Origin of the sequence: Photorhabdus viridis (assembly GCF_040256935.1) — a bacterium.
Lineage (GTDB): Bacteria > Pseudomonadota > Gammaproteobacteria > Enterobacterales > Enterobacteriaceae > Photorhabdus > Photorhabdus viridis.
Genome location: NZ_JBEJZY010000030.1, coordinates 1 through 57,671, shown reverse-complemented (window position 1 = coordinate 57,671; position 57,671 = coordinate 1). Strand labels below are relative to the sequence as shown.

At 38.8% G+C, this 57,671-nt stretch carries 53 protein-coding genes, 2 tRNA genes and 4 pseudogenes (1 of these 59 running past the window's edge); 44 read left to right on the top strand and 15 right to left on the bottom strand.

Annotation, left to right across the window (positions count from 1 at the left end; translation table 11 throughout):
* Both nrdA and ubiG read right to left on the bottom strand, forming a co-directional pair.
* Nucleotides 1–850: the 5' portion of a class 1a ribonucleoside-diphosphate reductase subunit alpha gene (nrdA, locus tag ABR397_RS14230; protein ID WP_350306306.1), read on the bottom strand. 1,442 nt of this gene lie to the left of the window's left edge; 850 of the gene's 2,292 nt are visible here — the first part of the coding sequence; it begins with the start codon at nt 848–850; its stop codon lies off the left edge, out of view.
* A gap of 365 nt (nt 851–1,215) precedes the next feature.
* Nucleotides 1,216–1,938, bottom strand: a complete 723-nt coding sequence (gene ubiG, locus ABR397_RS14225) for a bifunctional 2-polyprenyl-6-hydroxyphenol methylase/3-demethylubiquinol 3-O-methyltransferase UbiG (protein WP_350306305.1) — start codon at nt 1,936–1,938, stop codon at nt 1,216–1,218.
* A 167-nt stretch (nt 1,939–2,105) separates the two neighbouring features.
* On the opposite strand from ubiG, the gene gyrA reads away from it, so the two are divergent.
* Both gyrA and rcsC read left to right on the top strand, forming a co-directional pair.
* Nucleotides 2,106–4,733, top strand: a complete 2,628-nt coding sequence (gene gyrA, locus ABR397_RS14220; RefSeq protein WP_350306304.1) for a DNA topoisomerase (ATP-hydrolyzing) subunit A — start codon at nt 2,106–2,108, stop codon at nt 4,731–4,733.
* Nucleotides 4,734–4,909: 176 nt separating this feature from the next.
* Nucleotides 4,910–7,747: a two-component system sensor histidine kinase RcsC gene (gene rcsC, locus ABR397_RS14215; RefSeq protein ID WP_350306303.1), complete on the top strand. Its 2,838-nt coding sequence runs from the start codon at nt 4,910–4,912 to the stop codon at nt 7,745–7,747.
* A 70-nt stretch (nt 7,748–7,817) separates the two neighbouring features.
* Here the strand turns inward: rcsC and rcsB are convergent, their stop codons facing one another.
* Together rcsB and rcsD are read right to left on the bottom strand one after the other, a co-directional pair.
* Nucleotides 7,818–8,471: a response regulator transcription factor RcsB gene (rcsB, locus tag ABR397_RS14210; protein ID WP_350306302.1), complete on the bottom strand. Its 654-nt coding sequence runs from the start codon at nt 8,469–8,471 to the stop codon at nt 7,818–7,820.
* Nucleotides 8,472–8,475: 4 nt separating this feature from the next.
* Nucleotides 8,476–11,166, bottom strand: a complete 2,691-nt coding sequence (rcsD, locus tag ABR397_RS14205; protein WP_350306301.1) for a phosphotransferase RcsD — start codon at nt 11,164–11,166, stop codon at nt 8,476–8,478.
* Between the two features lie 215 nt (nt 11,167–11,381).
* Here rcsD and ABR397_RS14200 point away from each other — a divergent pair.
* Nucleotides 11,382–11,469 (top strand) — tRNA-Ser (locus tag ABR397_RS14200).
* Nucleotides 11,470–11,617: 148 nt separating this feature from the next.
* Here the strand turns inward: ABR397_RS14200 and ABR397_RS14195 are convergent.
* The 8 genes from ABR397_RS14195 to ABR397_RS14160 form a co-directional block, all read right to left on the bottom strand.
* The gene (locus tag ABR397_RS14195; RefSeq protein ID WP_350306300.1) at nt 11,618–12,244 is read right to left on the bottom strand and encodes a LysE family translocator; all 627 of its coding nucleotides are present in this window, start codon (nt 12,242–12,244) and stop codon (nt 11,618–11,620) included.
* An 87-nt stretch (nt 12,245–12,331) separates the two neighbouring features.
* Complete coding sequence (locus ABR397_RS14190; RefSeq protein WP_350306299.1) at nt 12,332–13,282, bottom strand: ornithine cyclodeaminase family protein; 951 nt, start codon at nt 13,280–13,282, stop codon at nt 12,332–12,334.
* Nucleotides 13,283–13,311: 29 nt separating this feature from the next.
* Nucleotides 13,312–13,854 carry a carboxymuconolactone decarboxylase family protein gene (locus ABR397_RS14185; RefSeq protein WP_350306298.1) on the bottom strand — a complete coding sequence of 181 codons (543 nt, stop codon included), beginning with the start codon at nt 13,852–13,854 and terminating at the stop codon, nt 13,312–13,314.
* A gap of 68 nt (nt 13,855–13,922) precedes the next feature.
* A complete protein-coding gene (locus ABR397_RS14180; RefSeq protein WP_350306297.1) occupies nt 13,923–14,501 on the bottom strand; it encodes a prephenate decarboxylase in 579 nt (192 codons plus the stop codon).
* Between the two features lie 19 nt (nt 14,502–14,520).
* The gene (locus ABR397_RS14175) at nt 14,521–15,468 is read right to left on the bottom strand and encodes a branched-chain amino acid transaminase (protein ID WP_350306296.1); all 948 of its coding nucleotides are present in this window, start codon (nt 15,466–15,468) and stop codon (nt 14,521–14,523) included.
* Entirely contained in the window at nt 15,465–16,865 is a 1,401-nt protein-coding gene (locus ABR397_RS14170) for a phenylacetate--CoA ligase family protein (protein ID WP_350306295.1), read from the bottom strand. Before ABR397_RS14170 ends, ABR397_RS14175 begins: the two co-directional genes overlap by 4 nt.
* 6 nt (nt 16,866–16,871) lie before the next feature.
* Nucleotides 16,872–17,294 carry a DUF2000 domain-containing protein gene (locus tag ABR397_RS14165; RefSeq protein WP_021325278.1) on the bottom strand — a complete coding sequence of 141 codons (423 nt, stop codon included), beginning with the start codon at nt 17,292–17,294 and terminating at the stop codon, nt 16,872–16,874.
* A gap of 1 nt (nt 17,295) precedes the next feature.
* Nucleotides 17,296–17,649: a Dabb family protein gene (locus ABR397_RS14160; protein ID WP_350306294.1), complete on the bottom strand. Its 354-nt coding sequence runs from the start codon at nt 17,647–17,649 to the stop codon at nt 17,296–17,298.
* 471 nt (nt 17,650–18,120) lie between these two features.
* Here ABR397_RS14160 and ABR397_RS14155 point away from each other — a divergent pair.
* The 33 genes and pseudogenes from ABR397_RS14155 to ABR397_RS13990 all read left to right on the top strand — a co-directional run bounded on the left by ABR397_RS14155 (nt 18,121) and on the right by ABR397_RS13990 (nt 47,715).
* Nucleotides 18,121–18,196: transfer RNA gene (locus tag ABR397_RS14155), tRNA-Thr, on the top strand.
* Nucleotides 18,197–19,432: 1,236 nt separating this feature from the next.
* The gene (locus tag ABR397_RS14150) at nt 19,433–19,852 is read left to right on the top strand and encodes an antiterminator Q family protein (protein WP_350306293.1); all 420 of its coding nucleotides are present in this window, start codon (nt 19,433–19,435) and stop codon (nt 19,850–19,852) included.
* A gap of 330 nt (nt 19,853–20,182) precedes the next feature.
* Nucleotides 20,183–20,953: an SDR family oxidoreductase gene (locus tag ABR397_RS14145; protein ID WP_350306292.1), complete on the top strand. Its 771-nt coding sequence runs from the start codon at nt 20,183–20,185 to the stop codon at nt 20,951–20,953.
* 1 nt (nt 20,954) lies between these two features.
* Nucleotides 20,955–21,347 (top strand): acyl carrier protein, encoded by a 393-nt coding sequence (locus ABR397_RS14140; RefSeq protein ID WP_350306291.1) that lies wholly within the window; start codon nt 20,955–20,957, stop codon nt 21,345–21,347.
* A gap of 3 nt (nt 21,348–21,350) precedes the next feature.
* Nucleotides 21,351–22,415 (top strand): hypothetical protein, encoded by a 1,065-nt coding sequence (locus ABR397_RS14135; protein ID WP_350306290.1) that lies wholly within the window; start codon nt 21,351–21,353, stop codon nt 22,413–22,415.
* A gap of 7 nt (nt 22,416–22,422) precedes the next feature.
* On the top strand, nt 22,423–23,718 hold the full coding sequence (locus tag ABR397_RS14130) for a beta-ketoacyl-[acyl-carrier-protein] synthase family protein (protein WP_350306289.1): 1,296 nt from the start codon (nt 22,423–22,425) through the stop codon (nt 23,716–23,718).
* A gap of 1 nt (nt 23,719) precedes the next feature.
* Entirely contained in the window at nt 23,720–25,135 is a 1,416-nt protein-coding gene (locus ABR397_RS14125) for an AMP-binding protein (protein WP_350306288.1), read from the top strand.
* The gene (locus ABR397_RS14120) at nt 25,132–25,794 is read left to right on the top strand and encodes a hypothetical protein (protein WP_350306287.1); all 663 of its coding nucleotides are present in this window, start codon (nt 25,132–25,134) and stop codon (nt 25,792–25,794) included. Before ABR397_RS14125 ends, ABR397_RS14120 begins: the two co-directional genes overlap by 4 nt.
* A 219-nt stretch (nt 25,795–26,013) precedes the next feature.
* Nucleotides 26,014–26,679, top strand: coding sequence for a class I SAM-dependent methyltransferase (locus ABR397_RS14115; protein WP_350306286.1), 666 nt, complete (start codon nt 26,014–26,016; stop codon nt 26,677–26,679).
* A 1-nt stretch (nt 26,680) separates the two neighbouring features.
* Nucleotides 26,681–27,862 (top strand): AMP-binding protein, encoded by a 1,182-nt coding sequence (locus tag ABR397_RS14110; protein ID WP_350306285.1) that lies wholly within the window; start codon nt 26,681–26,683, stop codon nt 27,860–27,862.
* Nucleotides 27,863–27,865: 3 nt separating this feature from the next.
* On the top strand, nt 27,866–28,681 hold the full coding sequence (locus ABR397_RS14105) for a hypothetical protein (protein ID WP_350306284.1): 816 nt from the start codon (nt 27,866–27,868) through the stop codon (nt 28,679–28,681).
* Between the two features lie 78 nt (nt 28,682–28,759).
* Nucleotides 28,760–29,578, top strand: coding sequence for a class I SAM-dependent methyltransferase (locus tag ABR397_RS14100; protein WP_350306283.1), 819 nt, complete (start codon nt 28,760–28,762; stop codon nt 29,576–29,578).
* The gene (locus ABR397_RS14095) at nt 29,568–30,629 is read left to right on the top strand and encodes a citrate/2-methylcitrate synthase (RefSeq protein WP_350306282.1); all 1,062 of its coding nucleotides are present in this window, start codon (nt 29,568–29,570) and stop codon (nt 30,627–30,629) included. The genes ABR397_RS14100 and ABR397_RS14095 overlap by 11 nt, the downstream gene beginning before the upstream one ends.
* A gap of 8 nt (nt 30,630–30,637) precedes the next feature.
* Nucleotides 30,638–31,384 carry a hypothetical protein gene (locus tag ABR397_RS14090; protein WP_350306281.1) on the top strand — a complete coding sequence of 249 codons (747 nt, stop codon included), beginning with the start codon at nt 30,638–30,640 and terminating at the stop codon, nt 31,382–31,384.
* Nucleotides 31,385–31,995: 611 nt separating this feature from the next.
* Nucleotides 31,996–32,505, top strand: a complete 510-nt coding sequence (locus ABR397_RS14085) for a DUF6622 family protein (protein WP_350306280.1) — start codon at nt 31,996–31,998, stop codon at nt 32,503–32,505.
* A 66-nt stretch (nt 32,506–32,571) separates the two neighbouring features.
* Nucleotides 32,572–32,853 (top strand): annotated as a pseudogene (locus tag ABR397_RS14080) (antiterminator Q family protein); the annotation flags it as partial.
* 315 nt (nt 32,854–33,168) lie between these two features.
* A complete protein-coding gene (locus tag ABR397_RS14075; protein ID WP_350306279.1) occupies nt 33,169–33,714 on the top strand; it encodes a phage neck terminator protein in 546 nt (181 codons plus the stop codon).
* Between the two features lie 3 nt (nt 33,715–33,717).
* Complete coding sequence (locus ABR397_RS14070; protein ID WP_350306278.1) at nt 33,718–35,187, top strand: DUF3383 domain-containing protein; 1,470 nt, start codon at nt 33,718–33,720, stop codon at nt 35,185–35,187.
* A 9-nt stretch (nt 35,188–35,196) separates the two neighbouring features.
* The gene (locus tag ABR397_RS14065) at nt 35,197–35,637 is read left to right on the top strand and encodes a DUF3277 family protein (protein WP_350306277.1); all 441 of its coding nucleotides are present in this window, start codon (nt 35,197–35,199) and stop codon (nt 35,635–35,637) included.
* Between the two features lie 99 nt (nt 35,638–35,736).
* Entirely contained in the window at nt 35,737–36,147 is a 411-nt protein-coding gene (locus ABR397_RS14060; protein WP_350306276.1) for a phage tail assembly chaperone, read from the top strand.
* Nucleotides 36,148–36,224: 77 nt separating this feature from the next.
* Nucleotides 36,225–36,350 (top strand): DUF6889 family protein, encoded by a 126-nt coding sequence (locus tag ABR397_RS14055; protein WP_021325270.1) that lies wholly within the window; start codon nt 36,225–36,227, stop codon nt 36,348–36,350.
* Entirely contained in the window at nt 36,340–38,109 is a 1,770-nt protein-coding gene (locus ABR397_RS14050) for a hypothetical protein (RefSeq protein ID WP_350306275.1), read from the top strand. The genes ABR397_RS14055 and ABR397_RS14050 overlap by 11 nt, the downstream gene beginning before the upstream one ends.
* 2 nt (nt 38,110–38,111) lie before the next feature.
* Nucleotides 38,112–38,717 carry a phage baseplate protein gene (locus ABR397_RS14045; protein WP_350306274.1) on the top strand — a complete coding sequence of 202 codons (606 nt, stop codon included), beginning with the start codon at nt 38,112–38,114 and terminating at the stop codon, nt 38,715–38,717.
* Nucleotides 38,702–39,007, top strand: a complete 306-nt coding sequence (locus ABR397_RS14040) for a phage baseplate plug family protein (RefSeq protein ID WP_350306273.1) — start codon at nt 38,702–38,704, stop codon at nt 39,005–39,007. Before ABR397_RS14045 ends, ABR397_RS14040 begins: the two co-directional genes overlap by 16 nt.
* A gap of 69 nt (nt 39,008–39,076) precedes the next feature.
* Nucleotides 39,077–39,205, top strand: coding sequence for a hypothetical protein (locus tag ABR397_RS14035; RefSeq protein WP_350306272.1), 129 nt, complete (start codon nt 39,077–39,079; stop codon nt 39,203–39,205).
* A 525-nt stretch (nt 39,206–39,730) separates the two neighbouring features.
* Nucleotides 39,731–40,684, top strand: a complete 954-nt coding sequence (locus tag ABR397_RS14030) for a phage protein (RefSeq protein WP_350306271.1) — start codon at nt 39,731–39,733, stop codon at nt 40,682–40,684.
* Nucleotides 40,685–40,734: 50 nt separating this feature from the next.
* Nucleotides 40,735–41,439: pseudogene (locus tag ABR397_RS14025) on the top strand (Gp138 family membrane-puncturing spike protein).
* Nucleotides 41,436–41,783, top strand: a complete 348-nt coding sequence (locus ABR397_RS14020; protein WP_350306270.1) for a hypothetical protein — start codon at nt 41,436–41,438, stop codon at nt 41,781–41,783. Before ABR397_RS14025 ends, ABR397_RS14020 begins: the two are co-directional and overlap by 4 nt.
* Entirely contained in the window at nt 41,776–42,969 is a 1,194-nt protein-coding gene (locus ABR397_RS14015; protein ID WP_350306269.1) for a baseplate J/gp47 family protein, read from the top strand. The genes ABR397_RS14020 and ABR397_RS14015 overlap by 8 nt, the downstream gene beginning before the upstream one ends.
* Nucleotides 42,966–43,538 carry a DUF2612 domain-containing protein gene (locus ABR397_RS14010; RefSeq protein ID WP_350306268.1) on the top strand — a complete coding sequence of 191 codons (573 nt, stop codon included), beginning with the start codon at nt 42,966–42,968 and terminating at the stop codon, nt 43,536–43,538. Before ABR397_RS14015 ends, ABR397_RS14010 begins: the two co-directional genes overlap by 4 nt.
* Nucleotides 43,539–43,540: 2 nt before the next feature.
* On the top strand, nt 43,541–45,448 hold the full coding sequence (locus ABR397_RS25055; RefSeq protein WP_407072881.1) for a tail fiber protein: 1,908 nt from the start codon (nt 43,541–43,543) through the stop codon (nt 45,446–45,448).
* On the top strand, nt 45,448–46,074 hold the full coding sequence (locus ABR397_RS13995; RefSeq protein ID WP_350306267.1) for a tail fiber assembly protein: 627 nt from the start codon (nt 45,448–45,450) through the stop codon (nt 46,072–46,074). The genes ABR397_RS25055 and ABR397_RS13995 overlap by 1 nt, the downstream gene beginning before the upstream one ends.
* A gap of 669 nt (nt 46,075–46,743) precedes the next feature.
* Nucleotides 46,744–47,715 (top strand): glycosyltransferase, encoded by a 972-nt coding sequence (locus tag ABR397_RS13990; RefSeq protein WP_350306266.1) that lies wholly within the window; start codon nt 46,744–46,746, stop codon nt 47,713–47,715.
* Nucleotides 47,716–48,010: 295 nt separating this feature from the next.
* Here ABR397_RS13990 and ABR397_RS13985 read toward each other — a convergent pair whose 3' ends face one another.
* Nucleotides 48,011–48,646, bottom strand: a complete 636-nt coding sequence (locus ABR397_RS13985) for a tail fiber assembly protein (RefSeq protein WP_350306265.1) — start codon at nt 48,644–48,646, stop codon at nt 48,011–48,013.
* On the bottom strand, nt 48,646–49,437 hold the full coding sequence (locus ABR397_RS13980; RefSeq protein WP_350306264.1) for a phage tail protein: 792 nt from the start codon (nt 49,435–49,437) through the stop codon (nt 48,646–48,648). The genes ABR397_RS13985 and ABR397_RS13980 overlap by 1 nt, the downstream gene beginning before the upstream one ends.
* 709 nt (nt 49,438–50,146) lie before the next feature.
* On the opposite strand from ABR397_RS13980, the gene ABR397_RS13975 reads away from it, so the two are divergent.
* The 8 genes and pseudogenes from ABR397_RS13975 to ABR397_RS13940 all read left to right on the top strand — a co-directional run bounded on the left by ABR397_RS13975 (nt 50,147) and on the right by ABR397_RS13940 (nt 56,858).
* Nucleotides 50,147–50,467 (top strand): type II toxin-antitoxin system RelE/ParE family toxin, encoded by a 321-nt coding sequence (locus ABR397_RS13975; protein WP_023044886.1) that lies wholly within the window; start codon nt 50,147–50,149, stop codon nt 50,465–50,467.
* Nucleotides 50,457–50,741 carry a helix-turn-helix domain-containing protein gene (locus tag ABR397_RS13970; protein ID WP_350306263.1) on the top strand — a complete coding sequence of 95 codons (285 nt, stop codon included), beginning with the start codon at nt 50,457–50,459 and terminating at the stop codon, nt 50,739–50,741. The genes ABR397_RS13975 and ABR397_RS13970 overlap by 11 nt, the downstream gene beginning before the upstream one ends.
* A 249-nt stretch (nt 50,742–50,990) precedes the next feature.
* Nucleotides 50,991–51,179, top strand: a pseudogene (locus tag ABR397_RS13965) (type II toxin-antitoxin system MqsR family toxin); the annotation flags it as partial.
* Between the two features lie 2 nt (nt 51,180–51,181).
* On the top strand, nt 51,182–51,580 hold the full coding sequence (locus tag ABR397_RS13960) for a type II toxin-antitoxin system MqsA family antitoxin (protein WP_350306262.1): 399 nt from the start codon (nt 51,182–51,184) through the stop codon (nt 51,578–51,580).
* A 749-nt stretch (nt 51,581–52,329) separates the two neighbouring features.
* Entirely contained in the window at nt 52,330–53,475 is a 1,146-nt protein-coding gene (locus tag ABR397_RS13955; RefSeq protein WP_350306261.1) for a sulfatase-like hydrolase/transferase, read from the top strand.
* Between the two features lie 148 nt (nt 53,476–53,623).
* A complete protein-coding gene (locus tag ABR397_RS13950) occupies nt 53,624–53,803 on the top strand; it encodes a sulfatase-like hydrolase/transferase (RefSeq protein ID WP_407072880.1) in 180 nt (59 codons plus the stop codon).
* Nucleotides 53,804–54,815: 1,012 nt separating this feature from the next.
* The gene (locus ABR397_RS13945) at nt 54,816–55,760 is read left to right on the top strand and encodes a glycosyltransferase family 2 protein (protein WP_350306260.1); all 945 of its coding nucleotides are present in this window, start codon (nt 54,816–54,818) and stop codon (nt 55,758–55,760) included.
* A gap of 327 nt (nt 55,761–56,087) precedes the next feature.
* A complete protein-coding gene (locus ABR397_RS13940; protein ID WP_350306259.1) occupies nt 56,088–56,858 on the top strand; it encodes a glycosyltransferase family 2 protein in 771 nt (256 codons plus the stop codon).
* 419 nt (nt 56,859–57,277) lie between these two features.
* On the opposite strand, the pseudogene ABR397_RS13935 reads toward ABR397_RS13940, so the two are convergent.
* Nucleotides 57,278–57,671 (bottom strand): annotated as a pseudogene (locus ABR397_RS13935) (ISNCY family transposase); the annotation flags it as partial.

The following is a 57,671-nucleotide window of genomic DNA, read 5'->3' as shown; positions in this document are numbered from 1 at the left end:
GTTTGTAGAACGGAATACAGCCGGTGTGGAAAGCTTCACCATTACGGATTGGGCTGCCCAACGCACGAATACGGCCCGCGTTGATGCCAATACCGGCGCGTTGAGAAACATATTTCACAATGGCGCTGGAAGTGGCGTTAATTGAATCCAGGCTGTCGTCACACTCAATCAGCACGCAGGAGCTGAATTGACGGGTAGGGGTACGCACACCTGCCATGATGGGAGTCGGCAGGGAAATTTTAAACGTAGAAGCCGCGTCGTAAAAACGACGAATGTAGTCCAGACGGGTTTCTCTTGGATAACCGGAAAACAGGCAGGCGGCTACCAGAATATAAAGGAACTGGGCGCTCTCATAAATTTCACCGGTAACACGATTTTGAACCAGATATTTACCTTCGAGCTGTTTGACCGCAGCGTAAGAGAAATTCATATCACGCCAGTGGTCGATAAACTCGTTCATTTGCTCGAATTCTTCTTTCGAGTAGTCTGCCAGCAAGTGTTTATCGTATTTGCCCATTTCCACCATACGGGATACGTGATCATACAGGGCTGGCGGCTCAAATTGACCATAGGCTTTTTTACGCAGGTTGAAAATTGCCAAGCGGGCTGCCAGATACTGATAGTCTGGCGCATCACCGGAGATAAGGTCCGCGGCAGCTTTAATCATCGTCTCGTGAATATCTGAGGTTTTGATACTGTCGTAAAATTGGATTTGAGAACGCAGTTCTACTTGTGATACCGAGACATTTTTCAGACCGTCGGCTGCCCAGTTAATAACCCGGTGGATTTTCTCAAGGTCAATTCGTTCTTTGTGGCCATCACGCTTTGTTACTAGCAGACTATGGTTCATGGACAGGCATACCTTACATTTACTTTCAGACTTGCTCCCACCTGCTTTGTGTCTTTACAAGACCAAAACATACCCTTCTCAGTGGTGAAGAAACCAACGAGAGAGTAGTGGTAATGGAATGTTAAGGAACACAATATGTAGGGGGTACACTAAATAATGACAACAAGATAATGTTAAAAACGGCTTTTATCAAGTGCACAAAAACATGGATTTTTGTGGATAACTTGAGGACTAAATTTGTTAAAAAGCCGGAAGCCTGCATCATTACTAGCGGTTACCCTGGCAGGGGTACCGGCAAAAATGGGTAAAAAAATTCCTGAAAACAGGATTTATTTGCCGTTTTATTCATCGATTAGATGAATATGTCAGACATACTGGGTATGTAACATATAATTAACATCGACATTGTGGCCGAGGGTAAATTTATCTATTAGCGGGTTGTAATGCAGGCCGATAATGTGCTGTTCTTGCAGTGGTGTGCTATCAATCCAACCTATTAATTCTGATGGGCGGATAAATTTCTTTGCGTCATGGGTTCCCTTCGGCACCATTTTCAGAATATATTCCGCACCGACTACCGCCATAAGCCAGGCTTTCTTGTTGCGGTTAATGGTAGAGAAAAAGACGTGTCCACTGGGTTTGACTAACTGTGCACAGGCACGGACAACCGACTGTGGGTCCGGTACGTGCTCCAGCATTTCCATACAGGTGACGATATCATAAGCCTGTGGATATTTTTCTGCGTGGCTTTCCACGGTTTCCTGTACATAAGTTACAGGGATGCCTGTTTCAAGGGCGTGCAGTCTGGCAACCTGAAGCGGCTCAGTACCCATATCAAGCCCGGTCACTTCTGCGCTTTCACGGGCCATGCTTTCCGACAAAATGCCGCCGCCACAACCGACATCCAGAATTTTCTTACCGAAAATGCCGCCGGAACGCTGCAAAATATAATTCAGGCGCAGCGGGTTAATCCGGTGCAGCGGCTGAAATTCGCCGTCCAAATCCCACCAGCGGGAAGCAACTGCTTCAAATTTCTCTATTTCCTGTTGATCAACATTGCTTGTTGTGGAAGGGGTTTTAACGTTCATCAGTGGTTGTCGCTCCTTAAACTTACTTTACAGGTGGATTTACTCCATTCTTGTCATAGTATACATGGCTTAATTTTTAAATACCCGTATCTGATTTTTATAAAACTGTTGATTTGTGGTATAGTTCTAAACCTTTGAATCCGGAATTATGAGGGATAGTGGGCTTCATGAGCGACATTGCCAGAGAAATCACACCGGTCAATATCGAAGAAGAGCTGAAGAGCTCGTATCTGGATTATGCGATGTCTGTTATCGTCGGGCGCGCACTACCAGATGTTCGAGATGGACTGAAGCCGGTACACCGTCGCGTACTTTTCGCAATGAGTGTACTGGGAAATGATTGGAATAAACCCTATAAGAAGTCTGCCCGTGTTGTCGGCGACGTCATCGGTAAATACCACCCACATGGGGACAGCGCGGTCTACGACACGATTGTTCGTATGGCGCAGCCGTTTTCCCTGCGCTATATGTTGGTAGATGGTCAGGGTAACTTTGGGTCAGTCGATGGTGACTCAGCTGCGGCGATGCGTTACACCGAAGTGCGTATGTCGAAAATTGCCCATGAGCTGCTGGCGGATCTGGAAAAAGAGACTGTTGATTTTGTGCCGAACTATGATGGTACAGAGCAGATCCCGGAAGTTATGCCGACCAAAGTACCTAATCTGCTGATCAACGGCTCTTCGGGTATCGCAGTAGGTATGGCGACTAACATTCCTCCTCATAACTTATCCGAAGTTATTGATGGTTGTCTGGCTTATATTGAAGATGAAAACATCAGCATTGAAGGGCTGATGCAGTATATTCCTGGCCCGGATTTCCCGACTGCCGCGATCATTAATGGTCGTCGGGGTATTCAGGAGGCTTACCGGACTGGCCGCGGTAAAATTTATATCCGCGCCCGTGCTGAAATCGAAGTCGATGAGAAAAATGGTCGCGAAACTATCCTGGTTCACGAAATTCCTTATCAGGTTAACAAAGCCCGTCTGATTGAAAAAATTGCCGAGCTGGTGAAAGAAAAACGTATCGAAGGGATTAGCGCTCTTCGTGACGAATCTGATAAAGACGGCATGCGTATTGTGATTGAAGTGAAACGTGATGCGGTGGGTGAAGTGGTTCTGAATAACCTCTATTCCCTGACTCAGCTTCAGGTTTCTTTTGGTATCAACATGGTGGCTCTGCATCAGGGGCAACCAAAGCTGCTGAATCTGAAAGATATTCTTTCCGCGTTCGTCTGTCACCGCCGTGAAGTGGTTACTCGTCGTACTCTCTTTGAATTACGTAAAGCCCGTGAGCGTGCTCATATTCTTGAAGCATTGGCGGTGGCGCTGGTGAATATCGATCCGATTATCGAATTGATTCGCCGTGCTCCGTCACCCGCCGAGGCAAAAGCTGCGTTAGCGGCTCAACCGTGGGAATTAGGCAATGTTGCTTCCATGCTTGAACGTGCTGGTGATAATGCCGCTCGTCCTGAATGGTTGGAACCCCAATATGGCGTGCATGAAGGTAAATATTATCTGACCGAGCAACAGGCACAGGCAATTCTGGATCTGCGTTTGCAGAAACTGACTGGCCTTGAGCATGAAAAATTGCTGGATGAATACCGTGAATTGCTGACATTAATCAGTGAATTAATGTTTATTCTGGAAAGCCCGGAGCGCCTGATGGAAGTGATCCGTGAAGAGCTGTTGGCAGTCAAAGCGCAATATAATGACGCCCGCCGTACTGAAATCACGGAGAACACCGCTGATATCAATATCGAAGATCTGATTAATCAGGAAGATGTTGTTGTCACGTTGTCACATCAGGGGTATGTCAAATATCAGCCTTTGTCTGACTATGAAGCGCAACGCCGTGGTGGTAAAGGGAAATCCGCAGCACGTATCAAAGAAGAAGATTTCATTGAAAGGCTGCTGGTGGCGAATACTCACGATACGATCCTTTGCTTCTCCAGCCGTGGCCGCTTGTACTGGATGAAGGTTTATCAATTACCTGAGGCCAGCCGTGGCGCCCGCGGCCGTCCGATTGTTAACCTTTTGCCATTGGAGCAGGATGAACGCATTACTGCCATTCTGCCGGTGCGGGAATATGAAGAAGGGCTGTATGTCTTTATGGCTACGGCCAGTGGGACAGTGAAGAAAACGGCGTTACAAGATTTCAGCCGTCCGCGCAGTGCTGGTATTCTCGCGGTTAATCTCAATGAGGGTGATGAGCTGATCGGCGTTGACCTGACTAACGGCAGTAACGAAGTCATGTTGTTCTCCGCTGATGGTAAAGTTGTCCGCTTTGAAGAGGGCGCTGTTCGTTCAATGGGACGTACAGCTACCGGTGTACGTGGTATCAAACTGAGTGGTGAAGACAAAGTCGTTTCTCTGATTATCCCGCGTGGAGAAGGGGAGATTCTGACAGTCACTGAAAATGGTTACGGCAAACGTACCGCTGAAAGCGAGTATCCAATTAAATCCCGTGCAACTCAGGGGGTTATCTCAATTAAAGTCAGCGAGCGTAATGGTAATGTGGTCGGCGCAATTCAGGTTGAGCCCACCGATCAGATTATGATGATTACCGATGCTGGCACATTGGTGCGTACCAGGGTTTCTGAAGTCAGCGTTGTTGGCCGGAATACTCAGGGTGTAACACTGATTCGTACCGCTGAGGATGAGAAAGTTGTCGGTTTGCAACGGGTTGCTGAACCTGAAGATGATGAAGATGGGCTGGCAGAAGAAGGGGAGGCGTTGGAAAACGACAATACCCATTCACCTGATGCTGGCAGCAGCGAGTCAGCTGATCCGGTTTAAGTGAAGACATTATTTTCACTCAATTAAGAAACAGGTACTTCGGTGCCTGTTTTTTTTTAAAAAAAGATTTTGATAAATATCGAAATATGCAACAGGTGATTCTTTGTGATCCTTGAACTCTGGTATATCCTGTCATTAATTACGTTGAATGATGTTCGTTGTTATCAGGTAGCCTTTTGAGATATCTTTCTTCTTTTCGTACATCACTGAAAATATCCCGTTATCTTTTCCGGGTGCTTGGCTTTATGCTGTGGGCATTAGGCGTCTTATTAACGGCTTTTTACCTGGTTAACATTTTTAATGAAGTAAAGTCTGATATCCGGCAAGAATACAATGCTAATTATGATTCCACACTCTCTTATGTGCGTCATACAGCAAGTGTTCTGCGGGATATTCAATATATGACAGAAAAGCATTTACTGAATTCTAATGAAAAAATTGCCATTCTCGATTTTCCGCATAATAACCCGGAGTTTTCTTATCATCCTTTGAATCAAAGTGCTGATTGCCATACCTTTCGCAAAAATACCCATAGTTATTTAAATTCGTTGAATAACCTGATCTTTTACTGGAAAGATAATCTTGCCGCTCCTCAGGGGTTGAATCAGGTTTTCTTGGTGGGAACGAAAAGTATGTGTATGGTGAATTTTTCTATTCGTAATACCACAACTGAACCTGATACGCTGAAAAAAATAGTCTATGAAAATTCACGCAGACTGATTAGCCTGAAAGATCAGGGTAAAGAACGAAATGTTTACTGGGTTACGCCTGGAGCAAGATCTGATAGCGGCCATCTCTATGTGTTGGCGCCGGTGTATGTCAATGGTCGGATGGTTGCAATGATAGGTATTGAACAGTTCATCAGATTAGATACTTTTATTCAAAGACAAGACCGTCCGATTTCAATAACCTTATTAAATCACAGTAATCAACCTGTTTTGCACTATCCGGCAAATGATGAGTACCAACTTCATTATGCCGATTATCAGCTGGAAGCACCTTATTTTGGCTATGATGATAATTTTACTGATTTATTGTTAAAACGCCGGCTAATGCCATCTTCATTCAGTATCATTTATGCGCTGCCACTGAAAAACATTTTCGAGGGTTTTAAACTACAGATTATTAGCAGTATTGTGCTTAATGTACTGTCTGCTTTTGTCATTATGATTTTGGTGTATCTGTTTGAGCGCAAGATGTTTGTTCCAGCTGAAGAAAATGCTATTCGTCTGGAGGAGCATGAACAGTTTAATCATAAAATTGTCGCTTCAGCCCCAGTTGGGATCAGTATATTGCGGGTAAGTGATGGCAGTAATATTCTGAGTAATGAGTTGGCGCATAATTATTTGAGAATGCTGACTCATGAAGACCGGGAGCGTATTATTCATATTATTTGTGACAGAACCAGCAGTTATGTTGATGTGGTAACCAGTAATCATCATCATTTGCAAATCAGTTTTGTCCATTCCCGCTACAGAAATGAAGAGGTGGCAATTTGTGTATTGGTTGATATCAGTGTCCGTGTACGGATGGAAAAATCATTACAAGAAATGGCATTAGCATCGGAACAGGCTAACTATTCTAAATCGATGTTTTTGGCCACGGTCAGCCACGAATTGAGAACGCCGCTTTACGGTATTATTGGCAATTTGGAGTTGTTACAAGCTCATTCATTGCCGGCTGAGTCTGTCCGTTTGTTATCAACAATGAGTAACTCTTCAGCTCTGTTGCTGAAAATTATCAGTGATATTCTCGATTTCTCAAAGATTGAATCTAAACAGCTCAAAATTGAATCTAGAGAATTTTCCTGTCAGGAAGTTATCTCACATGTTATTTCTAACTATCTGCCGTTAGTTGTGAAAAAGCCGTTGACCTTATATTGCTATATCGAACCGGATGTACCGGATTATATCCGCAATGATCCTGTTCGATTGCAACAGGTCATATCTAACTTGTTAAATAATGCGATCAAGTTCACCGATACCGGGTGTGTGATTATCCATGTGACAGTAGATAGTGATTATTTATATGTCAGAATCAAGGATACGGGAGTCGGCATTTCAGATAAGGCGTTGATTCAGTTGTTTGATCCGTTTTTTCAAATCATGCCAAATACGGAAAGCTCATCTCAAGGAACTGGTCTTGGCCTGGCGATTTGTGAAAAATTGATCAGCCTGATGGATGGTGATATTGAAGTGATTTCACAGCCACAGATAGGCAGTATGTTCTCTATCCGTTTACCTTTATACAACGCGAAATACAGGCCGAAAATTCAGTTAATGAATCAGTGTCAGCAAAAGCAAAAAGTTATCCTGGCTATACGTAATCTTTATCTTGAGGATTTTTTACAGCGTTTTCTGATTCATTATAATTTACATACTGTTTTATATAGTGGGGAGAATACCGATGGCAGTGAAATTATTATCAGCGATTTCCCTGATGCCGTGACTTCCCCTGCATATGCTTGTGTTGAGCTATCGACGGACTATATTGGCTCGCCGGAACAAATCAGAAAAAGCTATTGGCTGCATAATACTTACCATTTGCATGATTTACCCATTCTGATTGAGAGACTGATTTCACCCGGTAGCAACGAGGAAGTGTTGAATATCGTATCGCCTGTTTTACCGGCAAACACCCAGTTTAATATGATTATGGTTTTGGTGGTGGATGATCATCCTATCAACCGCCATTTATTGACTGACCAGTTGAAATCTATTGGTTTTCAGACAGCGATGGCGAATGATGGATTAGATGCGCTGGAATATTTGCAGAAATGGCGTGTTGATATCATTCTCACGGATGTCAATATGCCTAATATGGACGGTTATGCGTTGACAACGCATTTACGGAATGCAGAGTATGAGCTGCCGATTATTGGTATTACAGCAAATGCACTTGCAGAAGAAAAGCAACGCTGTATTGATGCAGGAATGAATGACTGTTTGTCTAAGCCTGTTTCCCTGATTACGCTTAGACAAATACTGAGTAAGGTCGGGAATATTGGCGCCTGAAATAATGCCCGGAACAAGTAACCGCCGCCGGGCATCAGAATGACTTTCATATTAAAATAACGGACGGTATTTACTGAGCATGAGCATCCGTATTAATAGCGACAGAAGCAAGATAATTGAGTAGCGCAATATCGTTATTGACTCCTAGCTTCACCATTGCTGATTTTTTCTGGCTGCTGATTGTTTTGACACTGCGATTGAGTTTTTTGGCAATGTCTGTTACTAGGAAGCCTTGGGCAAACAGGCGTATGACCTCGCTCTCTTTTTGTGATAATGGTTTATCGCCGTAGGGGGCTTTCGTCACTTTTTTCAATAGTTCGGAAACGCTCTCCGGCATAAATTTTTCCCCTTGTTTCAGGGCAGTCAGTACATCAGGTAAATCTGTTGGCGCTCCTTGTTTTAAGACTATTCCTTCAATATCAAGTTCAAGTACAGCACTTAAAATTGCTGGGTTATTGTTCATAGTCAGAACAATGATTGATAGCCTGGGATAATGGCGTTTGATGTATTTAATCAAATTGATGCCATCACCATAGGTGTCGCCAGGCATGGATAAATCAGTGATCAGAACGTTTGCTTTAATACAGGACAGATTGTTGATCAATGTAGTCGAGTCTTCAGACTCGGCTACAACGTTGATCCAATCAAGCCGTTCAAGTGATTTGCGGATGCCAAACAGAACAATTGGATGGTCATCAGCAATAATGACGTTAAGGTTATTCATCTTATTAGTTACCCTGCTGCAATAGCTGTTTGACGATGGCGTCGATGTGGCTAATGCTATTTTTAATCTCTATTTTGTTACTGTCTGTTATGCGTTGTTCCAGTGTTTCGCAAGAAAGTTTGAGGAATTCCAGGTCTAACATAGCAAAGACGCCTTTCAGGCGGTGTGCTGTTTGCGAAAGTGATACCAAATCATATTGCTCTATATCAGTATACAGTTTATTAATATCTATCGGTACTGTCTCGATAAATAATTGTCGGTAATCGCTATTAGCCAACTGTTTTTGATAACTATTTATAACATTGTCAAAATCGTAATCAGGGTTTTTATCGTTAAATACTGACATTTCTAAATCGACATCCAATTCGTTAAAACTGAAGCTTCTCTCAATTAATAACGAAATGGCATTGATAACAGCTTCGCTTAGATTGTAATTACACCGAATATAGTCAGGTTTTATCTGCTCAAAGCCAGCCAGATTATCAACCAATAATATAGTTGATTTTGCCGAGCTATACGGTTTATCGGTCAATATGATATCGTATTCTCTACTCATATTTTCTTTCTTTTTATCAAAGTAAGCCGCGCCATAATGATTCAGGTGATTCTGTGTAATCTGACAGATTTCAGTATTACTGATATCCAGCAAAGCGGTAATGTCTTCCAGTAGTTGTGGGCATTGGTCTTGGCCGATTACCAAAGGTAGACTGATAGTGTAATGTGTACCAAGGTTGGGTTTGCTGTTTATAGTAAAATGACCATTTAATTTTCTACATAATTGGTTACATAGATAGAAGGTCATTCCTGAATTAGATTGATATTTATCACTGGTTGTTTTGATTAAAAATGGGTAATTCAAGTTGGTCAATTCTTTTGAATTAAGTCCGGAACCTGTATCTATTACTTCTATCTGGATATGATCTTTGTATTCCTGAGAATAGTTAACTATGAGTGATATTTTTCCATAAGGTGTGATCGTGATTGAATAATTAACCAATATCAGGACCATTTTACGGATGATTAATCCATCGCCAATAAATAATGACTCAGGATTAATATTACAATGATAATAATAATTCAATCCCTTATTATTCATCTTTGGAAATACTTCTTTAAGAATATCTTCTAATGTGGATGACAATGAAAACGACTCATTTTTTGCTTGCCAGTCACCTGATTCTAATTCATTGAGTAATGAGATATTCTCGACCCAATCGGATATATATGTGGATTTAGCTAATAAATTGTCAACGATACGATCACTACTTTCTTCTATGAGCATTTGCTTCAGCTGGCAAGCGATGTTATTTAATTCCTTTATTGGTTGTTTTAACTCAGAACGAATGTTAGTCAGCATAAAACGCCGGGCTTGTACGCTCTTATCGTGTTCCAGATGAGCAAGTTGTAACCGTCTGTTAATTAATGCCTCTTGGTCTTTATCTTGGAGTAAAAACAGATAAGTCTCTGGCAATAGGTGGATATTGTACACTTTAATTTCATAGACTGCATCGTCAATGGATGTCTGAATGACGCCATGATGCTGTTTTGCCATCATTTTGATTTTGTTTAAATCGATATCAGGCAACAGATGATCGGCAATATTATTGCTCATTATTGTCTGATTTATTGAGAAATCATAAATCAGTAAGCCAATTGGGATGTTGGAGATAATCTCGTGACTTAACGTATCTTTGATTTGCAGCTCGTGATTCATAAGTGCATTTGGGGCAATATATTTTCTGCGAATATAAATAAGCCCCCCCAAGGACAGGATAATAAAGATTGAATCAGCCAGTAATAGCCAGATGTTTCTGTATAATAAATCGATCAGTAAATCTTTGAGTGATATCCGATACAGTAGTTTGTATTGCGTACCATTGAGCGGTTGAGAAAATTCGAGCCAGAAGCCATTCTGTGAGATATTCACTTTATTAGTTTCCTGGAAATTTTTTGTATCGTCAGATAATAAGCTGAAGCTTTTTGCCGCCATATCCATAGGAAGAAGATGACAAATAGGCAGATCAAAAGCGATAACAGTTGCCAATTGCCCGGGTGAATTGAACGTTGCCCGGTAAGTATAGAAATAGATATTCTCGCCGCTGAGCTTGCGGATTGATGAAATATTTTCTCGTTCATCTAACGCGGTGGATTGCATCAGCATTTCTGCACGTTTCGATTCGGCAGTCAGTGTGAGATAACTTTCTTTGAATTTTAATTCTGGTTTAAGAATAGAATAAGTTGTTATCAGAAACAGACTGTTATCTTTACCATTCAGATAGTACATCGAATTGTATTCATTGCGGGCACCCCATAGAATCTCCATATAACTGGAAAGGCGTTGCGTCAACTCAGCGCTTGCAACGCTATGGTGACCAAAGATAATTGTATCGACAGTTTGATAACGACTCTCAAGCCAGTAAACATCAGGCCGTAGCTTCATTGTTGAAACGGGCGCCTGCGGTTTAAAAGATGAGATATTGGCTTGTTCAAAGATAGCATTAGCGTGGTAACGATAATCTTCTATCTGTAATACTATTTTGGTTGAAACGCTATTCAGCGCATACTTTTTTCCCATCAGCCAGGCGTTGAAGTAGTTATAGCTGTATAAAAACAGCGAAACAAAAAGCAGAACAATGAACAGGCCATAGTAACGGTTTATGGTTGATGAATTAATAGATGATTGTTTGTTATACATTCGTTGAGTAAAAGCCTTGATAATTGCTTGGCTGTGCTAGCGAGCTCGTTAAGTTGGTGAATCTGATGATCCGATGTATTTATGTTAATTCTAGCAGGATCGGGGCAGGGAATGATATTGTCGATTGAGGATTGAGCAAACAGTAAAAAAATAACAGAATTTTGGTGATAAAGACTAGACATATTATCGTGCTATAGAGCATAATCCTGCGCCATGGAAGGATGGCCGAGCGGTCGAAGGCAGCGGTCTTGAAAACCGCCGATGGGAAACCATCCTAGAGTTCGAATCTCTATCCTTCCGCCAAATACTAACCCCGTGCATATTGTGCATGGGGTTTTTTCATTGTGGTGTCCACGATTTATTGATAAGAATGACATGCAACAACAACGTCAGCTGGGACAGATTCTTATTCAATAAAACCGTGGAAATAGACCGTGGAAAGAGTAAGAAACTAAGCTTTTTGAATCAGCATAGCGACCGCAGCCCCTAACATAATAACCGATGCGCCCCTATACATAAGCTGTTGCGCACGCTGGCTTGATAACAGATGCCGAATACTGAGGGCGCCGAAGATAAATACCGCTCCCACGGCGAGTAAGACAAAAATAGTCAATGGTACCAACATGAAACCCCAGATTTGCAACGAGATAGATTCCATGTTAATGACCAAAGGTAACAGTGCAAGATAGAAGGCGATAGTTTTAGGGTTGCCTAACGTTATGGTTAGACCAGATAACCATGCCGCAGCCAGTTCTTTTTTATTTGTTGATTGGCCTTCAGCAATGGGTTGATGATCTGCAAACCAGAATTGCCATGCCAAATAACTCAAATATAATGAAGCGCCCCATTTCACAACTGCAAATAAGGTATCAAAGTGGTTGGCAATAATGGACAAACCAAATACAGCAAAAGACAAATAAGTTAGATCGCCAATAACCAGACCAAACAACATACTAAATGCAGTTAACGCGCCACCATTCACGCTTCTGGCAACCACGGCAGCCATACCAGGGCCTGGTATCGCGGCCGCAACAGCAAGTGCCGCTGTATAAGTGAGTATTTGTGACACTTCTAGCATATAGTTCCTCTCAAAAATAACACATCGAAATAATGAAACTCAGATAATGTCACTTGCGTATGCAAGTGACAGTTTTATCTGAAATAGTTAAGGCATTTTTGTTAGTTGTCGAATGACTTCCCGGGAAAATACCATATCCTGGACTGCCAAACCGACGGATTGGAATACAGTTACACCTTGCCCGGACAAACTGGCATGATATTGAGAAACGGTACCAATTTCTATCCCAATCGCTGATTCGCTGAGAATGCCTTTCTCCCGTGCTTTAATGACAGATTGCGAGGCAGCTAATACTGATTCGTTGGAATCAGTAAACAGGGTGGTATTGCTATACACATCTTCGTTCAGTTCCTGGAACCCCAATGCCGAAGCGCCAATGGCGTTGACATGGCATTTAGCCGGTAACTCTTTTCTACTGATTATAGGCTCTCGTGATGCTGTGGTTGTGCAAATAATGTCACTATTGAGCACCGCCTCAGCCGGAGAGGCTTTGATCGAAATAGCAAGATTGAGAGTTTTATCACACCATGTGGCAAACTCACGGCATCTTTCCTCACTGCGACCCCATAGCGTGACCTCCTTAATCGGACGAACGTATAGCATGGCTTGCAAATGTGCTCTGGCCTGTAGGCCAGTGCCAAGTATCGCCAACCGGCTGGCATCTTTTGCAGCGAGAAGATGGGTTGCATAAGCAGAAGCGGCTGCGGTACGAATTTCGGTGATAGCTCCGGCATCCACTACAGCCATACCTGAAACACCTGGCTCGTCGTAAACCAGCACACTGCCAACGTGTGAAGGCTTATTTCCATTACTTTGAAACCTCACTACCACCGACTTTAACCCAAATCCTTGATATGGCCCTTCCTTTATATAAATTGGCATAGTGCCCATTAAGCTGCCGTCTTCGCCTTTCACGATATTGCGTAAAGGTTGCTCTACTTTCCTTTCCGATTGCAATTTAAAGGCTATTTCACTTAGCTTAATACTAAGTTCTATCGTCAAATAACGTACAACGGCTTCTTTATCGACATAAAGCATATATGATGCCTTTCAATATCAGTGATCAGTTAGAGGTCGCCCAGCTTGAAATTATCATCAATTTCAGTTCCGGCAATACTATTGAGAATGGTAGACATATTCTTTTGAGAAACACCTAACACAACATCCAACATATTCTCTTTACTGAAACCACGGCTTAAGAACAGATCAATGGCACTTCTTTTCAATTGTCCCCGGCAGTAAATAACTTCTACAGTGAATTCACGCAGTGCTAATAATCGTGGGGAGAGATCATCGGTTTTTTCAATTAATGCTTTAACTGTTTTTTTATCCACACCATTATGAACGGCAATAAAAGCATGTGCCTGAACGGTATAATCACAATTATTTTCTATTCCAGTTGTAATCCACACTACCGCTTTTTCTTCTTCATTCAGTGAGCTATCAATAAATAGGTCATGTGCGCGTTGATAAGCGGCTAATAGTGAAGGAGATTCTGACATATAACCACTTTGGTTAGGTACCCAGCCAAAATCATCAATGGAACTCTGAAGTAATTTCTTGCTCTTTTCAGGTGTGGTAGTAATTGAGTGTAAAGTAAGTAAAGACATAATAACCTCCGTATATCGAAATTTTAAATAGATCTATATAGTTGCATATTTCAGAGCGATGTTGGCTCTTATGCAGACGTAAATACTGACCAAAGCATTTTAATTGGTCGAATATGAGAAATAAATTTTAGTTTGTGTAATTTTGCTGCCACTTCTGTCGTTAGTGCGGCATCTACCTCTGAATTGGCGACCGCTTTCGCGGCTGAACTGGTTGAATCTTTAAAAATAATATCTGCTATTTTCAGGTTATCAGGCAACAATTCTGGGATTAACGCCTTTGGTGCCGGATGGGTTGCAATGACGATGTTAGCTTTAGCCAATTCGTCACGAATAGCTATCCCATAATTCGGTGTGTAATTTAAAAATGCGGCTGACAAATTAAATCTATTGTCCATATAAAACTCACTAATGTTATAATAAGCATTGGCTACCACCAATGCCTGGCAGTTTTTCAAAATAATCTGACTGCTAGCTTCTTCGTAAGTATTACATAGAACAATCTGATAACTTTTGGCTATTTTATTCTCAATTGCAAACTCACCAAAACGGATAGCGGATTGCTCACTACTTGTACCTGACGGCCCTAAAGTCGCTATATTTAAAACATCAAATGCATCTTTGTCGAAACTAAAAAAAACACATTCCATGGTATCTCCTGGACTTACACTAATAAACCGGACTTAACCAATGTGAAAACTCACCGATTCTGCCTCTCACTATTTCTTGATAATCTTTAGTGATAATGTTGGCTATAGAATCTTCTTTTTGAATATAGGATATATTATCTATTTGCGAAACAATTGATATTTCAATGCCGGTACCTGTTAAGAAACAGGCATCTGCTTCATAGAGATCCTTTTGTTGAATTTCTGACTCAATACAGGAAATATTGTGGAATTTACAAATATCGAAAACAGATTGTCTGGTTATACCATTAAGAATGCCAGAGTCAAGCGATGGTGTAATAACACAATTATCTTTCACAATAAAAACATTGGAGGTACTTGCTTCTGCACACATGCCTTGTTCATTCAGCATAATCGCGTCATCAAATCCATGTTCTTTGGCATCTTCGTAAGCAAGTGCAGAATTAACATAGGTGCCGGTAATTTTTGCAGAAGAGGGAATTGCTGCATTTGATACACGTCGCCATTTTGAAATAAGACACTTAGACGCTGTTTTTTTAGCATAAGCGCCCATAGGTAACATATTAATACAGAGGGTTGAGTCTACACCACTTAACTTAACGCCAAATTTCTCACCAGGCATTAATGATTTTTTAAGCGCTAATGGTCTTATATAAATATCTTGTTTAAATCCGTTTTTAATAATAATATTTTTGGTAATATCGGTCAATTCATGACTAGTATAAGGTAATTCAATTTTCAGTGTTTTTGCCGATTGAATTAACCGCTCATAATGTTCATGTACTCTAAATAAATTGAGCTGGTTATTATCCTGATCCCAATAAGCGCGTATCCCTTCGAATATACCAGTGCCATAATTTAAAGCTTGGGTACTTGCAAGAAAGGTTGCGCTGCTAAAGTTGATATATTCTCCGTCCAGAAATACGATCCAATCTTTATGAACCGGACTAACGATATTGGTTGTCATTTAGCGGCCCTCTTTTTCATGATTTCTAAAGCTGAATTTCGCTCAATATTGTTGCTATCATCTCTCAGGTCATGGATCCGTGCGGCTTTCCAGCTGACCATTGCCGCTGTGCCAATCAACCCGCCGACATCGCCTACATGTACATTGACCTTCATATTGAACTTGGATTCCATTTTTTCTTTTATTTTACTAATGAGTGAAGCATCATGTAATTCATCACTTGGCTCTAATGTTATTCTCAGTTCATCTGTACCAGATATATTGTTGATTTCGATAAAGTATTCAAAACAATATTCAAGCTCTTCGAATACTGCGTTTTCAATATCAAAAGCGTACACATTGGCATTGTTCAACACTAATACATCTTTTACTCTGCCGATAGGCTCTATTTCCCAGCGATCTAAGCCAATTGCTTTGCATCGAACCATATCCCCGGTCCTATATCGAATCAGTGGCTTATTCCCTTTATATAAATGTGTAATTACTAATTCGCCGGCAACGTGGTTATCATCAACATTTAACTTTTGATGAGTAAAAGGACAAATCAGCTCATAGTAATTATTGAATGGAATAGTAATAAGCTTATTAGTATCATTACAAGCCGCTAAAATAGAGGTTTCTTGCGATGCATACATGCAGTTGTAAATTTTAGCTCCCCAGTTGCGGGATAAATTTCTTAATCTGTTTGGTGTAATAAGTTCGCCAAGCACTAAAATGATTTCGATACCTAATTTCTGTGGATTACATCCATTGTCCCGGCAATATTTTAGCAACTCAGCAGCGACCGCAGGGGTACAAACTAAAGCAGTTATTTTGAGATCTTGTATCAGCCTCAGCACTCTGTGCATACCGACAACAGGTGAACGAGGCCACATTTTGATGACGGTATGCCCTAAGCTGCGAAATACATCTTCAAATGTATCGCCGGTGGAGTGCAATTCTGTTGGACCCATAACGCCAATAATATGTTGTTTACCTTCCTGATTAAAAATAGACTCATATTGCAGTGTCAGAAAACTATTATTCACCAAAGAATCTATTTCATTACGGGGACAAGGTGTTGAAGGCCCGGTGGTACCTGTTGTTTCATAATATATCCAGGCGTTACTCAGGCTATCAGAAGATATTGTGTTCCCTGCTTTACTTAAATCTGACTTTGTTGTAAAGGGAAGTTTTTCAATGAGTGAAGATAGGTTATCATCATTCGAATTTATTGCATTCAGACGCTCATTATAGAAAGATGATCCATCTTTTACATAATTGATGATTTCTTTCAATTTTTTATATTGTATTTCTTCCAGTGCAGATATATCTATCTTGCCAGACATATATTGTTTTAATTCAGTCAGGTATTTCAGCCCTGACTCATGAAGATCGCTTCTAAAAATAGAATACATAATGTGTTACCTGTAAAGTGGTAAGTTGCCAGTGAGTTTATTGATATCTTTCTTTGGTCCAACTATGCCAATTCCAGATAACTTTAATTCATCCGAATGTTCAGCAGATAATTTCCCTTCGTATTCCTCATATGTTCTGCATGATTGAGCCAGGCAGGAAAAAGGGCTCAACTTAAAATTATCGTCAGACTTTAATTTATGATGAATAGCATCCAGGACATCATGGCTTGCTTTCAAAATAGGCAGAGGCGTTTTAACAACACCGGGATAACAAATGCTGTCTTTACTAAAAACATCGTGCCCGACGATTCCGTTAATAGTTTTACCGATTGAAACACTAATGACACTTAAGGCATTCATTGCCAAACCGAGTGGTAGGCTATCCGCAATAACGACTACGCTTTTATGCAGACTTTCGTCAAACTCCATACTACTTTCCTATTAACTGAGTAAAATTGATAAATTTATTTTTGTCGATAATAATATCCGAAACGGTCCATGTACTGATTTCTTTCCATAGCACCACGCCTTTTACATGATCCGGATGATTTATATATATATTCAGGTCTTCATAGCTTTCAAAGTAACCAATTAAACTAAAATCAACTGATTGCTTTCTATCTACCGTACTGCGACCACAAAACCATCCTTTAATTTCACTTATCTCATTTATATGATTTAAAGTCACTTTCTCTGCTAATATAGCCTTTTCACTATCCCAGCTTATTCCATCCTTGAAGGTAAAAAAAACTTGATGTGCAATTAAGTTATTTTTGCCCGGCATAATTTACCTCATAATTAATAATTTGAGTTATAATAACATGTAGAAATGATCTAATTTATACCTAATCCTAGCGCATACCTGATTTAGTTTTTTTGATTTGCGTCTAATTTAAATATCATATTGAATTTATAGTAGTCAACTATTTCCGGATGGTAATAAATTAAAGCTAAGTGGAAAAATTGCTGTCAGACAATAAGGCTGCTTTATGACCAGCAGCTCTCTTCTGATAGGTGACAAATTGTAATAAAGCATTTCTTTGTTATTTTTGATTTGTCAGAAGTGATGCATTTTTGATACTGAGGATATGCGGCAGTAGCCTTGCCAGGGTGCCTTGAGATAGTTGTATGTTGTTGAATAGGCCACTAATAATAGGGTTTTGGCGGTGTTTTTACATAATTTATTATTTATGCTTGATTATTTGCATCAGATTGTCATATACTGCGCTCGCTTTCAGGGGCTACTCTGAAATACGCCGGCTTAGCTCAGTTGGTAGAGCAACTGACTTGTAATCAGTAGGTCACCAGTTCGACTCCGGTAGCCGGCACCAAATCAAATGAGAAGCCGCCATCTTTATAGAAGATGGCGGCTTTTTTTATACCTGTCGTTCAGAAATACTGTTTATATATCCAGAAGAATTCGCTGTTTTTCGTTACAATTTCTTATTAAAACGAATATTAAATTTAAGGTATAGATACCTGCATAAAATTAACAGTTCATCAGATTGAAACAGATAAACCCGAAATAAAATAAATACAAACTTTCAGGTGATACGGGTTTATTTATGCTTGTCAAAGTTAACAGAGAAAAATATTAGTGTTTGTGATGTCAGTCTTTCAGACGTAAGAAAATGTTTGCTATGGCGTGTATTTATCTATTAGTCTGATGAGCGTCGGGGAAAAGAGAGATGAGACATGGCAGAGATAGTGGAAGATATTGATATAGTAAAAACGTATTAGATAAAAATAGCTTTAGACTAGAAAAATATTTTCTGCAAACTATCTATTGAATAGTATGAGTTGAAAAACTCGTTGGTCAAAGAAGGATATATCTGACGGCGTTAAAACTTTTCGCATGGATATTTACCCGATAATTGGTAATTTTCTGTTGGCAACATTAGCTCTATTTATGCTTTAAATACTTTGTTTAATTTATCTAAGATATTTGAAACACTGTTGGTTAAATCCCGTATTTACGCTGGTTTGTTGTTTATTACCATACCAATGGTATGGTTTCTGTATCCTTGCTTTCGGTGTGAAAACCCGCATTTCACGACCGATTTTAAAGCCGATCCAGAATGTTTTTTACGCTCTAATATCTATGAGATAGAAAATATGTGCTATTTTTTATTTAATGTATTTTTTTATCTTATAATAAGAGAGGCTGGTATGTTGTTTGAAAACTTTCGAGAATCAATAAAGAGAGTTTGTGTTTTTTTAGGTTCTGATTGTTTTCAAAGAAGGTATATTAGAGGGTTAAAAGAAGCTTATAAAGTTAAATAAGGAATGTTTAGATGAGGAAGAGAAACACCTTGTAGCCATCTGGTTTAACAACGATGTTATGAGTTTACCTCTAAAATTAAGCCTGATTAGAATAGAGGATGTTTAGTGTTTTCATTTAATAGATTCAGTAAGAAGATGTATTTAAACGATGTAGTTAAGCAACAAAGAAACACAGAAATAGAGAATGAGAAATTTGTTATAATACCGAATGCATGGATGCATGAGACCATACCGAAAATAATTTTTACTACTATTTGTTACTAAAAGTTAAAAGGTCAAAATGTATGCGCAATATTCAACAAGTTTTAGAGCGTTGGGGCGGTTGGGTTGATGATGCCACAGGTGTCAATTGGCCGCCAATCGCTGCTGGATTTAAAGGTCTGATTACGTCAACTCGTCCATTGCGTCCTTCCTGCTGTGATAACGACGGCTTGATAATTGATTCTTGTATAGCAAAGCTACAGACGGTAGATAAGTCTGAAGAAATTGAAGTTTTATTTATGTACTATTCTTTAGGGCTTTCCAAACGGTGCATAGCGCGTTTACTTGAAGTATCGGATATTGAAGTGCGTTCCCGGTTACAAAAGGGAGAAAGTTTTGTACAGGGATGTCTGGCTATGCTCGATATTAAGTTAGAAATGGATGATGAAATCCGAGAGCACAAAAAGCTTACGCGTACGCAAAAAGCTATGGTAGTGTACTAATCAGTTAAAGTTGCGAATAAGCGCTAAAGCTAATAAGCCCCGATATTCTTATCGGGGCTTATTTCATTCGGTTTTTGCAGCATCTGCTATTACGTACCGATAGAAGTGAAAATTTAAATAATAATTGTAGAGGTCGCATTTTGTGGTTCTGTCGCATTAGCGGAACTTGCCTGATGTTCCGCTAATGCGACAGAACCAGCTAAAGTAATTACTCATAAAAATTATAACATAAAAATCAATCAATGTAATTGATAAGGAAAAATGTAACTGATTATGGGAAATAACGTTCCGATAAAATAAATGACGATTCTATTTTGATGGGATTTTATTATGAAATTAATTGTTGATAGTGAATTGAAATTAAGAAATAAACGTTCGGCACTAATTTTGGCTGGTACTTCAGAAATAGGAGAGGCGGTAATTAATGATCTAATTAAGCAAGATTATGATATTATATTTACTTGGTGGAAAGGAGATGAAAAAGTAAAAAATATAGAAGAAAAATATGGTGCTCGCGTAAAATCAGTACAACTTAATTTAATGAACGAAGAACGAGTCATTGAATTCTGTCAACTTATTGAGAGCGAAAAAATTAATGTAACAATTTATTGTGCAGGGATTAACCCAGCTAAACTGTGTGATGATTTAGATCCAGATACTATAAAAAACATCACCTGGATAAATTTTATTTCTGCTACACTTATTTTTAATGTCATTGCTAAAAACATGAAATTATACAAAGAATCAGAAGCAAAATTTATTTATATTAGTTCCGTGGCTGCTCACAAGATAAACATTGGTAATAGTGTTTATGGAGCAACAAAAATGGCTATGGAGCGATATATGTCTAATATAGCATTAGAGTTTGCAAGATTTAACATACGAACTTTATGCCTTAGCCCCGGTTATATAAAAACACATATGTTAAAAGAATATTGTGATAAAAAAGGTATCACTTTACGTGACATTGAAAAAAACATCCCCACTCGTCAACTACTTTTACCACAAGACATTGTTAATACTATAAACTCTTTTATTAATAACCAAATAACTACTACAGGTATCACGTTAACATTAGGAAACGGTGAGAGGTTAATCTAATATGTATATTTCTGTGATAGAAAAAATATTCAAAGACGTTATGTACATTAGTGAAGATACAAAAATAGATGTAAATAAGTCATTGTTCTTAGATTATGATATGACATCTATCGATTTTATTGATTTTTCTTTTGAGTTGAAGAAAAATCTTAATATTGATATTACCCCTGATACCTTATGGCCTATAAATAAAATGGCTACACTGGAAGAAAACTATTCATTTAAAGATAAAAAATGGACATCCGAAGGGATTTCCCATCTAAACAGACAACTAAAATTTTCCGATAAATCTGTAATTAATGATTTTGAAGTAGAGTTTAAAGAATTATACAAATACTTCACTATTTATTATATAAATAAAAAATTAGTTCATTCTCTACAAAACTCGGAATAAAATATGAGAAGATCATATATTAAAAATTATGGTGTTTATCATCAGTATGCTAAAAGTAGTGCAGATTTACTTTCATTAATGATCTACAAATCTAAAACGGCTAGAAATTTTCCATTAGTAAATATTTATTCTGAATCTAAAATTTCTATCAGTGATCTTACATTGATTAAACGAGAAGATCGGGCTGTATTAAATACTATATCTAAATTATCAATCAATGCATTAGCTGATCTGGGAAAAAAAACCAATCTTAAATTTTTATCAAAAGCAAGACTTTATTCAGCTTGTGATAGTGAAGAACATAATTTGAATACGTTGAAAGAGGTTGTTCATAAGGGAGCTGATGATTTTTGGAAAAATCTATCTTATTTTAATAAGTTAGATAACCCATTGGAAATGCTTCGCTTATTGCCGACTAACCCTCTTTATCATATTTCCAAGATACTCTCTAACCATGAAGAGGGAATTCCTTTGCGTTCTGCATCATTAAGTGGCATGAGTGCTTTAAAAATGGCCAAAGAAGACATTATTCATAATGATGTTAAGCAAGGAGCATTAATTATAAATAGCGCAAATATGTTAAGTTCTGATATCTTAACCGTATTTGGTAAATTTGGTGAAATTCGTGAAAATGCGTCAATGAACTCAGGTATTATTCCTAGCTGGGGTAGTGTTATTCTCCATTTGGATCATGATCCGCATGAAGCACTAGCTGAAATAATTTCCATTATTATTCATTATGCCCCGAAAGTAAAATACACACATGAAGATTGGAAAAATATTTTTGTCGAACAAAAAAAGAAATACGGTACTCCAGATATAATAATCAGTTATGATAATGGGATTTTAGAACAAAAAGAAGCTGAATATAATTCAATAGAAAAGATATTTCCAGATGCAAAAATTATGAATTACAAATTAATTACAGGTTATACCGGTAGGCTAAACAATATCCTTGATATTCTATGTTGCCTGAATGACCCGGAAATTCCTAATGGTTGCAGATTATTGTTAAATGGCACAGGAATAAATTACGGTTTGGGATGTGTTTTTTTAACTAAAAAGTGACGTGAAAATGGATAAAAATCTACCTTACGACCCGTTGTGTATTAGTTTATATAGTGCAATCACTCCACTCGGTAATAAATTGGAAGATATATATTTTAATTTGAAAAATAATATCAGTGGAGTTAAGCCTATTAAAAAATTTGACCATCACTCTCTGAGTTCATCTTATGCTGGCATACCCGATGAAGGGAATGAATTACTTCAGTGGCCAAAGAAAAAACATTTCCGTAATGGTGAGCTTTTCTATGCAGAAAAAGCAGCTATTGAACTTTCCCGTCAGATAAGGTTAACGGATTATTATTCATCCAATGAAATAGGTTGTATAATTGGCACAGATGAACCTGCTATGGATATAGAGCAGTGTATTGAATTTACTAAAAAACTACCATTGAATGCCACTAGAGAAAATCGTATCAAAGCATCAATTGAACATTTTAAGGTCAGAGAATTATTCGACCTAGACTGCGGTGCCATTCTTAAATCTATTCATAATATTATTCCGTACACTGGCACCAGTTTTGCTCATCTTGGACTTTGTTCAGCCTCAACGCAAAGTATCGGATTGGCTATGCGTGCTATCCAGAGAGGCCAGATAAAGGCGGCTATCACAGGAGGGGTTTCTGCTAAGGTTACCCCATTAAATGTGGCACGCTTAGAAGGGATGGGGGTCATTACGACTGATAATCGTTATACGGGTTCACAACTATCACGTCCCTTTGATCGCAATCGTAGTGGCTTTGTATTAGCAGAAGGTGCAGTTTTATTTGTTATTGAAAAAGAATCAGCCGTTCGAGCACGCCAAGGAATACCACTGGTGTGGTTACTGGGATATGGCAGTTCCTTGTGCGCTGAAAATATAGTGGCACCACACCATGATGAACTAGAAATGAGGCTTTCGATGGAAAGGGCACTGAAAGATGCGAAGATTGCTAAGAGTCATATCGATTTTGTTAGTGCTCATGGTACATCAACGGTACAAAATGATCTTCATGAATCCCGGGCTATTTCCAGAGTATTTGGTGAATATCAACCGGCAATTATTGCAACCAAATCAAATCATGGTCATCTGATCGCGACAGCTGGTGCTATGGAAATACTTACAGTTATTGTGGCATTTCAGCATAATTTCCTACCCGGTATTTTAAACCTTGATGAACCAGATCCCCAATTGCCGGAACATATCTCGCTAGTTAGACAACATACTTATATGCCTTTGCATTATGCGATAAAAAATTCATTTGGTATGGGTGGTAGTGCAGCCAGCTTAGTACTCGGCAATCCTAACATTATTGAGAATAATTGATATGTTAACTATCGTATCTTTATTACAGAACAATTGGCGCGTTAAAGTTAAAAATCAAAGTTATAATGGTACCGATTTTACGGCAATGGTTCAAAGTGGTATCACACAGATCCTCACTCACTCTGCTCATTATAAGACTAATCGAAAAGCGCTATTCGTTTTTCTAATCAGAAATAATTTAGAAGGAATGCTCTATTATTTTCTTGCTTCTGCACTTAAACTAAAAGCGATGATTGTGAATATTCGTGATATCACCACAGTCCAAATGTTGGTAAAAGAGGATAATATTGCTGCTTACGTGATGAATCTAGCATGTCAAGCAAGAATCCCTATAAATAAGAAGATTGTCCTTACTTCTCATTGTGCTGGTTCAAATTATATCAGATCTACAGACGATTTTACTCCGTTTCCATATGCCTATTTTTATTTTATGACTTCTGGGACAACCGGTAAGCCCAAGCTGATGCAATACAAGGAAATTAGACTTACCGCGAATGCTGAAAAAGTCCGGTGTTATCTGAAGATAACTTCTGACAATAATACCCTGTGTATTTTCCCTGTACAGTATATGTATGGGCTATCTACTATGTTAAGCACGCTAATTTCAGAAGGAGGATTAATATTCGAACACTATCGATTAAACAGTATTAATGAAATAATTCATTTTTATTCTATCAATACCCTGCCCTTGATTGGTGATTTTATGCTTCCACTAAGTAAAGTACTAACTGAAAGCCGTACACGGTTAGCAACCATTCTAAATGCATCAGATTGTTTACTCACCTTTCAAGCGACACAAATAATGAATTGTTGTGATGTATTATGGAACAATTTTGGTCAGACTGAATCTGGCCCTCGTTTATTTTGCCATAAATTTGAAACAACTAGCGATATCGAAAAAAGAAGCCGTAATAGCGTGGTGGCTCCAGGTTTTGTTATATCTGACAAAATTCAAATTCAATTGAAAAAAAATACTGATTTTACAACTGGCTTTAGTCAAATGCACTATCAAACACCATATTCTGCCGATGGATATGTCGATAGTAACCTGACTCTCTTACATAGTGATGGCTGGTTTAACTCTGGTGATCTCTTCGAAAAAGATAGTGACGATTGTTATTATTGGATTTCACGTACTGTGAACGAGTTTAAAATTAATGGAAAATTTTTCCCTGAAAAAGAAATATCTAATCAAATTATGCAGGAACTGGGTTATGTCCGTCATTACTTTAGCAAAAACTCTGAAGGTTTCATTGAGATAAATATTGAATCAACTGTAGGAAAAGAAACGGTGAGTAATATAAAAAATTTGCTATTACAGTCTTGGTACCGTTACGACTTTATAGTAAATACTATCCCCCTTATTCCTACAACTAATACAGGTAAAATAAAATTCATATCATCGGGGGTAAAATGATAAGGATTTTTATTAATTTAAAATCAAATCTGTTTCTTTGCTTATTTTCATATACTGAAAATACTTTACTAAATGAAAAAAAACATCACTCTATAAAGTTACCTTCTTTTATGAGCCAAGCCAGTAATGCTATACGCCAACGAGAATTTGCTAAGCAATATAGCTTGATCTTATTAAAAAAACTTTTTAGTACTGATTATGCTTCTGTTAATAGCTATTGCAGTGTCAGTCATGGTAAGCAGCTTACCGCACTGCTCTTAAGTCATATACCGGAAGTTTGCTATATTGGTGTTGATATTGAGTATCTTTATTATCATAGAAAAGTACGCCATTTTATGATTGATTATCTACGAAAATATGAGAGTTATTTAGACCAAAATACAGATAAAATTTACTTATCAACAGTTGTTTTTTGCTGTATGGAGAGTATCTATAAAGCATTATTTTCTTTTCAGCCATTTACCTTTAATATTGATGATTATGTGCTGGAAAAATTAGATGATCAACTGTGCACGTTTATTTATGTTGGGAATGAAATTAAGTTTAAAATTCCAAAAATACACTGTACTTATTACGAAATTGATGGTTCAATAATTGCGGTTACGTTAATGAATGACTCTCTTGTTTCTGTCTTAGATGATAGTAATTCGTTAGTGTAACAATAGTATCTACATAAGCCCCTTAATGTTTTTGAAAAATTATTTATTTTAATATATTGAAATATAAAAGTATTTAAATTAAAAATAAATTAAATATGCATCATGTGGTAAGTCATTTTTATAGGTAAAACCTAATTTCAATCACATAGACAATCATCATAATAATTCATTAGATTAGGTGATTTTATTTTCTATTCATACACTATAAGGACATGAATAATGAAAGATTTATTTGTTGATTTAACTCCTGAGCAATACGAAAATTTTGCAATTGTAGGAACTTCAATATGGAACTCCTATCTTAGAAAACGCCTTCTTGAAGAGATGGCAACTATCACCTCAGAAAAAAGTAGTTTATTGGATGTGGGCATGGGGACAGGCCATATGCTTTTTAATTTATTAGATGCTCCAGAACTTAACCATTACCACTTAAACGGAATTGATCTTGATTTACGTATGGTTACTTTTTGCAGGGAAAAAATAAAAAAACACGCAGTACAATCGAAAATAACCGTGTATGAAGGTAGTGCCAGTGCATTACCATTTAATGAGCAGATATTCTCATTAATTTATGGAAGGTCAATTATTCATCATTGGTCAGAACCCCAAAAAGGTTTACAGGAAATATGTCGTGTATTGGATAAAGGTGGGATTGCCATTATTCATGAACCATTGGCTGATGCAGATGAAAAATCCATTAAGTTATTTAACGAAGAACGAGAAAAATGTGGTGTTCCCAATATGAGTATCGATGAGAAATATACGTTAGAACAAATTCAGTCACTACTATCCTCATGCCAGATGAAAAATATTGAATGCCATGTGAAAAAAGGAACCGGGATAGGCGCTTTAGGTTGTGAAATTCTTATAAAAAAGAAGGTGTAATATGAAAATTTATGACAATTCACAACTATTCCTGAGTGAACGGGAACGTCTGGCAACAATAACACAACGCTATTTTTCTGATTATCAAGAATTTTGCAGTATAGTGCCTGTAAACAAGCAAATACTTTTACCTGTGAATACACCGATAGAAGCGGCTTCTTTTCCTGCCTTGATAGGTACAACCAGCGGAACCACAGGAACAATGAAAGCTGTACGGACTACTTTCAAAGTGAGCAAAAATTCAGCTTCCAATAGTGAACATAATCTTATTGACAGGCTAAAAAAACACCAGGTTTTTACTTGCCAGGACGTAGTAGGTAATCTGTTTACGATTAATTTGTTCTCATCATTACACTACTCTGCCTGTGAAATAGCAAAATACTGTCATGCCAGCGTAATTCCAATTGGAGATATTAGACTCTTAGATAAAAAACATTTTTATTTTCTCGTAGAAATTGGTCTTTCTGTATTATTTGGTGTGCCTGCCTCAATTATTCAATTTATTGAGGCAATGAAATATTTTGATATTTCATTATCAATAAAAAAGATAGTTTTCACTGGTGAATCTCTTCGAAAAGATCAGGAAAAGTATATTCTTGATATATTAGGGAATGATTTAAAAATTATTGGATTGTATGGGTTGTCTGAGTGTGGTTTTCTGGGGCTTTCTACTGAGAATCATGATCAATATATTCTCTTTAAAGAGGACTTCTTTTTTGAATATGATAATAAGTTTGGGTTATTAGTTACTTCATTGGATCACACAGCGTCATATCGTTTGATCCGATACGCTACTGGTGATAATGCAAAAATCAGTTATAGAAATGAGAATCTGCTCTTAACTGATATCAGACGTAATATAGATGAATTTAATTTTATGGGGAATGTTGTCAATTGTAAAAAAATAACACACCTTATTGTCAATAAATTACCCGATGCTAAAATACAAATTGAATTATCTTCTGATAATAAGAGTAAAGAATGTCTCATGATAAGAGTTTTGTCTAAAGAAAATGATAAAATTGATTTAGATAGCTTAGAAGAAGAAATACGAAATATACCAGAGTTATCTGAAGCTTATAGTAGAAAGCGAGGAAATGTCTGCTTAATTAAAGCAGAATATAACGACTTTTCTCTATCTCCACGAGGAAAGCATTTGTTAATCATAGATAATCGGAGTTAAATTATGTTTGATGATCTAATAAATAAGATAAATGAAGCAATAAATTATCCAATAGAAAAATACTCGTTATCACCAAAATTTAATGAGCTTACTACCAAAATACGTGATGACCTTCTAGATGTAAAAAAATATGACCCTAGTCAATATAATAGATTTTGCGAAATTCAGTCACAGCTGCTGTCAGTTTTAGATAATAAAGCGCTAGCATATAGTAAAAATTGGGAAATCATGATTGCTGACTCTATGACTGGGACGTTGCCATTCTCAGGAGATGAAGCTTCAGCCGTAGATAAAATGAAAAATTATTATATTGAGCGTAACCGTTCATTATATTTTGATGAGAAAGATTTATTGAAGAATGTTCTTTCCCACCCTAAATATGTCTGTCATGTTGGATGCGGACCAATGCCCTCATCAGTTCTAATGTGGCTGAAATATACTGATGCACACATAACAGCAATTGACCATGACAAATATTCTGTTGAATCAGCCCGTGCGGTATTTGAAACCTGGAGACGGCCTAAACAAATCTCTGCTGACCGAGCAACATTTATTGCCACAAAAGGAGAAAATTTCAATTATGCGGGTATGGATCTGGTTATTATTTCTAGGGCTATTTTAAATAAAGAAGGCGTTTTTTCTGCCATTCTTAATTCAGATAAGGATACAGTGAGTATCATTGAAAGGATACCTAGGTATTTTTATAGCTTAGAATTCTACCGTCCGAAAGGTTTTGAACGTTATCAGTTAGCGACTAAAGAACGTTACGATACGAACCTTAATTTGTATAAGTTTTCCTCATGGCGTGGGGAGGGATAACACAAATTAGGCAGGAAAGCTTTCCTCTTTCATTAAGGGGAAAGCCTATTTTAATAATAGATAAAAGGATATTAAATTATGTTAAATGACATAATAGATAAAATAAATCAGGCAATAAGTTACCCTATAAAAAAACAATCTGGATTATTACCAGAGTTTGATCTTATAGTAAAACAAATACGTGATGATCTTTTGTTTGTTAAAAGAAATCATCCTGATCTATATTATAAATTTAGCCATAATCAGGAGCAATTACTTTCAAAGTTGGATAATAAAATTATTCTCGATGAGAAAAATCATGAAACAATTATTGCCAGTTTTATGTGTGGAAAAAAAACACTAACCGGGAATGAAATATTTACTTTAAGTGAAAATCAAAAATTCTATACTGAGCATTATCGCTCATTATATTTCGACGAAAGAGAATTATTAGAACAATCACCTAAGCATATATGTCATGTTGGCTGTGGTCCAATGCCTGCATCGATTTTGATGTGGATGAAATATACAAATGCCAAGGTCACTGCAATTGATTACGACAAAGATGCTATTGAGTCAGCTCGCGAAGTATTTGAAAACTGGCGGCTCCATAAAGGAGTGGCTGTTGAACGAGCAACATTTATCACTGAATCCGGAGAAAATTTTGGCTATGCTGGCATTGATCTGATTCTGCTCTCATCATCTATTGTAAATAAAGAAAACGTTTATGCTGCCATTCTCAATTCAGCTATTGATATTGTAAATGTAATTGAGCGAATCCCTCATTTTCTTTATCACTCTCAATTTAGAGGTTCAACAAGTTTTGAACACTATTTGTTGGCTACCAAAGAGCGCAACGACATGAATTTGAGACTTTATCGGTTTCCGGCACTCAATGGAGAACAACATGGTAAATAACTCAATTGATTACTATGACATTGAAAAAAACATTCTATATATTCGCCAGAAAAACATTTTAACCTTAGCGAAAAATTATCACTACTTACAAAATACTTGGTTTTCTCTAAGCGGTGATATTTTATCACTTGAAGAAATGGATAGTCTGGTAATGAAAGCCAGCACAGCCTTACAAAACAGTGCATGTATAGTAAGGATTCAAAAAATGCACCAATTGTTACCCTGCAACCAAGAATTATCTCCCTTACAGCGTTTCATCATATTACTAATGCAAGTAGAAATAGATAAGTCTTTTCTTACCGAACAATCAATTACAGAAGATCAATCTGATTTGATGGTAATACTGTTGTTACCGTGGCTAATCGAACTTGCAAGACGCAAAGAGTACACCCCCTCTTTTCCACAACTAACAAATTGCCGCGCATTTAGTCAATGGTTTCTGACGTCACTTAGTGATTATACTGATAATACTATTGATAGCAGTTTTATGATGTCGCTGTTATTAGGGGGATTCGGTATAGTTACACCAACCACCGCGACAGTAAGATTTATTGCCAGTACTAAAAACAGTGTTAATTATGCCTTAATAGGGGCTTTATGTGCAGCCGGTCCGTCACATTTAGGTGCTTGTCAACTCGTTATGAAAAAACTTAACGCTTCATCTCTTCATTTAAAACGAGGGAATATCAAGAGTGCCATGCATAATTATTGTGCCGCTAAACCCTATCCGGGCTTCGGCCATCCAGTTATGCTACGAGATACGCGTGTTGATGCATTTTTTTCTCAATATAATGATACATTCACTCCTTATAAAATACTCGCTAGTACCATTACCTCTTATTGTGGATTAAACGCTAATGTAGATTATTTATTAGGCTGTGTACTCAGTCAGAGGCGGGTTGATCCCTATATTGCCGTACTTGCTTTCTTTGTTTGTCGAGCACCTATCCTATTGAGTCATTATAGACAACGTTTCAATGCACATGCATTTGGTATGAGTTCGAAGGAATTGCGTGAAAAATACAAAGTACTTCCGAAACACTGGTTATAAGGTGCAACATGGAAACACAATTTCTTGCAATATGCTTACCTTTGATTATTGAACCAAGGGGAGACATGGCAACCGGTGTTGCACTACTTTCAAGTTGGCAGGGGTATCAAAATCACAGTGCCATTAGTCTGTTGATTGAAGCCTTAAACCAGTTTGCGGTTCGTTATGTATCCTCACAGTTTTCGGCTAAAATGCAGCAGCGTTTTCTCCCTGTTATGATTGAACATTTTTCCTGTAAGGTGGCATCATGTAGCAATGAGATGATCGTGGAAGGGGGACTTGAGCCAATCTATAACACCTTCCGTGTTAACTGCCGAGTTTATAGTGGAGAATCCAGAGAAAAAACTGTTGCGCAAGCCAGCATTATCGTCAGTGAGGTAGAATTATCAACGACGCCTTTCGCTGAGATTTCCATTGAAAACTCTGCTATTTCCTTATGGGAAGTCTGGCCTATCAGCAACCACTGTTATGGTTTCCATTTGAATTCAGGTCATTATTTATTTCAGGAGCATTTTCCGGGGCAACCTGTTTGCCCCGGCTCATTACTTATAGATCTTGTTTTCTCTCTGTGTAAAAGGAATGAAAGTAAGACTGATATCATTAAATTACACAAAGTAAAATTCCTGAAAGCGGTAAGACCTGAGCATAATTATATAGTATCACTCAAAACTGATAGTAAAGGAATGTTAGGTAATTTTTTTATCTGTGATGAAAATGGTGAACGTCATACTAATGGCAGTTTTTCCTTCTTGTAGGCATTGCCATGAATAATTTGTTAAAATTTTTTATCTCTCTGATTCCCTGGCATCTCTATTCTTATATGATGTTTACTACATGAATCATAGATGCAAAATTTACAATATGAGGTTTGCTTTTAGCCTTTCTAATCGTAATTAATCGTCATCTTATTTCATAGTATGAACCAATAACTTTATGAAATTTATTAAATTTTCTATTTGTTTTTATTAACTATTGTTTCGATTGGATTCCATTAATTTCTGACGATCCGGCAAGTTTCTGTTACACAATTTTATCTGTATATTACTATAGCCAATTTAATCATAAAAAAGCCATTTACGATTGCATAGTCGTGATATTCGTTTTCAGAAGATAAGCTCAATCATGTTGTTTTTTATAAAATTAATAGAAATATAACATTAATATGGATTTTTGCTCTTGTAATAAATGGGAGCATATATTATATTTTTACATCAGGGTCACATTCTCGCTTATTAGCTTTAAGCACTATTTTTTACCATGCTTGTGTCTAAATATTTACTCTAAATAATGAGAGGTTATTACAGAAAGAAAGCAAAATCACCTTCATGATAAACTTTTCATATAAAAAAGGTTAATGAGTGACAATATGCCACAATTCATCACTATTATAAAAGACACACCTATATGGGTCTGGATTCTGCTTGTATTTCTTGTCATAAGAGGCATTAAAGCTCTTTCAGACCGTGAAATGAGTATAGGGCGCATTTTCTTGCTGCCTACCGTATTTTTAGTTTGGGGAATACATAGTGTTCTCACGGAAACCTACTTCTCAAATTTATCACTGGTGATGATGGGAATCGGTCTGATTTTCGGTACTACTATTGGTTGGATACTATGGAGATCACAGCCACGATTAAGAAAAAAAACTAACAGCAACTTAATTATTCGCTCAGGTACGCCTTTGACATTGATAGTGATCATGATTACTTTTGTAAGTAAGTTTGTCATGACGGCTTTATTAAGTATTTACCCAATATTGCTACACTCATTACATTATAATTTACTTTTTGGGCTATTAAGTGGCTTTTTTGATGGTATTTTTTGGGGAGGAACACTGAATCTTTTTATTTCATGGTGTAAGAATAAGAGTTCATAACCAAGATCAATGTTACTTCTCGTGAGGTTGTTTTTTTGTCAGCGTGTGTAAGGAAACTGCTGTGATAACGACGGCTTGATAATTGATTCTTGTATAGCAAAGCTACAGACGGTAGATAAGTCTGAAGAAATTGAAGTTTTATTTATGTACTATTCTTTAGGGCTTTCCAAACGGTGCATAGCGCGTTTACTTGAAGTATCGGATATTGAAGTGCGTTCCCGGTTACAAAAGGGAGAAAGTTTTGTACAGGGATGTCTGGCTATGCTCGATATTAAGTTAGAAATGGATGATGAAATCCGAGAGCACAAAAAGCTTACGCGTACGCAAAAAGCTATGGTAGTGTACTAATCAGTTAAAGTTGCGAATAAGCGCTAAAGCTAATAAGCCCCGATATTCTTATCGGGGCTTATTTCATTCGGTTTTTGCAGCATCTGCTATTACGTACCGATAGAAGTGAAAATTTAAATAATAATTGTAGAGGTCGCATTTTGTTGCGGCCTTTTTCATATTTGCCGCCGCGAATCGCTCACGCCTATTTCCTTATTTTTGCGGTCGGTATCCCTGTTAAATCAATCATAACCCGCTACTGGGAACGAAGCTTGCATTGCGCTTGGTTTGCCCAGGTACATGGTGAGTTATTGCTGTTTGATGGAGGTGTTTTTGATGAGTAACGGTAGTGATAAAGCTGGTTGGTTGACGTCTGTCACTCCTGGGCCTGAGTACGATGAGGAACTGGAGCACACACTAAGTTGTTGGGTGAGTGGTGTCTCTGGATTGCCTAACGATAAAGTGCGTTCCCGATGGACATCCGTACAATCGCCACCGTTACCAGCGGATGATGATGGGTGTGATTTTGGCATTACGGGCTTTATTTCGGATGTTACGCCTGCTTTTGAGAACCAGACCGAAGAAAGTACTGAATTATGGCGCCATGAAGAAATCGAATGCCTGGTTTCATTTTATGGCCCGAATTGCCAACGATACGGCACCTGTTTTCGTGATGGGTTGGTGGTCAGTCAGAACAATGACGAATTGGGACGTTTTGGCCTCTCAGTAGATAAATCCGGCCAGTTGATTGCCTTACCTGAGCTTATCAATAACCAGTGGGTGTATCGTTATGACATGACGATCACCTTGCGGCGAAAAGTAGTGCGTGAATACGGTGTTAAATCACTGGTGGAAGCGCCTGTCAAATTCTTTGGAGATTAAATTATGCAGGGTTTACCTGTTTCAAACATTGTCAATGTCACGTTGAATATGGCTCCTCATGCGGCCCAGTCCCGGAACTTTGGTGCGTTACTGATAGTCGGCGCAAGCAACGTGATCAACACTCAAGAACGTTTACGTCTGTATTCTGATATTGATGGCGTCGGTACTGATTTTGGACTGACTTCACCAGAATATCAGGCCGCAGCGCTTTATTACTCCCAGTCGCCACGCCCGGTTGATTTATATATCGGTCGATGGGCTAAAGACAACGTCGTTTCCTCTTTGCAGAGTGCAATACTGAACAAGCAACAGCAAACAATCAATAAGTTTACTGCTGTGACGGATGGCTCTTTTAAATTAATGATTAATGGAAAAGAGGTGATATGCAGCGGCATTGATTTTAGTAAAGAGACGAATCTTAATGGCGTTGCCCAACGGGTAGAGGATAAGTTGAAAGATTGTTCGGTCACTTATGACATGGCATCTTCACGTTTCACCATCGTACCGCATTCTTCGGGCACGATGGATTATATCTTACCGGCAACGACCGGAACTTATATTGGCGAGCTGTTAAAACTGGACGAAATTTCTGGCGCTATGGTTACCGAACCGACTAAAGCAGAAACGATTGCTGAGGCGGTGGCAACATTAGGAGCGCTGTCCAGTGGTTGGTACGGGCTGGTTATTGCTGATGATTCACTGACGGATAAAGATATTTTGTCTGTTGCCGACTACATCGAATCCGCGTCGGTTTCTCGTATTTATGGGCATGCAGTACAGAAAATAGACGTATTGGATACTGATGTTGCTACCGATATCGGATCACAATTGAAAGGCGGAAACTATCAGCGCACGCTCTGGCAATATTCATCCGGAAAACCGTATACCGCCGCTTCTCTGATGGGGCGGATGTTTACCGTGAATTTCAATGGCAATAACACCACCATTACCTTGAAATTCAAACAGGAACCGGCTGTGACTGCGGAAAACCTGACAGCAACTCAAGCTAACGCCTTGAAGAAGAAAAACGGCAACGTTTTTGTTAAATACAATAACGATACGGCCATTATTCAGGAAGGCGTCATGGCAAACGGCGATTTTATTGACGAGCGCCACGGCCTGGATTGGTTACAGAACTACGTTCAGAACAATCTTTATAACTTGCTTTATACCAGTACCAGCAAGATCCCACAGACTGATGAAGGTGTCACGCGCCTGATTACCAATGTTGAACAGTCACTTGATCAAGCGGTAACTAATGGATTGATCGCTCATGGTGTATGGGGGGGAGATCCTTTTGGTGCGTTGAATACCGGGGCGACATTAACAAAAGGTTATTACGTTTACGCACCACCTATTGCGACACAAGCGCAGGCTGACAGGGAAGCCCGAAAAGCACCGGTTATCCAGTGTGCTATTAAATTAGCAGGGGCTGTTCACTACGCTGATGTCATTATTAATGTAAACAGATAAGGGTTGAAAATGGCTACATATTCTTTTCTTGATGTCTCCGCGTCTATTACCGGAGTTGGCGGTTCTTTTGATCTTGGCAACGGCGCAGCTCTCTCTGATGAGGGTATCACCGTCACAATGTCAGAAAGCAAAAACACTATGACCACAGGGGCAGACGGTGAAGTGATGCATTCATTGCATGTGTCCAAATCTGGCACTATCACCGTTAATTTACTTAAAACCAGCCCGGTAAACGCCAAACTGAACGCGATGCTGAGTACACAATCGCTTTCATCAGCGGCATGGGGCAATAACGTGATTGTGATTCGCAATAAGCAGAGTAACGACACAGCTGTTGCCCGTTCTGTCGCATTTCAGAAGCAGCCGGATTTGCAGAATGCCAAAGCCGGCAATACCGTTGCCTGGGTGTTTGATTGCGGAAAAATCGACATCATGTTAGGCACATTCTAACGAATTGACTTCATAGACGCTGAAACAACGCTCAAGCCAGCATTGGACTTATATTTCGGTGGCTTGAGCGATTTTGAGGATAAGTTTTAAGGGGTGATTATGGAATTTGAAATTGATGGTAAAAAGTATCGCGGCGGCAAACTAAACGCTTTTCAGCAACAGGATCTGGCAGTGGCTTTAGCGCCAGCCATTCCGGCGCTTGGACCGCTCATGAAAAAGCTTGTTACAACCAAAAATAATGAAAATGAGACCGGTTTTGAAGAATTGCTCCCTTATCTGGTTGAATCAATCAATGCGCTGGGAAAATCAAACCGACATGAAATTAATGACATTTGCTTATCAATTGTTTCCCGTGAACAGAATGGTATCTGGAGTAAAATTTATGAATCTAATGGTCAGATATTGATGTTCGATGACATCAATGGCTTAGAGCTGTTGAAAATTGTGGGTTTTATTATTAGAGACTCATTGGGAAATTTTTTTCCCGCCCCATTAGAGAGCGTAGTGTAATCCCAGGACGAGCCAGCTTAAATTTTGAAACCCTGCCAGAAGGGCGTGATTACCTGTTACGCCCGGTCATTGCGGGTATGTGCCGCTATGAATCTTTAAAAGACGGCGTTCTCGACCTGGCTGATATTGCACTGATGAATGATGCCCTTGACGTTAAATCGGAAAATGAGGCCATGATAGAGAGGTGGCGAAGTGAGCAATGACACTGAAACAATTGAAGATTTCCTGGTATCACTTAGGTTTGATGTTGACGAAGTGGGACAGCGTAAATTCATGGCTGTTATCACCGAAATCACGTCTAACGTTCTCAAAATGCGGGCGGAAATTGAAAACGCAACATTAGCTGTGGTTAATTTTATCACTCAAATCGCTAACGGCCTGGATAAGCTCGGTGGGCAATTGCAGAAAATAGGCGTCACGACTGAAAAAATTAAATCTATTGATAGTGGTATCCACCAGGCTGCGGGAAATGTTGAGGGGCTTTTGCCCAACATGGACATTCAGGCCAGTGATGCAAATAGCAACCATTGTAATACGGCTTCTTTAGTCTCATTGATAAGTGAACAGTTATTAAAAACACCAATGGATTGTGCTGGTCAATCCACGGGCACACTTGATAGTGATGACATATTTAATGCCGTTGAAGAATTAGTCAAATGGTTAGACAAAGGGGAAATCTCAGCGAAAGGTTTATTGGCGACACTGAATGAATTGTGGAAATTCACAGGAAGAAAAATCACTCTGGGTATAATCTTTGATTTGAATAATCGGTTAAATGCATTACAGGAAGAAGCAAAAAGAAATCACGAAAACGTGGGTGAAACCCTAATGCGGCGGCAAAGGGAATATGAAGCAAATAAAAAACCACTTATAACATCTGAGCAACTTAATAGCTGGATGTCAACACATGGGCTCTATATTGCTTCTGACTGGACACTGTTTTTCAGCAAAGATAAGTATGAAAAATACCAGCAACAACTTGATGTCAGGAAAACCATAATCGACAAAGGACATAGCCCAATAGTTACTGATGGTATTCCTGATAAAGTATCAGACCAATTAAGTAAAACGAAAAAGAAACGAAAGAATAAGCTACTAAATAAAGATCATCTTAAGACTGATATTGTTAAACAGCATGATACTCATCTTGGTTTAATGGCTACAGCTAACCAGCCGATGAACGCTTTTAACAGTGAGCTTACAGGAGCAAGGCTAAAGAAAATAATGTCTTCCAGAGGGGTACGGAATAATAATCCATTAAATATGAACTTTGCACATCAGACAGGGGCAGTACTTGAAGATGGCCCAAAACCCAGATTTGCTAAGTATCCAGATGCATACAGTGGATTAAAAGGTACAGCCCATCAGTTGAGACGTTATTTTCGTGGTCAAACTACCGGAAAAAAGCTACAGACCATTGCCAGTATTATCCCAACATGGGCACCATCAAAAGATGGTAATAAGACGGAAGATTATATTGCCAGCGTGTCTAAAATGATGGGAGTTTCTAAGAATGCATTCATTGATCTCACCGATACTAATGTGATGCAAAGGTTGATTGATAGCATGATGATAGTGGAAAGTGGTGGTAATCCTTATTCACCCGAACTTATCAGAGCGGCAATTACCGGAACGCCGCCACCAGCGAATAAACCCTCAAAATTGGCTGGACACCTGAATAATGTTGCTCATTTTTTGAAAAATATTTCGATTGATCCCCGAATGATCAGTGGTGCGGTGACAAATATCAATAGCATGATGAATCATCAGATACTGACTCCTCATTTACTGCTACATACGCCAATACCTGCTGGCAATAATGTGATGGGGATAGGAGAAGTAAATTATCATATTGAGGTTAACGGCGTTGAATCCCCCAAAGAGGCGGCAAGACTGACTGGGGAAACAGTAGAACGTACTCACAGTATGCTACTTCGAAATATGCAAACACAGGTGAGATAACAATGGATATATTATCAGTCATGTTTTCTCAGCAAACGAGAAAAATAGGTGTTATTGTGCCGAGTGTTGTTATTTCAGAAACCCATACGGACACATCTAATATAACAGATCATCCGGTCCAGCAAGGAGCGACAATCAGTGATCATGCTTATGACACGCCATCAGAAGTGACAATGAGCTTAGGTTTTGCTGGTGGCGGTTCGTTGCTTGATGTTGCGGATACTACAAAAGTATTTGATATTTCCACCGGATTGAGCCTGGGTACCAACCCGCGTGAGGTATATCAACAACTACTTGCTCTGAAATCATCATATAAACCTTTTGATGTTGCGACAGGGAAACGTTTATACAACAACATGTTGATTCAAAATATGAGTGTTACGACGGATCAAACCAGTGAAAACGTTCTGTCGGTCACTTTAACTTTACGTGAAGTTATGATTGTTGAAACATCGCCGAATAAGACCGCACCGGCAGAAAATATGAAACATTCTGAAGATACTGCGCCTGTGGTTAATGTTGGAACCAAAGTCACGGTGAAGCCGTCATTACCACAGAGAATTCTTGACTTTGTTATAGAACGAGGTAAAAAATGGTTGGGATTGTAGAAATTCCTTTATTACCTAAAAATCAGCAATTTGATGTTCAGCTAAATGGAATTAACTATAAAATGCGTTTGATGTGGCGTGATATTGCGGGTTGGATCCTAGATATTATGACACCGGACAGTGAGCCCATAGTTAATGGTTTGCCGCTGGTTTTTGGGGCTAATCTGCTTGAACAATATTGTCATCTTGGTTTTAATGGTTCATTAGTCTTTTATGGCGATATAAATCAGCAGAAACCTTACAGGAATAATCTTGGCAAGGAGGATAGATTATACTTTGTAGTAAGTTAATTTGGTGAAAATTAAGGGTAATACATTTGTTCAAATTAGTTATGGAAAAATTTAAGCCAAGTAACGGGTATGGCTATATCTTTTGACGGCAATAAAATATATCCTGAATATCTTACTTTGGCGGCAGTAAAGGTTTTAGATAATAAATCAGGAGCAATCTCCGATACTATTTTATCAGGAAGAGAATTGATATTGTAGATTCTGGTAAATACGCAGGGTATATAGTGATATAGGAGCATGAATATAGTGGATTTTACGAGAAATATTATCTTTTATCCCCAGATGGAAAAAATCGATATCTTTAAGTGAAGATCGGGGTGAGGTGAAAGAATTCCTGAAAAAGAACAAGTAATAATTGTCTATTGATTCTCACGGTGTTGATGTCTTGAAGAAGGCGGCTCCAGATGCTTTTGAATACAAGGTTGCATGTTGTGAGCAACAGAGCAAGTTGCGCGGTAGCAAAAAAGCAGTAGTGTAAGTTTTTATAATTTTCTCATGTACCCTTCGGGGACTTGTGAGACTTCTTGGGAACAGGAATCCAGGTACGGTAAAAAGGCGATGACAAGCCCACCGTTCCTGTGAATGGGCACCAGCGATGGTGCCCTTTGTCATTTATAGAATCTTATTCCGATGCAGTTTTATAGCTACAACCTTTAACTTCCTATGATTTATTACACGTGCCGCTTAATTGCGGTTTTTTTGTTTCTGTTAATTAGGTGAATTATGTCAAAACAATGGATAAGAGAATGCCACCTTATCGTTGTAGACGAAAAGGGTGAAAAAGTAGATTTATCAAACCTGAAAATCATATTTAATATCAACAGAGCTGAACACTCCTATCCGGCTACGGGTGTTTTCACGATATATAACCTTAATGACGAAACCAGTAATAAATTACGCCGAAATGAGTTTAAAACAATTAAATTTGTAGCGGGCTATAAGGAGAACTCAGGACAAATATTTTCAGGCCAAATCCAATACACACATGTGAAAAGAGAAAGTGCAACCGATACCTGTGTTGTTATTCAAGCTGCGGATGGGGATGAGCCACACAATTACGCGACAGTAAATACCACTATTGCTGCTGGATATTCACAAGCAGACTTAGACCATTTACTGATGCGTGATATTGCCAAATATGGCATTACCGCAGGTCTGCGACCGGAATTCCGCAAATCAGCATCCCCTAGGGGAAAAGTGCTTTTTGGTATGCACCGTAATGAAGTTTCTAATCTGGCAAAGCAATGTGACGCTAACTGGCGTTACGAAGATAACCAGTTGCATATTGTGCCCAGGAATAAATATCTGACAGAGGCGGTTGTACTTACCTTAAAAACCGGTCTGATTGGTATGCCTGGACAGACCATTGGCGCTGGTATTAATGTTAAATGTTTAATCAATCCCAATATTGGCCCCGGCACATTAATCAGACTGGATAACCGCTCAATCAAGCCGGTTGAACCTTCCGGCGATGAAACATCTAAATCTGACAATCATAAAGATGCAAAAGAGCAGCCGTCAGCATTGGATTCTGACGGTGATTACATCGTCTTCAGCGTAAATTATTCCGGCGACATTCGCGGAACCGACTGGTACATGGAGATGATGTGTGTTGCTAAAAGCGATCACACATTGCTGAAGAAATTAAAGAGCGATAAAGATAAGGCAAACACCTGATGATAAATACTGATGAACGACTAAATAGACCCGAAGCGGTCTTTTTTTCTATGCAAGAGGTCATTAGCGCCGGATTGTATGTCTCTTTACCTTGCATTATTCAATCATTTAACGCTGATGCGGTCACAGTAACAGCACAACCCGCCATCAGATGGAAAATCAGGAAAAAAGACGGCGAACTGGAATCCGTATCCTTGCCGTTACTAGTTGATGTGCCCGTTATATTTCCAAGGGGCGGGGGAGTGACATTAACCTTCCCGGTAAAAGCGGGTGATGAATGCCTGGTGGTATTTGCTGATCGCTGTATTGATTACTGGTGGCAATCCGGCGGCGTACAAGAGCCGGTAGATCCCCGACAACACAACCTGTCCGATGGGTTTGCGATTATTGGCCCACAATCCCAGCAACAAAAAATAGCCGGTATCAGCATCAGCACCGCACAGCTAAGAAGTGATGATGGCGCGGCTTATATCGAACTCGATCCCGGTAGCCATAATGTCACTGTGAGCACACCGGCAAAACTCATTGCCACTGCACATGGCGGTACTGAAATCACTTCACCTGAAATCACCCTGAACGGCAACGTCACCATTAACGGCAACTTATCGTAAGGAATGGGAGCGGGTGGCGGTACAGCAACCCTGCAAGGCCCAGTTACAGTGAACAACGATCTGACCGCGGGCGGCATAAGCCTGATGAACCATACGCACGGTGGAGTACAAACTGGTAACGGTAGCACGAGGAAACCGCAATGAGATACAGAAGAGAAATTGACAACGACTATGTATTTGGTCGTGGAGAAGCGAGTTTTCTGATCAACTCACCGGAAGCGGTCGCGCAGGCGGTGAAAACTCGCTTGATGCTGCGCAGCGGCGAATGGTTTCTTGATGATCGGGAGGGAACCGATTACGACAAAGTACTGGGTAAAGGCACATCGGGTTTCTATGATCTGATTATCAGACAGCGAATACTGCAAACGCAGGGCGTATCAGAAATTATCCACTACCGTAGTGAAAGAAACCCCAACACAAGAAAAATCACCATTACCGCCACGATTGACACGATTTATGGACAGACAGGAGTAACTGCTGATGTATGAAAGTATTATCACCTCAATGCTACCTGCTATTGATAAAAACGGGATCAACGCGCCTGATTATCAAACCATCTTAAATGGTTGGAAGGCGATATTCAGGGATATCTACGGGAACGATATTTACGTTGAATCTGACAGTAAAGACGGGGTTTTTCTGTCGCTGATAGCGTACGTTGTTCACGGCTGTAACAATGCCACCATTGCTTCCTACAACTCATTTAGCCCGACAACCGCGGTGGGTGAAGGACTTTCGCGCAGTGTCAAAATCAACGGCATTACTAGAAAAAGCCCCAGTAACTCGACTGTGGATGTATTGATAACTGGTCGGGCAGGAACGGTTATCCGCAACGCTTCCGTACGGGATGACGCTGGAAACAGCTGGTTACTCCCTGATGAAGTGATTATCGACACACACGGACAGGCTATTGTGACGGCCATATGTCAACAGACTGGCGCGATTGGCGCATTGCCTCACACAGTTAATCAAATTGCTACGCCAACCTTGGGCTGGCAAACAGTGACAAACCTTGTTGCCGCTACCCTTGGCCGGGGAATTGAATCTGATGCAGAACTGCGAATACGCCAGGCGGTTTCAGTCGCGTTGCCATCACAAACCATTATGGATGGATTAATCGGTGCGATTGCTAACCTGCATGGCGTCTCACGTTATCGGGGATACGACAACGACGCGGATCAAACCGATGAAAATGGCATACCCGCGCACAGTATAGCCATTGTGATTGATGGTGGAGACTCGAAAGAAATTGCTCAAACCATCTTAAAAAAGAAAACGCCGGGCATACCGACATTTGGTACCACTGCTGAAATTGTCACAGACATTGCCGGCAATGAAAAAACGATAAACTTCTATCGTCCTACGCTGGTGCCAATCTACATTGAAATTCAGATTAGACCTTTTGTCGGATATACCTCGGATATTGGGAATAGCATTCGTACAGAAATATCTGACTATATCAACTCACTTTACATTGGTGATGGCATATATGTTACCCGCCTATTTGTTCCGGCAAACTTATGCAATAAAAACGGCAGTCAGACATATGAAGTCCTATCTGTGATGGCAGGTAAAACAGCATCAACAACACATTCGGCGAACATCAACATTGCTTTTAACGAAGCACCGACTTGTTCACCTGAAAATATAAAAATAGTGACGGTGCTAGAATGAATAAATATATGAAACTGATTCCGGCGTATCACATGGAGGGTAAAAAATACGTCAGAATGCTTGAAGCGATTACCGATATATTAAACCAGAGCGCACTGAAAAATGATTTACTGATTAGCGCTTTTGACCTTGATAAAGCGGTGGGTAAACAGCTTGATATTATCGGTGAATGGGTAGGGAGAAACCGAACAATCCAGGCTCCGATTGAATACTATTACTTCTCCTTTGATATTCCTGAATTGGGATTTGATTACGGTACATGGAAAGATCGGTTTGATAGTGACAAAAGTTATATCGACTTGGATGACAACAATTACCGAATCGTGATTAAAGCCAAAATAGGGGAAAACAACTGGGATGGAACGGGAGAATCACTTAACAACATCCTGAGTTTTATTCATTCAAACCACAACATATCCATATCCTTTGAAGATAATTTGGATATGTCATTCACTGTAACTGTAAAAGGCAAATCAATTAGTACTATCACAAAAGAAATTATCCGTCAGGGTTATCTCTCCATTAAACCAATGGGAATAACGGTTAATTACCATGTCGTTGAGGGTTAGAAATGGCTAAAAATGACTTTAAAGCGTTTGCCACTGGTGAAAACGCGAATACATTATCGCAAGAAGAATATGAAAGTTTAGGTTTTATTGAAGAAGGATTTAAATCAGGAATAGCAAGGAGTGAACAGCTCAATAAAGTTTGGCGTCAATCCTCAATTATCGCTGCGGTGATTGGGAAATATATTGCAGAAAAAACGGGTGAAGATGTTATTGATGATGGAGATCTTGAAAAACTCGTCGCGCAATTAGACCTGGCATTAAAACAAAAAATTACTGCGGAAATTCCGGATGCATCGCTTGCCCGGAAAGGGATTTCGCAACTTAACAACGCGACAAATTCTGACAGAGAAGATCAGGCGGCGACACCGAAAGCGGTGAACGATGTTAGAAAAATGGCCGAAGGTAAATTAAGTAGCGTTGCTGATGCTACGTTAAGCCAGAAGGGGATTGTACAGTTAAGCAGTGCTACTGATAGCGCTAATGAAACCTTAGCTGCGACTCCTCGAGCAGTTAAGGGCGCGTATGATTTTGCAAATACGGCAAATGTAGCGGCTAAAAATGCTCATGATGAAGCGAATAGGGCTACAGATAATGCCAATAGCCGGTTGGCAAAAAATCAAAATGGTGCAGATATCCCTAATAAAGGTGAGTTTATAAAAAACCTTGGTTTAGCGGAAACGGTGAATAAGGCGAATAATGCGGTGCCAAGTGGCAGGAGAATTAACGGAAAATCTCTGGTCGGGGATATCAGTTTGAGTGCAGGGGATGTGGGGGCTTTACCGATTTCGAGTACATTAAGCGCTCAAACAGGTACATTAAGAATCAATAACGCCTCGAATTATCCGAATATCGAATTCAGAGCATCAAACAAGCATTTTATCGGTATTGAAGGAACCGGCGGCGATTATTTGACAATATACGCTAATAATGAAAACGGCAATCGCAGATATAACTTATTAACACCAGAGAAATCCGGCACGCTAGCAACACTTGATGATATTACTGTTAATGCGGTACCGAACAGCCGAAAAGTGAATGGCAAAGCGTTGACCGGGGATATTAGTTTAAGTGCCGGGGATGTAGGGGCGTTTAAACTCGGATTAACTGCTTATTATCCTGATATTCATGCCGTTCCGTGGAATACAGATACGGGGTTGTATAACGTGGCATATCCTGGAGCTTCTGCACTTGTTGCTCATTTCAATAATGGCGTTGGAAGTTGTCCGGCTTTTCAGTTAAAAGTGGATTACAGAAACAGAGGAATATCTTATCGCTCTGCTCGTGATAGTTACGGGTTCGAGGAAGATTGGGCCAGTATCTATACAACAAAAAATAAGCCCTCTGCTGAAGATGTGGGGGCGCTTCCTGGGATGACGGCTTTTACCGGTACCTCCCCTGGAAATGAGTACCAGGGTGTATTTTCGGCTCAAAAAGATAGTTATGCAAAAGGGATTAACTTCGGATACGTTAACTATGATACGGGTCAAATATATGTTAATGCCAGCGGAGATCTGTACGCCTATTTTTTGCATGTTAACAAAAATCGATATGGGGGCTTAGTCAATACTCACCCAGTTGGCTCCCCCATCCCGTGGCCGCAACCTAATCCTCCATCAGGTTATCTTGCGTGCAACGGCCAGGCATTTAATAAATCCCTATATCCGCAATTAGCAGCAGCATACCCATCAGGAACACTGCCTGATTTGCGCGGTGAGTTTATTCGTGGTTGGGATGATGGCCGGGGTGTGGATAGTGGTCGCGGGATTTTGTCGTGGCAACCTGCTACCGGTAATACTGACGCCGGCGTTAGTATTGGAACAAGTAACCCAAGTGGGCTTAATGCACAATACGGAATTAGCGAAACTCATCCACGCAATATCGCATTTAACTACATAGTGAGAGCAGCATAATGACAGAACAAAAATACTCTTTAGAACATGAAACAGCCGTATTGGGTAAAGATGGTTTGGCAATTCAGGCAGGGTGGATAAAGGTTTATCACTCAAATCAAATCACACGAGAATTCACGAGCTCTAATATTGAATATGTGATGCTCGGTGTCAGCTTATCAGCCGGTGCTTATCCCGATGCGCCAGAGTTTCCGAAATCTGATGACAAAGCAGTATGTCGTAGTAAAGACGGAAAGTGTTGGGAAATACTTCCTGACTATCGCGGAAAAATCGCTTACGACACGCTGACTCGTGCACCGACTGAGATAACGGAAATTGGGGAGTTACCCGATACGTTAACCTTCAAGAAACCCCCAACTGATTTTGATAAGTGGGACGGTAAAGAGTGGGTAGTTGATAAAGACTTACTCAAAGCTCATCAGATTAACGATGCAAAACAACAGCAAGCCACACTGTTACGACAAGCGAATGAAACACTTTCATTACTCCAAGACTCTGTTGACTTAGAAGTCGCGACAGCAGCCGAAGAAGCAGCGTTGCTTGAATGGAAGAAATACCGGGTATTACTGAGCCGTGTTGATACTTCACTGGCGCCTGATATCGAATGGCCGAAGATGCCAGAATGATAACAATAAGGGCTGCTTATGCAGCCCAATGACAATAATAAAATATCTTATTTTATTTGCCTCCCTCGAGATTATTCCCACCTATTGTGCTTTATGCTGCCATTTCGTTATTCACTGAGGAAGATCATTTTAACTTTATAGGCTCAGTATTCTGCCGATTAGTTGTAGATTACACCATCTGAGTTTGTATTCTCAATCAAACTGGATTTTAAGATGTTTACCCCATTCTACAGTAGGAGCATAGACAGAATTTTTTACCTGTTAACCGTTCTATTTAGCTTTAATACTAACAGGATGAATATGAGGATCAGCGAAATAGACAGTAATTATCAGGGATAGCAGTTATAAACTCATCAGTTTCTTACTTGTTTGTGTAAAACAGGGAAATAATAGAATTAAAGTCCAGCTGGCCATATGTCATCCCGATAGGGACACAAATAAGAATGATTATGCCGAGGCCAATAAGAAGAACTCTATAAAAATATAAATTACAAAAAAAATAGAAGAGGCCAATATTCAAATTTTATCTAGCCAAAATCTTCCCTGGAGATTATCATATACCTTTACGTCACGTAATTTAGAATAAGCTAATATCTCGGTAAAGCAGAGTATTGTAAAAAGGTAAGTTCTAAATACCCTTTAGTAACCTAACTATCGATTACACAAAACATGCTAAAATTACATGGTGTAGTAAATAAGAAATTTATCAATTCACATGCCCCAGATTTTCAGCAGTTGATACAGCAATGTGTTGACCCTGATGATATTCCTGAAAGGCTTTACCGCAAAGGAAGAGCTTGTTGGGTATTCCAAACTCTGATTACATTAAACTATTACTTTAAAGATAAAGTAGAGTGTAGCATTGGTTCTCAATGTAGATCAGATACTATTAATCTAATGCATTATGATGATTTTAGCTCAAGAGTGAAGCCTTGGAAGGGTTTGACTGTGGTCTGTAGAGCAGATAGACCACCAGTAGTAGGTGCTGACTATGTAATAGAGCAAAACAAAAATGCTGAAAAAAATGGAGGTATCTTTATATCTCATTGGCCTCAGCCTGGGCTCAAGCCCCGTATTGCTAATGATAATGAAATAAAAACATTAGGATATTTTGGACATCCTGACGGACTTCCAGAAGATTTCGTAACAGATGATTTACGACAAAGACTAGCCAAGCTAGGAGTAACTCTAAGAATATCATCTAACGACTGGACGGATTACAGGGATATTGATGTTGCTATAAGTTTCCGTAGAAAACAACACAATATCGAATTAGAGAGTAAGCCAGCTAGTAAGCTTATAAATGCCTGGATAGCTGGATGTGCTTTTATCTGCGATAACGAGCCAGCAATGCAGGCTGTATATGAAAACGAATTGGATTATTTAATAGCTAAGAACCCAGATGAGTTTATTGATGCTGTTATCAGGCTTAAACAGCATCCTGATCTATATCAACTAATGATAAAAAATGGAAAAAAACGGTTAGAAATGTTCTCTCGTGAAGCAGTTGCTATACATTGGTATCACTTATTCAATGATATTTGGCATAAAAGGCGGCATAAACGTTCCGTTTTTTTAAAAGCCCTTAATTTTTTCTGGATAAGAAAGTTGCAAAGATGGGGAATAACACTAAAAGATTAATTGATATCAGCGTTCTAAATGTTTTCAATATCCATCATCATAACTACAGAAAAAACACCGATACAGGTTACTATCTCAACTTTTATTGCTTTTAACTTGTAAGTATTGTTAGGTGAATATAGATGCACCAGAACTTTACCCAACGGTATGTTTCAGAGTCCAGCAGCTGTGTAATAGGCAAATACCGCGGTATTGGGGTAGATGATTCTTAATAGGGGTGACATTTCACTGGTTTAATACTGAATGGTCGGAATAGCTGAAATAAAAAATAGGGCCACACATGGCCCTGATTACCTTATTCTGTGGGTTCTTCAGGCCAGCTGATTTCTGGTACTGATGAAACATCAACTCGGCTCAGTAATACCAAATACTTTTTCCACTCAAGTAGCAGCGCTTTTTCTTCTTCAGAAGCTAGCTCAGTGTCAACGGCATATTGTAGAAATGTGATTGCTTCATTTGCATGTTGACGAAGTGTAGCTCGTTGTTGTTCTGCCTGTTCAATCTGGCTGGTTTTTAGGGCCTTTTTATCAGTGACCCACTGTTTTCCATCCCATTTATCAAAATCGGTGGTAGGTTGTTTGAATGTCATTGTTTCCGGTAATTCCCCCAGTTCAGTGACTTCCTGCTGTGCACGGTCCTGCGTGTTATAAGCTACTTTTCCGCGATGATCTGGGACGATTTCCCAGTAATTTTCATCTTTACTACGTCTAACAGCCATAGAATCAGATTCAGGAAGTTTAGGTGCATCTGAATAGGAACTGGCTGGTAATCCTATTCCTTCCATCAGATATTCTGGTTTAGCTCCAGTAAATTCTCTGGAATATGACGCGGCATGATAGATTGTTAACCAGCCAGCTTTAGTTGCCAGTTCGTCTTTACCTAATACGGCTGTTTCTGGCTCTAATGAATATTTTTGTTTCTGAGTTGTCATTATGCTGCTCTCACTATGTAGTTAAATGCGATATTGCGGGGGCGGGTTTCTGCTCCTCCTGCTGCTTCTGTCGTTCCATTTGTGTTCATAGCACCCCATCCACCACTACCATGTGATTCTCGTTCAAGAGCTCCAGTAAAAACGCCACCATGTGAATGGCTATGGATATCGTAATGTTGCCACGACAAAACCCCACGACCACTATCCACACCCCGGCCATCATCCCAACCACGAATAAACTCGCCGCGCAAATCGGGCAGTGTTCCTGATGGGTATGCTGCTGCTAATTGCGGATATGTAGATTTATTAAATGCCTGGCCGTTGCACGTCAGGTAACCTGATGGGGGATTTGGTTGCGGCCACGGGATGGGTGAGCCGACTGGATGTTGCTCAGGTGGTAACATTGTACTTGAATAGACGACATACCAGCCCTTCCACGTTTTACCCGAATCCCAAGATTGCCGGATCGCTATCTGCCCCGTGTGTGATGTGTATCGTTGTGTAATGACAGAATATTCAGCTTGTACTTCAAGTATGCCAAAGCTATAAAAGTCGGATGGAAAAGGGAAATCGCTGACAGTTGCGATATTTGGGACGTTTACGACTGCAAAACCCGCAGATAAAAAATCCTGAAATTTATTACCGTTATTCAGTTGTCCAAGTGCACATACATCCCCGGCACTCAGATTGACATCCCCAGTCAACGCTTTGCCATTCACTTTTCGGCTGTTCGGTACCGCATTAACAGTAATATCATCGAGTGTTGCTAATGTGCCAGATTTGAGCGGCAAGCTCGTTGCATAGATATTTTTCCCAGATTCATCTCTATAATAAAAGATTAACGGAGCTGAATTAGGATCTGTTGAAATTAAAGCATATTTACCATCCCTTTTTTTAAGTACAACACCCGCCCGCTCTGAATTCGAGTTAATGTTTAAACTACCGCAAGTAAAATTGTCTTGTGACTTTTTCAGCGCATATGTGCTATCTGCATCTGTTTTAGATACAGCACTATTCGCCCTCTCCACCGTTTCCGCTAAACCAACATTTTCTATAACCCATAAACTGACAGCATTCTTTGCCAGGGTAGCGGTTTAAAGCATTCAACAGGATTCAATCTGGTAAAAATCGGGCATATCCGCGTATCAATAAATAACCAAGATGGTGATTTTGAGAGGAGCACATCAACCATGAGGGAATTATGAGCGTATTTTGGGTAATAAATAAGCAAAAAACTAGCATTGTTCTTGTCTTACTAACTCAGAAACTTCATCACGGCATATCCCAAGCAAGACATTTTTCTCCAGGGGGTTAGATTCTTTGTTGACACCATAACCTATGCCTTATTGGTTAGTCAGGATAATTAATAGCCTTGTTTTGTCTTTTATTGCCCCAAAATTGATTATGTTGGCGCTGATTGATGAAGTTCACTCATGGGTTAAATTAACCCTTGATTTAAATGTACCTGCGGGTTAATGTCTTGACTCAAAGGGGGTATGTATGTTTGAACTGATATTTCACGAAGAAGCTAACAACGAGATTCAATCACTAGACGAAGTTATGCGAGGTAAAACGGTACTGGCGATTGATAAGCTGGAAGCCAGAGGGAATACGTTGAGGTACCCGGCAACAGAGCCGTTGCGCGACGGGTTATTCCAGCTAAGAGTTGGCAATAAAGACATTACCCGGACCATTTTTGCTTATGCCACTGGCCGGCGAATTTACATACTCCGTACATTTATCAAGAAGACACCAAAAACTCCAGCGTCAGAAATAAAACTGGCATTGCAAAGGTTAGAGGAGATGACAAATGAAAGTTAAAGGCATTCCTTGGTCAGAAGTCAGGGCGCAAGCCCTTTCATCCCCTGGAGCTCAGGCCGCTTATGAAGCAGCCAAACAGGAAGAGGAACTCTACGAGCTGATACAGAGCATGAAAAACAGGGCGGGCATTAACAGTTCACAGTTAGCCGAAAGACTGGGAATTACCCCACCGGCAGTAGCTAAGGTTGAAAAAAACCCAATGAAAGCCAGTGTTGCGACACTTGAACGCTATGCGGCGGCGTGTGGCGTCAACCTCAAAATTAGTATAGCTTAACTGCTGCCCACCTCTTGGATATTAACTAAGAGGTGGGGCATTTTACTAATCAATGAACCCCTCGTACTTCTTATGGAAAACAATATTAACAAGGCCAGTATAGATACCTTGCACGTTATGCCCGAGCTTGCGGTATCGAAAAACTCTAAATAACACTTTAATTTTAGCCACATCCTCCGGTACCTTTATCATGAAATTTGATTAAGATACCGGGCATTAGGATTAACGTATTACGCGATAGTGATGCTCCTTGAGTTCTCCGACATGCTAACCATAGTGATGGCGCTCACGCCAGCGGATTTCTACAAGAGTATGACGACTTACGCTGATCATATGGTCTGGCAAAACGTATACCGACCAAACACACATGTGGGTGATGTGTATCTGAAGCTGACGGTCATTGATGACGTGCTGATCGTGTCCTTCAAGGAGCTATAAAAATGAAATGTCCTTTTTGCAGTACAGCGGAACTTATCCACGACACGCGCGATCTACCCTATACATACAAGGGCGAAACAACAATCATTTCTGCTGTAACGGGCGACTTCTGCCCTGCTTGCGCCGAATCTGTTTTGGACGCTGCGGAATCAGAGCGTGTTATGTGCGAAATGCGCGCACTTTCGAAGCAGGTCAACGCAGCTATTGTCGATCCTAGCTTCATTGCCCGTGTGCGTAAAAAACTCGCACTTGACCAGCGGGAAGCCTCTGAAATCTTCGGCGGTGGTATTAATGCTTTCTCGCGCTACGAGAATGGCAAAACTAAGCCGTCGCTAGCTTTAGTGAAACTTAAGGTGTTAGATCGTCACCCCGATTTGCTCTCTGAAATCAGGACGGGGTAATTCCGTCTTGCACCACTAGAAATTGTGCCAGCGCACTATAAAACATTCTCAACCTGGCGGGGATTAAATCCCCGCCGATTTTCTGTCTTTCATACACAAATCCTTCGGAGCTCAGGCCGCTTATAAGTAGCCACGCGGGAAGAGGAACTCTACGCGCTGATACAGAGCATGAAAAACAGGGCGGCATTAACAGTTCACAGTTAGCTGAAAGACTGGGAATTACCCCACAGGCAGTAGCTAAGGTTGAAAAAAACCGATGAAAAAGTGAGAAGGCTTACCCGATTGCTATCAATTGCATGGGATCAATATAGGCGTTGATGAGTTCAATTGCAGAATAATCATTCTCTTTTTAATCATGTTTTCTATAACTCATTAATTCACAGCAATCCTTGTAAAGTCAGTTTTTAAAAATATAAAATGGGACTAAATACGGTAAGAATTAGCTATATTCGTGCATTTAATAATTATCTTATTTACTTTTTCCCTATATTGTGATTTATTAATGCATGATGTAAATTGAAAAGGTATGTTTATATGTTACGTAGGTCTTCTATATTATAGGTAAAGTATTCAGGTTTAAGATATCAAAGATAAAATAATTAGATTGCTCTTATTCACATGATGAAAAATACATAGTATAGTATTAATAGAAAATCTGATTGGATGAAGAAATTAAATCTCAACTTTTCTTATTTTTCGAAAGCTAAACTACTTTTCACTACTATACGATATTCTATTGATATATAAATATGAAATTTACAAAAGCCCGCCTAATCAAGCTATTACCAGTTGTTGCACTCTTCATTTTTTGTCTTCTAGCCCATATCTCTATGGGCTATCGTTTGAAAATAGGGTATGTATTCGCTATATTCTTTATTTTCCTATTGCTAAACAAGGTCACCATCATTTACAGAGTTCTTCTTGCCGTTCTTGGCATAGCAGCTATCATTTATGCCCCTGTAGGGCTGACATATGGATCACCAAACTTCAACTCAATTCTTTCGTTATTCTATACAAATAAACAAGAGGCCAGTGAGTTTATCTCTTCTATTCCAATTGAACATTATCTTTTTAGTGCGCTTATCTTGATGTTTTGCTTTTTATCGCTAAAGGTCAGCATTAATTTATATAAAAAGGTTAATGTATTTCTATTTTCTTTTGCATTAATCACGATAATACATCACCCTTTAAAATCTTTTATACAGGGTGAAGAGTTTAATATCTTTGACTCAGGTCTTCCTGAAATCAGAGTAGTCAAAGATGTTACCATCAACTTTATAAGGGTAAAAAGTGAATATAAAAAAATGCAGGAAATATTGAGAGAGAAAGATACGTGGGGAACAGTATCGGCACAGTCCAAATATAACACTTACATCGTTGTTATTGGGGAGAGTGTACGTAAAGATTTTCTGAATGCATATGGATTCCCTATACACAATACGCCTTTTATGAGTACAGTGAATGGGACGCTCTTTACAAACTATATCTCAGCAGGCCCATCAACCCAGATATCACTGGCAAATTCACTAGCAATGGTCAAAGATGGTAGAGAGATCTTAAGTAATAATATTGTTACACTAGCGAAAAAAGCTGGCTTTTATACCTATTGGATATCAAATCAAGGTTCGATGGGGTTATTTGATACTCCGGTTGCCAGTATGGGAGCTAGGGCTGATTCTCCATTATTTATTAAAAAAGGTGAATCCAGTTCTGGTCTTAACAGAAGTATGCCTGATACAAATATAATACCCATTGTGAAAAAAGTCTTAGAAGATAAGAAAGAGAAAAAGTTAATTGTTATCCATTTAATGGGATCACACTCTCCTGCTTGTACCCGAACAAATTATGAATACAAGGTGTTTTTTAAGTCAGAGCAGGTTTCTTGCTATAAATAGCTTTTCATAATTCTGCTACACATGGCCTTCTTCAACCCATTGTTATATATGGAGTTATGAGTGGCATAAGATGTAGCGCTATTTTAGAATCTTATTTATACAGAGTATTGAAAATACTGATAATTTACTGTCAATAATTACTGATGAAGTGCAGAAAAATGAGAAGAATTGGTCCTTGATGTATTTTGCTGATCATGGAGTGTCTTTCTTTGAGAAAGATACTAAGAAAATGAGACTTGCTCATAACGATAAATATAAGCAGAACTATCAGGTTCCCATGTTTATTACTTCCTACGACGATACATCACGGAAATTTATTAATGCTTAACGAAATTCAATGAACTTCTTAACACTATTTTCAGAATGGACAGGTATTAAAGAGCCTACAATACCTGAAAATTGTAAAATGTTGTCTAATGAAATGTGTGAAAACCAAGATGATGTTTTGAATTTCAGCAATAACATCATGGAATACAGCTCATTACTAGAAGATAAAATTCCAAAATGAATTTCATGTTGTAAAAAAACACAAACAGAATTTGTGTTGAACCTGATTTTTAGATAAAATTAACAGGTAATAGTGATAAGGTTAGACTAATTTATGAAAGCTAAAAAAATTGTTCTTGTAGCCTACGATATGCCGGGCTTCGGAGGATCAGCTGATATTAAAATCCTGTGTATTGATGCTCTACTCCCTGTTTTGTGATCTAGCTATAGAATACCATAATCGATACCTTCTGGTACTTCACGAAAATTGTTGAGGATAATAATGAGATTGTAATGCCTTGTTTTAGATAAACTGACGTTCTTTGATGTTGAGGTATGACTTATCATTTTAAGTGGCTTTCTCTCGTCACTATAATTGATTAACGTATGGTATAGCATGAGTTTATTTATTTGTACTTGAAAATCACAGTGATATTACTATGTTATGATCGAAGTGTTCAGGTTTAAAAAAATATTATTTTGATTTACATGATAAAAAATATGTTGTATTTTATTCTTAAATTGCTCAAATGGATAAAGATATTGCGATTAACTATAGTATAGCCAATCAAGAAGCGGGCATAAGAGAATATAAAATTTGTTAAGTTATATTGATATGTATAACATAGTGTCAGCCATACCAAGCTATGATACGTATATTATTTCTGTTGATAACGGAATGCCTATGAGCTTTATGAATATGTATGCTTTCCGATGAAAAGCATTCCTTTTTAAGAACAATGCTAATAGAGTTTTTTTACTAATTACAACATCCCAGTTGGCTTGTTAACTTAGTTATCACTGGTTAATTCATTGGCAATTGTAAATAAATAGTAGTAAAGGTGATTATCTATATGATGACTAAAACTAATGATACTCATGGTTGTATTCCAAAGAAGTTATCAATTGCAGTAGCTGCGCATAACCTAGAAAAACTAATTTTCAAATGTGTAAGCACCATAAAACATGCTTTATCTCAATGCGATCCTGAAGAATATGAAGTTTTTCTGATAGATGATAGCTCTTCTGATTCGACTCCATCAATCTTAAAAAAATTTTCTGAGGAGAATGAGTCCTTTGTTTATATAAGAAAGGAGTTTAGAAACGCAGGTAAAGTAAAAAAATATGCTGTAGAGATAAGTAATGGAGAGTATATAACATTCGTTGATGGTGATGACTTTTTATCTGACTTCTCTATGAGAGAAATTTTAGATTTCTTAGAGTATAATAAACCAGATATATTTATCAGTAGGTTAAATGAAGTAAGAAAAGATTCAGATATAATGGAAAAATCAAAATTACTGTCCTCTGTAGAACTTCACAGAGATACAGCAATAAAAGAATTCTTAATTCATAAAAAATATCAGGCTCATTTAATAGGGAAATTTTTTAGGAAAGAATTGTTCCATGGGAGTAATTTCCCTGAAGCTCCTTGTTATGAAGATGCATTGTTATTCCCTTTGTTATTGATCAAGTGTAATAATATTCATTATACTGAGATGAAGTACTATAATTATGTAAAAAGAGAGGGAAGCCTGTCTAATTCCATTAATGAAGTTAAAGTAAATATAATGGCAGAGGTTATCTTAATAACTGATAAAACTTTCGGGAGAAAATTTAGGAATCTTACAGCTTGCCATGCTATAGAGCTTATCTATAAGTACGGAGATAAATTATCAAAGGAATATTTTGATTCTATTTATGAGATAATAAATAGTCTGTCTACATTAAGATTTATATTAGACTCTAATGTTCGATTTAGTTTTAAAAGAAAACTTATTAATATAAGAAAGAAATAAAATTTCAAAGGTGAAAAATCCAATATTTTCTCTCACTAGAGAAAATATTGCAGAATAGATAATAGGAATTCTTCAGTATTCAAATAAGAAGATTGTTGTGTATAAAATTATATACAATGTTGTGGGGGATATTTATCCGTCTATGAGTAGAAAAGATGAATCATAAACACTGTATAGGAATACACAAATATTTAATATATTATCTTTTACTAAAAGGTTAAAAGTGTCTTAAAATAAAGCAATTTATTATGACACTATGAGTGTGGTGATTTTTTGGTCACCACACTAAGTAATAGTGGATTCTAGAGAAATCGATGAGTAAATATTATGTTCTTTTCTGATTCAAGTGATGTTACCTTAGTTATTACAAGTTGTGGTCGATTTGATTTATTAAAGCAAACCATTGAATCATTTGATAAGTATAATTCTTATCCTATAAAAGAGGTCGTTATAACAGAAGATTCTGGAGACAAATCTATTTATTCTGTTATACCTCAGCACTGGTTACCATATTGTGAAATTATTTTAAATAATCCTAAGCTAGGGCAGATTAAGTCAATTGATCTGGCGTATAGTAAAGTGAAAACTGACTATATATTCCATTGTGAAGACGATTGGCTTTTCTATCGAGATAAATTTATCGAAGATTCTTTTGCTATTTTGAAATCTGATGAAAACATACTTCAAGTATGGCTCAGGGATTTAAAAGAGGATGTGATGCTTCATTATCCATTCCATTACCCTAGTAATTTCAGAGAATTAGAAGGTGTTTGTTTTTCTACTCTGGAAAGTAATGATCCCAAATGGAGAGGATTTAGTTTTAATCCAGGGCTTAGAAGAAAATCAGATTATGAGCTATTCATGCCATACAATTTAGCTAATGACACAGAGATGACACTATCAAAAAAATATGCTGAAATAGGTAAATATGCAGTTATTTTGGATAAAAGTGCAGTTAAGCACATCGGTTGGGATGATCATATAGAATCAGATGAAGAGATAACGCAAAGAAAAATCAAAAATAGACGAAAAATAAAGTATTTTACTTTTGGTGTAATTACAGGATGCGTTTTAATGTATTTTATTAAAGGATTTTAATTAATATCTATTTTGTTTGTGAATATTAATAAGCAATTTAATATTCTAATCGTAATGCACGCGATTAATGCTATACGAGGGGCTCCATGCCCCTTATTGAAGTTCCATCAATATAATTAACCTCAGCTCTAGCTCTGCTTAAGAACAGAGATTTCAGAAGCACGTAGATTCAGACTCGGGCTTATCGCTTGGAATGTAAATGCGCCGCTTCTATGCGTTTCGTGCATTGACACTCAAGCATTTTTATGCCGATAACGTATCAATAGTAAGTTTGTCAGACATTTGTTCAAGCTCAGTCCGGTGATTTTCATCACTGTTTCACGGTCGATACTTGCACTCCGGTGACTGTTCTGACAGTCACCGTAAGATCCTCTTTTAACATAAATCATTGAATACTGATTAAGAACTCTCAGCACGAGTTAGTGGCGTATTTGCTCAAGTTCGTTTTGACTCAACCCGGTCGTTTTCATTATCGTTTCACGGTCAATACCCATGTCGATCATCGCACACGCGATTTTCAGGATCCCCCGTTTTTCGCCTTTATGCAATCCTTCTTGGAGTCCTTCTTGGAGTCCTTCCTGGCGTCCTTCTTGGCGCCCTTCCTGGCGTCCTTCCTGGCGTCCTTCTTGGCGCCCTTCCAGACGCCCTTCAATAAACCCTTTCTGGTGCCCCTTCTGCTCCAGTTTCTGCGCTATTGTCATTAGTACCTCCTCATACCTCGGGGACTGTTCTGCCAGTCGCCGGATAAAACCCTCTGGATCGGCAGTATCTCCCGCCTGTAATAAGTAGTTTAGCACGCTTTTTAGCTGTTCA

Excerpts from the sequence above, each read along its gene's own strand:
- ubiG (WP_350306305.1), bottom strand. The coding sequence starts at position 1,938 with ATGAACGTTAAAACCCCTTCCACAACAAGCAATGTTGATCAACAGGAA.
- gyrA (WP_350306304.1), top strand. The coding sequence starts at position 2,106 with ATGAGCGACATTGCCAGAGAAATCACACCGGTCAATATCGAAGAAGAG.
- rcsB (WP_350306302.1), bottom strand. The coding sequence starts at position 8,471 with ATGAATAACCTTAACGTCATTATTGCTGATGACCATCCAATTGTTCTG.
- rcsD (WP_350306301.1), bottom strand. The coding sequence starts at position 11,166 with ATGTATAACAAACAATCATCTATTAATTCATCAACCATAAACCGTTAC.
- ABR397_RS14195 (WP_350306300.1), bottom strand. The coding sequence starts at position 12,244 with ATGCTAGAAGTGTCACAAATACTCACTTATACAGCGGCACTTGCTGTT.
- ABR397_RS14190 (WP_350306299.1), bottom strand. The coding sequence starts at position 13,282 with ATGCTTTATGTCGATAAAGAAGCCGTTGTACGTTATTTGACGATAGAA.
- ABR397_RS14185 (WP_350306298.1), bottom strand. The coding sequence starts at position 13,854 with ATGTCTTTACTTACTTTACACTCAATTACTACCACACCTGAAAAGAGC.
- ABR397_RS14180 (WP_350306297.1), bottom strand. The coding sequence starts at position 14,501 with ATGGAATGTGTTTTTTTTAGTTTCGACAAAGATGCATTTGATGTTTTA.
- ABR397_RS14175 (WP_350306296.1), bottom strand. The coding sequence starts at position 15,468 with ATGACAACCAATATCGTTAGTCCGGTTCATAAAGATTGGATCGTATTT.
- ABR397_RS14170 (WP_350306295.1), bottom strand. The coding sequence starts at position 16,865 with ATGTATTCTATTTTTAGAAGCGATCTTCATGAGTCAGGGCTGAAATAC.
- ABR397_RS14165 (WP_021325278.1), bottom strand. The coding sequence starts at position 17,294 with ATGGAGTTTGACGAAAGTCTGCATAAAAGCGTAGTCGTTATTGCGGAT.
- ABR397_RS14160 (WP_350306294.1), bottom strand. The coding sequence starts at position 17,649 with ATGCCGGGCAAAAATAACTTAATTGCACATCAAGTTTTTTTTACCTTC.
- ABR397_RS14150 (WP_350306293.1), top strand. The coding sequence starts at position 19,433 with ATGCGCAATATTCAACAAGTTTTAGAGCGTTGGGGCGGTTGGGTTGAT.
- ABR397_RS14145 (WP_350306292.1), top strand. The coding sequence starts at position 20,183 with ATGAAATTAATTGTTGATAGTGAATTGAAATTAAGAAATAAACGTTCG.
- ABR397_RS14140 (WP_350306291.1), top strand. The coding sequence starts at position 20,955 with ATGTATATTTCTGTGATAGAAAAAATATTCAAAGACGTTATGTACATT.
- ABR397_RS14135 (WP_350306290.1), top strand. The coding sequence starts at position 21,351 with ATGAGAAGATCATATATTAAAAATTATGGTGTTTATCATCAGTATGCT.
- ABR397_RS14130 (WP_350306289.1), top strand. The coding sequence starts at position 22,423 with ATGGATAAAAATCTACCTTACGACCCGTTGTGTATTAGTTTATATAGT.
- ABR397_RS14125 (WP_350306288.1), top strand. The coding sequence starts at position 23,720 with ATGTTAACTATCGTATCTTTATTACAGAACAATTGGCGCGTTAAAGTT.
- ABR397_RS14120 (WP_350306287.1), top strand. The coding sequence starts at position 25,132 with ATGATAAGGATTTTTATTAATTTAAAATCAAATCTGTTTCTTTGCTTA.
- ABR397_RS14115 (WP_350306286.1), top strand. The coding sequence starts at position 26,014 with ATGAAAGATTTATTTGTTGATTTAACTCCTGAGCAATACGAAAATTTT.
- ABR397_RS14110 (WP_350306285.1), top strand. The coding sequence starts at position 26,681 with ATGAAAATTTATGACAATTCACAACTATTCCTGAGTGAACGGGAACGT.
- ABR397_RS14105 (WP_350306284.1), top strand. The coding sequence starts at position 27,866 with ATGTTTGATGATCTAATAAATAAGATAAATGAAGCAATAAATTATCCA.
- ABR397_RS14100 (WP_350306283.1), top strand. The coding sequence starts at position 28,760 with ATGTTAAATGACATAATAGATAAAATAAATCAGGCAATAAGTTACCCT.
- ABR397_RS14095 (WP_350306282.1), top strand. The coding sequence starts at position 29,568 with ATGGTAAATAACTCAATTGATTACTATGACATTGAAAAAAACATTCTA.
- ABR397_RS14090 (WP_350306281.1), top strand. The coding sequence starts at position 30,638 with ATGGAAACACAATTTCTTGCAATATGCTTACCTTTGATTATTGAACCA.
- ABR397_RS14085 (WP_350306280.1), top strand. The coding sequence starts at position 31,996 with ATGCCACAATTCATCACTATTATAAAAGACACACCTATATGGGTCTGG.
- ABR397_RS14075 (WP_350306279.1), top strand. The coding sequence starts at position 33,169 with ATGAGTAACGGTAGTGATAAAGCTGGTTGGTTGACGTCTGTCACTCCT.
- ABR397_RS14070 (WP_350306278.1), top strand. The coding sequence starts at position 33,718 with ATGCAGGGTTTACCTGTTTCAAACATTGTCAATGTCACGTTGAATATG.
- ABR397_RS14065 (WP_350306277.1), top strand. The coding sequence starts at position 35,197 with ATGGCTACATATTCTTTTCTTGATGTCTCCGCGTCTATTACCGGAGTT.
- ABR397_RS14060 (WP_350306276.1), top strand. The coding sequence starts at position 35,737 with ATGGAATTTGAAATTGATGGTAAAAAGTATCGCGGCGGCAAACTAAAC.
- ABR397_RS14055 (WP_021325270.1), top strand. The coding sequence starts at position 36,225 with ATGTGCCGCTATGAATCTTTAAAAGACGGCGTTCTCGACCTGGCTGAT.
- ABR397_RS14045 (WP_350306274.1), top strand. The coding sequence starts at position 38,112 with ATGGATATATTATCAGTCATGTTTTCTCAGCAAACGAGAAAAATAGGT.
- ABR397_RS14040 (WP_350306273.1), top strand. The coding sequence starts at position 38,702 with ATGGTTGGGATTGTAGAAATTCCTTTATTACCTAAAAATCAGCAATTT.
- ABR397_RS14035 (WP_350306272.1), top strand. The coding sequence starts at position 39,077 with ATGGCTATATCTTTTGACGGCAATAAAATATATCCTGAATATCTTACT.
- ABR397_RS14030 (WP_350306271.1), top strand. The coding sequence starts at position 39,731 with ATGTCAAAACAATGGATAAGAGAATGCCACCTTATCGTTGTAGACGAA.
- ABR397_RS14020 (WP_350306270.1), top strand. The coding sequence starts at position 41,436 with ATGAGATACAGAAGAGAAATTGACAACGACTATGTATTTGGTCGTGGA.
- ABR397_RS14015 (WP_350306269.1), top strand. The coding sequence starts at position 41,776 with ATGTATGAAAGTATTATCACCTCAATGCTACCTGCTATTGATAAAAAC.
- ABR397_RS14010 (WP_350306268.1), top strand. The coding sequence starts at position 42,966 with ATGAATAAATATATGAAACTGATTCCGGCGTATCACATGGAGGGTAAA.
- ABR397_RS25055 (WP_407072881.1), top strand. The coding sequence starts at position 43,541 with ATGGCTAAAAATGACTTTAAAGCGTTTGCCACTGGTGAAAACGCGAAT.
- ABR397_RS13995 (WP_350306267.1), top strand. The coding sequence starts at position 45,448 with ATGACAGAACAAAAATACTCTTTAGAACATGAAACAGCCGTATTGGGT.
- ABR397_RS13990 (WP_350306266.1), top strand. The coding sequence starts at position 46,744 with ATGCTAAAATTACATGGTGTAGTAAATAAGAAATTTATCAATTCACAT.
- ABR397_RS13985 (WP_350306265.1), bottom strand. The coding sequence starts at position 48,646 with ATGACAACTCAGAAACAAAAATATTCATTAGAGCCAGAAACAGCCGTA.
- ABR397_RS13975 (WP_023044886.1), top strand. The coding sequence starts at position 50,147 with ATGTTTGAACTGATATTTCACGAAGAAGCTAACAACGAGATTCAATCA.
- ABR397_RS13970 (WP_350306263.1), top strand. The coding sequence starts at position 50,457 with ATGAAAGTTAAAGGCATTCCTTGGTCAGAAGTCAGGGCGCAAGCCCTT.
- ABR397_RS13960 (WP_350306262.1), top strand. The coding sequence starts at position 51,182 with ATGAAATGTCCTTTTTGCAGTACAGCGGAACTTATCCACGACACGCGC.
- ABR397_RS13955 (WP_350306261.1), top strand. The coding sequence starts at position 52,330 with ATGAAATTTACAAAAGCCCGCCTAATCAAGCTATTACCAGTTGTTGCA.
- ABR397_RS13945 (WP_350306260.1), top strand. The coding sequence starts at position 54,816 with ATGATGACTAAAACTAATGATACTCATGGTTGTATTCCAAAGAAGTTA.
- ABR397_RS13940 (WP_350306259.1), top strand. The coding sequence starts at position 56,088 with ATGTTCTTTTCTGATTCAAGTGATGTTACCTTAGTTATTACAAGTTGT.